General features: G+C 61.0%; 48 protein-coding genes (2 of these 48 cut by a window edge). 7 read left to right on the top strand and 41 right to left on the bottom strand.

The window, feature by feature from the left end; all coding sequences use genetic code 11:
• From BQ4888_RS11515 to BQ4888_RS11495, 5 genes are all read right to left on the bottom strand, one after another.
• Nucleotides 1–260, bottom strand: partial view of a thermonuclease family protein gene (locus BQ4888_RS11515; protein WP_092057402.1) — the 5' portion only. The gene continues 256 nt to the left of window position 1, outside the view; 260 of the gene's 516 nt are visible here — the first part of the coding sequence; its start codon is at nucleotides 258–260; the stop codon falls past the left edge of the window.
• Nucleotides 257–682 (bottom strand): hypothetical protein, encoded by a 426-nt coding sequence (locus BQ4888_RS11510; protein WP_092057401.1) that lies wholly within the window; start codon nucleotides 680–682, stop codon nucleotides 257–259. The genes BQ4888_RS11515 and BQ4888_RS11510 overlap by 4 nt, the downstream gene beginning before the upstream one ends.
• 181 nt (nucleotides 683–863) lie before the next feature.
• A complete protein-coding gene (gene larE / locus BQ4888_RS11505) occupies nucleotides 864–1,676 on the bottom strand; it encodes an ATP-dependent sacrificial sulfur transferase LarE (RefSeq protein WP_092057400.1) in 813 nt (270 codons plus the stop codon).
• An 89-nt stretch (nucleotides 1,677–1,765) separates the two neighbouring features.
• A complete protein-coding gene (gene cysK, locus BQ4888_RS11500; RefSeq protein WP_092057399.1) occupies nucleotides 1,766–2,686 on the bottom strand; it encodes a cysteine synthase A in 921 nt (306 codons plus the stop codon).
• A 19-nt stretch (nucleotides 2,687–2,705) separates the two neighbouring features.
• Nucleotides 2,706–3,182, bottom strand: a complete 477-nt coding sequence (locus tag BQ4888_RS11495) for an RrF2 family transcriptional regulator (RefSeq protein WP_092057398.1) — start codon at nucleotides 3,180–3,182, stop codon at nucleotides 2,706–2,708.
• A 189-nt stretch (nucleotides 3,183–3,371) separates the two neighbouring features.
• On the opposite strand from BQ4888_RS11495, the gene BQ4888_RS11490 reads away from it, so the two are divergent.
• Nucleotides 3,372–3,833, top strand: coding sequence for an Hsp20/alpha crystallin family protein (locus BQ4888_RS11490; RefSeq protein WP_092057397.1), 462 nt, complete (start codon nucleotides 3,372–3,374; stop codon nucleotides 3,831–3,833).
• Nucleotides 3,834–4,016: 183 nt separating this feature from the next.
• Here BQ4888_RS11490 and BQ4888_RS11485 read toward each other — a convergent pair whose 3' ends face one another.
• The 12 genes from BQ4888_RS11485 to BQ4888_RS11430 form a co-directional block, all read right to left on the bottom strand.
• Nucleotides 4,017–5,357, bottom strand: a complete 1,341-nt coding sequence (locus BQ4888_RS11485; protein ID WP_092057396.1) for an NAD-dependent malic enzyme — start codon at nucleotides 5,355–5,357, stop codon at nucleotides 4,017–4,019.
• A 195-nt stretch (nucleotides 5,358–5,552) separates the two neighbouring features.
• The gene (locus tag BQ4888_RS11480) at nucleotides 5,553–6,620 is read right to left on the bottom strand and encodes a protein-glutamate methylesterase/protein-glutamine glutaminase (protein WP_092057395.1); all 1,068 of its coding nucleotides are present in this window, start codon (nucleotides 6,618–6,620) and stop codon (nucleotides 5,553–5,555) included.
• Between the two features lie 44 nt (nucleotides 6,621–6,664).
• Complete coding sequence (locus tag BQ4888_RS11475; protein ID WP_092057394.1) at nucleotides 6,665–7,150, bottom strand: chemotaxis protein CheD; 486 nt, start codon at nucleotides 7,148–7,150, stop codon at nucleotides 6,665–6,667.
• Nucleotides 7,147–7,986: a CheR family methyltransferase gene (locus BQ4888_RS11470; RefSeq protein WP_092057393.1), complete on the bottom strand. Its 840-nt coding sequence runs from the start codon at nucleotides 7,984–7,986 to the stop codon at nucleotides 7,147–7,149. Before BQ4888_RS11470 ends, BQ4888_RS11475 begins: the two co-directional genes overlap by 4 nt.
• A gap of 70 nt (nucleotides 7,987–8,056) precedes the next feature.
• Nucleotides 8,057–10,084: a methyl-accepting chemotaxis protein gene (locus BQ4888_RS11465; protein ID WP_092057392.1), complete on the bottom strand. Its 2,028-nt coding sequence runs from the start codon at nucleotides 10,082–10,084 to the stop codon at nucleotides 8,057–8,059.
• Nucleotides 10,085–10,147: 63 nt separating this feature from the next.
• The gene (locus BQ4888_RS11460) at nucleotides 10,148–10,651 is read right to left on the bottom strand and encodes a chemotaxis protein CheW (RefSeq protein WP_092057391.1); all 504 of its coding nucleotides are present in this window, start codon (nucleotides 10,649–10,651) and stop codon (nucleotides 10,148–10,150) included.
• Between the two features lie 376 nt (nucleotides 10,652–11,027).
• Nucleotides 11,028–13,127 (bottom strand): chemotaxis protein CheA, encoded by a 2,100-nt coding sequence (locus tag BQ4888_RS11455; protein WP_092057390.1) that lies wholly within the window; start codon nucleotides 13,125–13,127, stop codon nucleotides 11,028–11,030.
• Nucleotides 13,128–13,151: 24 nt separating this feature from the next.
• The gene (locus BQ4888_RS11450) at nucleotides 13,152–13,499 is read right to left on the bottom strand and encodes an STAS domain-containing protein (RefSeq protein WP_092057389.1); all 348 of its coding nucleotides are present in this window, start codon (nucleotides 13,497–13,499) and stop codon (nucleotides 13,152–13,154) included.
• Nucleotides 13,500–13,554: 55 nt separating this feature from the next.
• On the bottom strand, nucleotides 13,555–13,920 hold the full coding sequence (locus BQ4888_RS11445) for a response regulator (RefSeq protein ID WP_092057388.1): 366 nt from the start codon (nucleotides 13,918–13,920) through the stop codon (nucleotides 13,555–13,557).
• A gap of 44 nt (nucleotides 13,921–13,964) precedes the next feature.
• The gene (locus BQ4888_RS11440) at nucleotides 13,965–15,185 is read right to left on the bottom strand and encodes a methyl-accepting chemotaxis protein (RefSeq protein WP_170232839.1); all 1,221 of its coding nucleotides are present in this window, start codon (nucleotides 15,183–15,185) and stop codon (nucleotides 13,965–13,967) included.
• A 337-nt stretch (nucleotides 15,186–15,522) separates the two neighbouring features.
• Nucleotides 15,523–16,791, bottom strand: coding sequence for a diaminopimelate decarboxylase (locus BQ4888_RS11435; protein WP_092057386.1), 1,269 nt, complete (start codon nucleotides 16,789–16,791; stop codon nucleotides 15,523–15,525).
• Between the two features lie 193 nt (nucleotides 16,792–16,984).
• Nucleotides 16,985–17,455: an Lrp/AsnC family transcriptional regulator gene (locus BQ4888_RS11430; protein WP_176374256.1), complete on the bottom strand. Its 471-nt coding sequence runs from the start codon at nucleotides 17,453–17,455 to the stop codon at nucleotides 16,985–16,987.
• A 323-nt stretch (nucleotides 17,456–17,778) separates the two neighbouring features.
• On the opposite strand from BQ4888_RS11430, the gene BQ4888_RS11420 reads away from it, so the two are divergent.
• Complete coding sequence (locus BQ4888_RS11420; RefSeq protein ID WP_092057384.1) at nucleotides 17,779–20,286, top strand: two-component system response regulator; 2,508 nt, start codon at nucleotides 17,779–17,781, stop codon at nucleotides 20,284–20,286.
• 62 nt (nucleotides 20,287–20,348) lie between these two features.
• The gene (locus BQ4888_RS11415; protein WP_092057383.1) at nucleotides 20,349–22,160 is read left to right on the top strand and encodes a thiamine pyrophosphate-binding protein; all 1,812 of its coding nucleotides are present in this window, start codon (nucleotides 20,349–20,351) and stop codon (nucleotides 22,158–22,160) included.
• A gap of 43 nt (nucleotides 22,161–22,203) precedes the next feature.
• Here the strand turns inward: BQ4888_RS11415 and BQ4888_RS11410 are convergent, their stop codons facing one another.
• The 8 genes from BQ4888_RS11410 to BQ4888_RS11375 all read right to left on the bottom strand — a co-directional run bounded on the left by BQ4888_RS11410 (nucleotide 22,204) and on the right by BQ4888_RS11375 (nucleotide 31,228).
• The gene (locus BQ4888_RS11410; RefSeq protein WP_205748004.1) at nucleotides 22,204–23,049 is read right to left on the bottom strand and encodes a citrate synthase family protein; all 846 of its coding nucleotides are present in this window, start codon (nucleotides 23,047–23,049) and stop codon (nucleotides 22,204–22,206) included.
• On the bottom strand, nucleotides 23,033–23,848 hold the full coding sequence (locus BQ4888_RS11405; RefSeq protein WP_092057381.1) for a citrate synthase family protein: 816 nt from the start codon (nucleotides 23,846–23,848) through the stop codon (nucleotides 23,033–23,035). The genes BQ4888_RS11410 and BQ4888_RS11405 overlap by 17 nt, the downstream gene beginning before the upstream one ends.
• A gap of 3 nt (nucleotides 23,849–23,851) precedes the next feature.
• Nucleotides 23,852–25,945 (bottom strand): TonB-dependent receptor plug domain-containing protein, encoded by a 2,094-nt coding sequence (locus tag BQ4888_RS11400; protein ID WP_092057380.1) that lies wholly within the window; start codon nucleotides 25,943–25,945, stop codon nucleotides 23,852–23,854.
• Nucleotides 25,946–26,096: 151 nt separating this feature from the next.
• Entirely contained in the window at nucleotides 26,097–27,737 is a 1,641-nt protein-coding gene (locus BQ4888_RS11395) for a sensor histidine kinase (RefSeq protein ID WP_092057379.1), read from the bottom strand.
• A gap of 48 nt (nucleotides 27,738–27,785) precedes the next feature.
• Entirely contained in the window at nucleotides 27,786–28,721 is a 936-nt protein-coding gene (locus BQ4888_RS11390; protein ID WP_092057378.1) for an ABC transporter substrate binding protein, read from the bottom strand.
• 86 nt (nucleotides 28,722–28,807) lie between these two features.
• A complete protein-coding gene (locus tag BQ4888_RS11385; RefSeq protein WP_140396646.1) occupies nucleotides 28,808–29,428 on the bottom strand; it encodes a hypothetical protein in 621 nt (206 codons plus the stop codon).
• A 99-nt stretch (nucleotides 29,429–29,527) separates the two neighbouring features.
• A complete protein-coding gene (locus tag BQ4888_RS11380; RefSeq protein WP_092057376.1) occupies nucleotides 29,528–30,871 on the bottom strand; it encodes a DUF1015 domain-containing protein in 1,344 nt (447 codons plus the stop codon).
• 108 nt (nucleotides 30,872–30,979) lie between these two features.
• On the bottom strand, nucleotides 30,980–31,228 hold the full coding sequence (locus tag BQ4888_RS11375; protein WP_092057375.1) for a DUF4911 domain-containing protein: 249 nt from the start codon (nucleotides 31,226–31,228) through the stop codon (nucleotides 30,980–30,982).
• A 114-nt stretch (nucleotides 31,229–31,342) separates the two neighbouring features.
• On the opposite strand from BQ4888_RS11375, the gene ald reads away from it, so the two are divergent.
• The 4 genes from ald (at nucleotide 31,343) to lspA (ending at nucleotide 36,773) form a co-directional block, all read left to right on the top strand.
• Nucleotides 31,343–32,449: an alanine dehydrogenase gene (gene ald / locus BQ4888_RS11370; protein WP_092057374.1), complete on the top strand. Its 1,107-nt coding sequence runs from the start codon at nucleotides 31,343–31,345 to the stop codon at nucleotides 32,447–32,449.
• Nucleotides 32,450–33,095: 646 nt separating this feature from the next.
• Nucleotides 33,096–33,263, top strand: coding sequence for a hydrogen-dependent growth transcriptional repressor (locus tag BQ4888_RS11365; protein WP_092057373.1), 168 nt, complete (start codon nucleotides 33,096–33,098; stop codon nucleotides 33,261–33,263).
• Nucleotides 33,264–33,407: 144 nt separating this feature from the next.
• A complete protein-coding gene (gene ileS, locus BQ4888_RS11360; RefSeq protein WP_092057372.1) occupies nucleotides 33,408–36,191 on the top strand; it encodes an isoleucine--tRNA ligase in 2,784 nt (927 codons plus the stop codon).
• A gap of 90 nt (nucleotides 36,192–36,281) precedes the next feature.
• Entirely contained in the window at nucleotides 36,282–36,773 is a 492-nt protein-coding gene (gene lspA / locus BQ4888_RS11355; protein ID WP_092057371.1) for a signal peptidase II, read from the top strand.
• Nucleotides 36,774–36,851: 78 nt separating this feature from the next.
• Here lspA and BQ4888_RS11350 read toward each other — a convergent pair whose 3' ends face one another.
• The 16 genes from BQ4888_RS11350 to BQ4888_RS11275 all read right to left on the bottom strand — a co-directional run.
• Nucleotides 36,852–38,084, bottom strand: coding sequence for a RelA/SpoT-related domain-containing protein (locus tag BQ4888_RS11350; protein WP_092057370.1), 1,233 nt, complete (start codon nucleotides 38,082–38,084; stop codon nucleotides 36,852–36,854).
• Between the two features lie 71 nt (nucleotides 38,085–38,155).
• Nucleotides 38,156–40,543: a diguanylate cyclase domain-containing protein gene (locus BQ4888_RS11345; protein WP_092057369.1), complete on the bottom strand. Its 2,388-nt coding sequence runs from the start codon at nucleotides 40,541–40,543 to the stop codon at nucleotides 38,156–38,158.
• A 276-nt stretch (nucleotides 40,544–40,819) separates the two neighbouring features.
• Entirely contained in the window at nucleotides 40,820–41,323 is a 504-nt protein-coding gene (locus tag BQ4888_RS11340) for a zinc ribbon-containing protein (RefSeq protein ID WP_170232838.1), read from the bottom strand.
• Nucleotides 41,324–41,502: 179 nt separating this feature from the next.
• Nucleotides 41,503–42,054 carry a methyl-accepting chemotaxis protein gene (locus tag BQ4888_RS11335; protein ID WP_092057367.1) on the bottom strand — a complete coding sequence of 184 codons (552 nt, stop codon included), beginning with the start codon at nucleotides 42,052–42,054 and terminating at the stop codon, nucleotides 41,503–41,505.
• A gap of 48 nt (nucleotides 42,055–42,102) precedes the next feature.
• Nucleotides 42,103–43,275, bottom strand: coding sequence for a cytochrome c3 family protein (locus tag BQ4888_RS11330; protein WP_092057366.1), 1,173 nt, complete (start codon nucleotides 43,273–43,275; stop codon nucleotides 42,103–42,105).
• A 226-nt stretch (nucleotides 43,276–43,501) separates the two neighbouring features.
• Complete coding sequence (locus BQ4888_RS11325) at nucleotides 43,502–44,647, bottom strand: cytochrome c3 family protein (RefSeq protein WP_170232837.1); 1,146 nt, start codon at nucleotides 44,645–44,647, stop codon at nucleotides 43,502–43,504.
• A 59-nt stretch (nucleotides 44,648–44,706) separates the two neighbouring features.
• Nucleotides 44,707–45,834, bottom strand: coding sequence for a cytochrome c3 family protein (locus BQ4888_RS11320; RefSeq protein ID WP_092057364.1), 1,128 nt, complete (start codon nucleotides 45,832–45,834; stop codon nucleotides 44,707–44,709).
• Nucleotides 45,835–46,279: 445 nt separating this feature from the next.
• Nucleotides 46,280–47,692, bottom strand: coding sequence for a YncE family protein (locus BQ4888_RS11315; RefSeq protein ID WP_092057363.1), 1,413 nt, complete (start codon nucleotides 47,690–47,692; stop codon nucleotides 46,280–46,282).
• A 32-nt stretch (nucleotides 47,693–47,724) separates the two neighbouring features.
• The gene (locus BQ4888_RS11310) at nucleotides 47,725–49,143 is read right to left on the bottom strand and encodes a cytochrome c3 family protein (RefSeq protein ID WP_170232836.1); all 1,419 of its coding nucleotides are present in this window, start codon (nucleotides 49,141–49,143) and stop codon (nucleotides 47,725–47,727) included.
• Between the two features lie 10 nt (nucleotides 49,144–49,153).
• A complete protein-coding gene (locus BQ4888_RS11305) occupies nucleotides 49,154–50,245 on the bottom strand; it encodes a cytochrome c3 family protein (protein ID WP_092057361.1) in 1,092 nt (363 codons plus the stop codon).
• Between the two features lie 65 nt (nucleotides 50,246–50,310).
• Nucleotides 50,311–51,186, bottom strand: coding sequence for an NHL repeat-containing protein (locus BQ4888_RS11300; protein WP_092057360.1), 876 nt, complete (start codon nucleotides 51,184–51,186; stop codon nucleotides 50,311–50,313).
• Nucleotides 51,187–51,199: 13 nt separating this feature from the next.
• Nucleotides 51,200–52,384, bottom strand: a complete 1,185-nt coding sequence (locus BQ4888_RS11295; protein ID WP_092057359.1) for a cytochrome c3 family protein — start codon at nucleotides 52,382–52,384, stop codon at nucleotides 51,200–51,202.
• A complete protein-coding gene (locus BQ4888_RS11290; RefSeq protein ID WP_170232835.1) occupies nucleotides 52,384–54,327 on the bottom strand; it encodes a cytochrome c3 family protein in 1,944 nt (647 codons plus the stop codon). The genes BQ4888_RS11295 and BQ4888_RS11290 overlap by 1 nt, the downstream gene beginning before the upstream one ends.
• A complete protein-coding gene (locus BQ4888_RS11285; protein ID WP_092057357.1) occupies nucleotides 54,317–55,966 on the bottom strand; it encodes a peptidylprolyl isomerase in 1,650 nt (549 codons plus the stop codon). Before BQ4888_RS11285 ends, BQ4888_RS11290 begins: the two co-directional genes overlap by 11 nt.
• Complete coding sequence (locus BQ4888_RS11280) at nucleotides 55,954–56,562, bottom strand: hypothetical protein (protein ID WP_092057356.1); 609 nt, start codon at nucleotides 56,560–56,562, stop codon at nucleotides 55,954–55,956. Before BQ4888_RS11280 ends, BQ4888_RS11285 begins: the two co-directional genes overlap by 13 nt.
• On the bottom strand, nucleotides 56,562–57,671 hold the 3' portion of the coding sequence (locus BQ4888_RS11275; RefSeq protein WP_092057355.1) for a hypothetical protein. Its footprint extends 384 nt past the window's final position; only the last 1,110 of its 1,494 coding nucleotides appear in the window; the start codon falls outside the window, past its right edge — the gene reads right to left on this strand; the stop codon is at nucleotides 56,562–56,564. Before BQ4888_RS11275 ends, BQ4888_RS11280 begins: the two co-directional genes overlap by 1 nt.

Here is a 57,671-nt window from a genome sequence, read left to right as displayed (position 1 = left end):
GCCGTTTGCCGCTGGATCGGACTGGAGACGCCTTGCCGGCGCAGATACCGGTCGCGCTCGGAAGCGGCCGTCTCCGGCACATCGACGCCGATCATCCGCACGGTGCCGATGCCGTCGACCTTGAGGGTGTCACCGTCATGGACCCAGCTCACGCGGCCGCCGACTTCCCCCTGCCCGGCATCGGCGCAGCCGAAAAAGAGCAGGAGCAGCAGGGGAAAAAGGAGGATCCAAAAGAAGCGGAAAGGGGAAAATGACCTCATCCGCGTCCCCAAAGCAGCCGGGCGAAGACGCCGAGGAAAAATCCCCAGACCAAGTTGTAGAGGATGACGAAGAGCGGGGTGGCGGCGCCGAGGCCGAGACCGAACCAGCCGGCTTCGGTGAAGCGGGGAAAGAAGAAAAGGAGTTGGGCGAGGGTAGGGAGGAGGCTCAGCCACAGCCCCTTGCGCACCCAGCGCCGCCGCAGGTGCAGGTAGCGGATGACGAAGAAATAGGGCAGCCCCCAGAGGCCGCCCCAGACCAGACGGGGATAGAGCCAGGCGCGGGTGAACTCGGGAGCCATGTCGACCCCGAAGAGGGCGGTAATCCCCCAGAGGCCGCCGAGCCAGGCAGCGATGCTGTTGCCGAGGGCGGCGAGCAGCCCGGCACAGAAGCAGACGGCGATCAGGGCGCTGGTGCGTTGCATCGGATCCCTCCTTGGATGATGAAGGCCGGACCGGTCGCTAAAAATACCGACCTTCTTAAGGCTGATCAAAAATGCCCAGGTGCAAGGCGCCCGAAGTTCGAGGAGCGAGGCGTACCGGCCAGGTACGTCGTAGCGACGAGGACGAGGGCAACGCCGCAGATGGGCGTTTTTCATCAGCCGTTCAGGCGGCGACCTCGTTCATGCTGCCGCTGCGATACCCCTGCAAATCGAGGGCGACGTAGGTGAACCCGGCAGCCTTGAATGCGGCCACCACCTCGGCCCGCAGGGTGTCGTCGCCAAAGCGGGCCAACTCTTCCGGCGCGACCTCGATGCGGGCGATATCGCCATGATAGCGCACCCGATAGTTGCGAAACCCCCGCTGCCGCAGGAAATCCTCGCAGCGCTCCACCTGGGCCAGCCGCTCGGCGGTGATTTCCGTGCCGTAGGGAAAGCGGGATGCGAGGCAGGCGAAGGGCTGTTTTTCGGCGGTGGGCAAGCCGAAGCGACGGCTGAGCTCACGGATTTCTTCCTTGCCGAGCCCAGCTTCGAGCAGGGGCGAGCGTACCCGCAACTCGTCGGCGGCCTGACGCCCGGGGCGGAAATCGCCGAGATCATCCAGATTCGACCCGTCAAGAATCTCGGCGAAACCGAGTTCCAAGGCCTTGGCGCGGCAGAGGGAAAAGAGTTCTTTCTTGCAATGGTAGCAGCGGCTCCGGTCGTTCTCGGCGAAACCGGGGATCTGCAGCTCGTCGCTTTCAACCACCAACTGTCGCACCCCGAAGGTCGCGGCCAAGGCGCAACTCTCCTCGAACTCGTAGCGGGGATAGGTCGGCGAGGTCGCGGTCAACGCCAGCACCTTCTCGGCGCCAAGAACCTCCACCGCCACGCGCAGCAGCAAGGTCGAATCGACGCCACCGGAAAAAGCGATCAGCACCGAGCCCAGACCGCGCAACAACTCCTGCAAACGCAGATATTTAGCATCCAGATCCGACATGCGATCCTTTAATTGCTGCAGGCTGAAGACTGAAGACGCCTCATTCCTCATTCCTCATTCCTCATTCCTCATTCCTCGTCCCTCACGCCTCAGTCGTAAATCCCCGTCGACAGATAGCGCTCGCCGGTATCGCAGAGGATGGTCACGACATTCTGGCCGGGCTTGAGCCTACGGGCCACTTGTAGGGCGGCGAAGACGTTGGCGCCGGCGGAAATGCCGACAAAAAGCCCTTCGACCCGGGCCAGCTTGCGGGCGGTGGCGATGGCGTCGTCGTTGCCGACGCGGATTACCTCCTGGTAAATGGCGGTATCGAGAACATCGGGGACAAAGCCGGCACCGATCCCCTGGATCTTGTGCAGACCCGGATCACCGCCGGAAAGAACGGCCGAATCGGCCGGTTCCACCGCCGCGATGTGCACCTGGGGATTGCGCGCCTTGAGCGCCCGCCCAACGCCGGTGATGGTGCCGCCGGTGCCGACCCCGGCGACGAAGGCGTCAACCGCACCGTCGAGGGCAGCGAGGATCTCCGGTCCGGTCGTCCGTTCGTGAACGAGGGGGTTGGCGGGATTTTTGAACTGCTGCGGCATGTAGCCCTTCTTCGCCCGGGCGAGTTCCTCGGCGGCGTCGATAGCGCCGCGCATCCCCTGGGCGCCGGGGGTCAGAACGAGCTCGGCACCGTATGCCCCGAGCAGTCGCCGCCGCTCCTGGCTCATGGTGTCAGGCATGGTCAGGATCAGCTTGTAGCCCTTGAGGGCGCAGACCAGGGAGAGACCGATGCCGGTGTTGCCGCTGGTCGGCTCGACCACGGTCGCGCCGGGTTTGAGTAGCCCTTGCTGCTCGGCCGCCTCGATCATGGCCAGGGCGATACGATCCTTGACGCTGCCGCCGGGATTCATCGATTCGAGTTTCCCCCAAACGGCGGCCCCGCTCCCGTCGCCAAGGCGGGTGATTTGGACCAGGGGGGTTTGGCCGATCTGCCCCAAGGGGCTGGTACTTGTGGTTGCCGGCATGAAATCCTCCGTGCTGCGGTCAGATGTAATACATAAAGCGGTGATCGAGTTCCTTCTCCAACCCCATGGTCTTGCCCTGCTCGCAGAGATCCTTAAGGGACACCGAATCGAAATAAGCGGAGAGCTGCCGGGTCGCCTCGGCCCAGACCTGCTGAGTGACGCAGCGACTGTCGAAATCGCACTTGCCCTTCCCTTTGTTTTCCTCGCAATCCTCCCGGGCGCAGAGAACCAGGGTCAGATCGCCCTCGGCGGCGAGGAGAATCTGGCGAACGGTGATCTCCTCGGGCTTGCGGGCGAGCATGTACCCCCCCTGCGGCCCACGTCGGCTCTTGATCAGTCCGGCCTTCTTCAGATCCTGAAAAATCTGTTCCAGATAACGGGGCGAGATGTCCTGCCGCCGGGAGATATCCTTGATCTGCGTCGGCAGATTTCCCGAATGGTAGGCCATGTCGAACAGGGCACGCAGTCCGTAACGGCTTTTAGTCGAAAATTTCATCAGAGTTTCCCTCCAAAAAATTGTTACTAGAACATTTATCTAACTCTATCGTTTGTGTCAAGAATTTAATTCCCCCGCACCGATCACGGGCATTCATAAATTGAATTTCCACGACGGCGTGGGTTGACAGGGCGACGGGAGAACGTAAAGGTATAATAAACGATCCATCAGCGGGAAAGGAGAGAGCCTATGTTACCCAGCCGTTGGGATCCATTTCGGGATCTAAGCAAGGAACTGAGCCAGTTGCACCGGGAAATGGACGAAATGTTCCGCCGCACCTTCGGTCTGACCCGCGAACCCGGCGAGGGCCTCGGGATGGGCACCCCGGCCATCAACAGCTACACAAAAGACAACACCTTCTATGTCGAGGTGGAAGTCCCCGGGGTGAAACGGGAAGAGCTCAATGTCAGCGTCGACGGCAATATGCTGACCGTCAGCGGCGAGCGCAAGGCGAACCGGGAGGCCAAGGATCACGACTACCTGGTGCGGGAAACCCACTTCGGCAGCTTCCGTCGACGGCTGATGCTCCCGGAAGGAGCCGACGCCGACAAAATCCAGGCGATCTGCAAGAACGGCATCCTGGAGATCAGCATGCCCCTCGGCAAGAAAGAAACGGGAGGACGGAAGATTCAGATCGAAGGGGAGGAGTAGGAAAGGCTGAAGGCTGAAGGCTGAAGGCTGAAGGCCGAAGGCTGAAGGCTGAAGGCTGAAGGCTGAACGGCGTGAGGAGAAATGATGAGTGAGGAATGATGAAATAGGGCGAAGGATGAGGAGCGAGAGACTTCAGTCTTCAGCCTGTTCTCCTCACCCCTCACCCTTCTCTCCTCACATCCCTTACTCCCAGGGCTTGATCACCCCCGACTCCAGGGCTGCCCGCTCCACCGCTTCGGCGACTTTCTGATGGACTTCGTCGTTGAGGATGGAGGGGACGAGCTCCCCTTCCTCGGCACAGGCGGCGATGGCCTTGGCGGCGGCGATCTTCATCTTATTGTTGATGACCCGGGCGCGCACGTTGAGGGCGCCGCGGAAGATGCCGGGGAAACCGAGGGCGTTGTTGACGCTCTTGCCGTCGGCGGCAAAGGCGGCGCCGGCGGCGGCAGCATCCTCGGGGGTGATTTCCGGGTTGGGATTGGAGAGGGCGAGAATCACCTGCCCTTTCTTGACCATCTCCGGCTTGATCAGACCAGGGCAACCGGTGGTGGCGATGACGACATTGGCCCCGGCCATGACATCCAACAAGGTCCCGGCTTCGCCGCCGGCCGCATTCAAACGCTCCCGGGCCGATTCCTGCAAGTCGGTGCCGATGACCTTCTTCACCCCGTAGGAGAGGAGCAGCTTGGAAATCCCCATCCCCGCCGCGCCCAGACCGATGACGCCGATCGCCGACTTGCCCAGCATCAACCCGGAAAACTTGGTGGCGTTGAGCAGCGCGGCGAGGACGACGACGGCGGTGCCGTGCTGGTCGTCGTGCATGACCGGGATGTCGAGGATGCGGTCGAGCACGTCCTCGATCTCGAAACATTCGGGGGCGGCGATGTCTTCGAGCTTGATGGCGCCGAAGGTCGGGGCGATGTTCTTCACTGTCTCGATGATCACCGCCGGATCCTTGCTCTCGATCAGGATGGGAATGCCGCTCACCCCCACCAGCCGGTCGAAGAGCGCCGCCTTCCCTTCCATGACCGGCATCCCCGCGACCGCGCCGATATCGCCGAGACCGAGAATCGCCGTGCCGTTGGTGACGATCGCCACCTGGTTGGGAATCGCCGTGTATTTGTAGGCCAGCTCCGGGCGTTTCTGGATATCGCGACAGATGGTGGCGACGCCGGGGGTGTAAATCTTGCGGATGTCGCCGATGGTGTTCAAGGGGCGCGTCCCCTTCATGGCGATCTTCCCCCCTTCGTGCAGCTGATGGACCAGGTCGATGACATCCTCGACGATGATCCCCTCGACCTTGGCCAGGTTGTCGAGAATCTCCTCCATCTGCTCGTCGTTATCGACATAGATGGTCATTTCCCGGGTGTTGTGGGTCAGACCCATGCGCAACAGCCGAATGTCGCCGATGCTGCTCCCCTGCATGCCGATGGCCGAAGTCAGCTTGCCGAGATACCCCGGCTTGTCGAGAATCATCACCCGCAGCGTCTTGGCCAGTTTTCCCGCGCCCTTCTCGATTTCCATGAGCTCTCCTCTCCCTCTGAATCAAGCGATCTTCAGCTGTCTGCGACCCCTGATCCTCCGGCACAAGCAACCGGAGTTCCATAAAGGTACCAGCTGCCCGGCCGAAGGCAATGCCTCGTCTGTTCGCGCATGATAGGCGTGGCGCAAAAAGCGGTCAACGGGAAAAGAAACGGGAGGAACGAAAGGGGAATGGAATCAGGAAGAGAGGCGCAGAATCTCGGCGGCGATCTTCTCCAGGGGCATGACGAATTCGGCGCCGCCGAGCTTGATCGCTTCCTTGGGCATGCCGAAGACGACGCAGCTCGCTTCATCCTGGGCGATGGTGCGGGCGCCGGCGTCGCGCATCTCTTTCATCCCCTTGGCGCCGTCGTCCCCCATGCCGGTCATGATGGCGGCAACGGCGTTTTTGCCGGCATAGCGGGCGGCGCTGCGAAAGAGGACATCGACCGAGGGACGGTGGCGGGAGACGAGGGGGCCGTCCTTGACCTCCACGTAGTAGCGGGCGCCGCTGCGCTTGAGCAGAGTATGACGGTTGCCGGGGGCGATGAGCGCCCGCCCGCGCACCACCGTGTCGCCGTCGGCGGCTTCCTTGACCGTGACCCGACAGAGGCCGTCGAGGCGCCTGGCGAAGGCGGCGGTGAAGTTCTCGGGCATGTGCTGAACGATGACGATGCCGGGGGTATCGGCGGGCAGGCCTTCGAGAAAGACGCGCAGGGCTTCGGTACCGCCGGTGGAGGCACCGACCACCACCACCTTTTCGGTCGTCTGGATCATCGCCTTGCCGGTCGGTTTGGCCAGCACCGCGTCGGCGCTCAGTTTCGGTTCGGCACGCAAGCTCGCCGGGGCGAGTTTGCGCACCTGGACACTGGCGGCGGCCTTGACCGTATCGCAGATGCGCACCTGGGCTTCCTGCAAGAACTGTTTGGTGCCCAGGGCCGGTTTCTCAATGATTTCGACGGCCCCGTATTCCAGGGCCTTGAGGGCCGATTCCGAGCCCTTGCCGGTGAGGCTGGAACACATAACGACGGGGATCGGGTGCTGGGTCATGATCTTGCGCAGGAAGGTCAGCCCGTCCATGCGCGGCATTTCCACGTCGAGGGTGATGACGTCGGGGACCCCCTCCTTGAGCCGCTCCGCGGCGACGAAGGGGTCGGAGGCCGTGGCCATGATCTCGATTTCGGGATCGGAGCTGAGGATATCGGCCAGGGTCTGGCGCACCACCGCCGAGTCGTCGACGATCAATACCTTGATTTTTTTCGCCATCCGTTCATTCCTCCATCGACATTCCACAGACCCGGCGGCGGATCTCAGCCGTCGCGCCAGGTTTTCTTCAGGCGCTTGAGAAAAACTTCCCCGGTATGGGGATAAAAAATCAGTTTGCGCCCCTGCCGTCCCCCCACGTCCGCGACCCGGGGAACCAAGCCTTCTTCCTGCAAGAGCTGCTGGGCCATGGCGATGTTCTGTCGCCCCACGGTGTTGACTTTCGTCGGATGCAGCACCGGAAACATATCGGAACCGCCGAAGAGTTTGGCCTCGATCTCGTCCCGGGAAATACCGAGCCGTTCGAAACATTCGAGCATATGAAAAAGGGCGCCGTCGACATACTTGAAGCCCCCCCTTTTTCCCCCCTGGGGGAGCATGGCATGGCAGATGGCACCGACGATATGCCGGGGACTGTAGAGGGTCACCGCCACGCAGGAACCGAGAACCGTGGCGACCTCGGCGGGGTGCTCGTTGATCGTCAGCTCTCCCGGTTTGAGATAGATTTTCGGCAACTGCTCCAGGGGGGTCATGACCGGGGCTTCCGGTAGACCGTCGGCGCCACCTGCGTCACCGGCACGTCGCAGCCGTGCAGCGATTCGGAATGGCCGAGAAAGAGGTAGCCACCGGGAAGCAGGTGGCGGCAGAACTTGCGCACCAGCCGCTCCTGGGTTTCCCGGTCGAAATAGATGATGACGTTGCGGCAGAAGATGACGTCCTGCAACTCGCGCAGACCGAACTCCTCGTCCATGAAGTTGAGCCGCCCGAAACTGACCATGGTGCGCTGTTCGGGAGCGATACGGACGATGGGATTGTCCCGGTCCTTGCTCTTGAGCAGATATTTCCGCCGTGCCGCCGGCGGGACTGGAGTGATGCGATCCTGATGATAGACGGCGCGTCGGGCGATGTCGAGCACCCGGTTGGAAATATCCGTGGCGAGAATCTGCGGACGCAGGCCCAGCTGGGGATGCTGCTCGCGGAATTCGCTCAGGACCATGGCGAGGGTGTAGGGTTCCTCGCCGGAGGAGCAACCGGCGCTCCAGATTTTCAGCTTGCCGCGTTCGGCGGTGCCGATTTTCAGGAGTTCGGGGATGGCGGTCTGGGTGAGGTAGGTAAAGTGGTTCGGTTCGCGAAAGAAGTCGGTCTTGTTGGTGGTCACCGCATTGGTCAGGTGCACCATCTCGTTTTCCCGCCCCTGGTCACTGAAAAGATAGTCGCAGTAGGCGCCGTAGCCGTCGAGTTTGAGGGCGCGCAGCCGCTTGGCCAGGCGCCCTTCGAGCATGGTCGTCTTGCTCGCCGGCATCTTGATGCCCAGCTCTTCATAAATGAAGCGGCTCAGGCGCTGAAAATCTTTGGGATGCAGGCTCATGGTCCCTCGATGGTTGGACCGTAGGGGCGCAGCATGCTGCGCCCCTACGATTCATTGCAATAGCGCTATATCAGAACTTCTCGAAATCGTCGTCCAGCTTGTCCCGTCCGCTGTTCATGTCGAGAAGCAGACCACCGGACTCGGCCTGGCTCTTGCCACCGCTCACCCGGGCAGCCGTCGCGGGCTTGTTTTTCTTCGTCGCGGCCGGTTTACGCACGATGCCCGAGGAGCGCACATCGACCTTGAAGAAGCCGATGGTATCCTGCAACTGCTCGGCCTGGCTGGAAAGCTCCTCGGAGGTCGAAGCCATCTCTTCGGAGGCGGAAGCGTTCTGCTGGATGACTTGGTCGAGCTGCTGGATCGCTTGATTCACCTGCTCGGCGCCGGTGTCCTGCTCCTTGCTGGCAGCGGCGATCTCCTGCACCAGCTCGGCAGTGCGCTGGATGTCCGGCACCATGCGGCTCAGCATTTCCCCGGCTTTCTCGGCGATGTCGACGCTCTTGCCGGAAAGTTCGCCGATTTCACCGGCGGCGTTCTGGCTGCGCTCGGCCAGCTTGCGCACCTCGGCAGCAACGACGGCGAAGCCCTTGCCGTGCTCCCCGGCCCGCGCCGCTTCGATGGCGGCGTTCAGGGCGAGCAGGTTGGTCTGCCGGGCGATCTCCTCGATGATGTTGATCTTCTCGGCGATCTGTTTCATCGCCCCGACCGTCTCGGCCACCGCTTTGCCACCTTCCTGGGCGTCCTGGGCACTCTTGATGGCGATCTTCTCGGTCTGCATGGCGTTGTCGGCGTTCTGGCGGATGTTCGCCGCCATCTGCTCCATCGAGCTGCTCGCCTCTTCGGCGGCGGCAGCCTGCTCGGTGGAACCCTGGCTCATCTCCTCGGAGGAAGCGGAAAGCTCCTGACTGCCCGAGGCGACGTTGTCGGCGGCAGTCTGGACGTTGGCGACCACGTCTTTCAGCTTGTCGACCATGGTGTTGAGGGCATTGGCCAGTTGGCCGATCTCGTCTTTCTGGTCGATATCGAGACGTTGAGTCAGGTCGCCGACGGCGATTGTTTCCGCGAATTTCACACCTTTGAAGATCGGTTTGGTGATGGCGCGGGTAATGAAGATGGCGATCGTGATGCCGACGACCAGGGCAACAAGCAGGCCGACAATCATGACGGTGCTGGCGGTGGCCAAAGCGGAAACCGCTCCTTCGGCGATGCGGGTGGTGCCGTCCATGCCGGCCACGGCAACTTCACGGGCTTCGGCGACAACCTGGTCGCCGACTTCGCCGCGCTGCCTGCCCAGTTCGTTGTTTTTCAGCCAAAGACCAAGAAACTCGTTCATCGCTTGTTGATAGTTCATTGCCGCAGCTTCGGTCGCATCGATGCGCTTGAGGTCCTCTTCGAGGCGAGTAATTGCGCGCAACATCCCGAATTTGGACTTCATCAGATCGAAGTTGCCGTTGGCGTTTTCGATTACTTTCGGGTCCCGTTCCGCCTGCGAACGCCAAGCGGCAATGCGGGTGGCATTTCCGAGGTCGATAATTTCGTTAACCAGGGTGATTTTTTTCAGCCGCTCATCCAGTCCGGCCTCACCAATGTTGGCTTTGATTTCATCTTCTATCCGCTGGTTTTGACCGGCCAGGAAAGAGTTGCAGTTTTCCATGTATTGACCAGCAGCCGCATCGAGTTGCTCCCATTCTTCGTCCATGGCGGCGTTGATGGTGATGGTCTGCTCGACTAGATTTTCGTAGTCGTTGACCACTTTTTCCACTTTTTCCACCGCTGGGCGCAGGGCTTTCAGGTTGGGGGAAGCGTCGCCAAGCTTTTTGGCGTTCTCCAACCGTTCATGCAGAGCCTTGAGATTTTCCTGTGCCGTATCGAGAAGAGCTTGTTCCGCGGTGAAACCGTAACCGCGCATGGCGTACATGGTGCGGAAAGAGCTGCGCTCCAGTTGATTGGCGATAGCGACCTCGGGTACGTACTCTTGTTGCAGCATGGTCGATTGGGTTCGAACCGTGCTCATGTTGACGATGGCGAGAATCCCCAGGGTGGCGGCAATGGCCAACAGCGCGGCGAACCCGAGACCGATCTTGACTCCAAGTTTCATCCTGTCCTCCTGATATGTATGAAGATCAAACCCAATTACAACCGCCTAAAATCGATACGTTTTTTACGCCGGGGCAGACACTCCCGGAATCGTTCCCTGCACCGATGCCAATTCTTCGCTGGAAAAGACCTTGTCGATATCGAGAATGATGATGAACTGCTCGTCGCGCTTGCCCATGCCGCGAATGAACTCGGTACGCAGTTTCGTGCCGATCTTCGGCGCCGGTTCGATCTGCTGCGGTTCCAGATCGAGCACCTCCTGCACCGAGTCGGCCAGAGCGCCAAGGACCGTCGTTTCCCCTTCGAGGTTGATTTCGACAATGATGATGCAGGTGTTGACGGTCTTCTCCGTTTTCGCCATGCCAAACTTGAGGCGCATGTCAACGACCGGAACCACGCTGCCGCGCAGGTTGATGACCCCGCGCATGAAATCGGGGGTCTGGGGCACTTTGGTGACGCTGGTGTAATCAAGCACCTCGCGCACCTTGTCGATCCCCAAGGCAAAGATCTCCTCGTCGAGTTTGAAGGTCAAATACTGGTGATTATCGCTGCCTCCTGCTTCCGCCATGCCTGCATCTCCTTTCCTAAAGAGCCTTAAAACCTCCAGTAACCTCTGTTTATGCCTGTTTTGAGGGACAATTTCGCGCCAAGTCTACTATCTGTGATTTTTTACCTCACAATAAGCACAATTAGTTGGCGCTTAATTTACAGCAAATCTCGTGCCAAAGTATTTATCACGGCCCTTGTCTACTTAATGAACAAAAAAGACACATTCAGTCCGGTTCGAGAGCGCTAAGAAAAAGGCTCCGCCAAGCCCAGACAGGAAAAACGCCCTGTCAAAATTTTGTAGGAGTGGTCTGAATTTTGACTAAAACAAAAAACGCCGAAAGAGCTGTAAAAACTCCTTCGGCGCAGGGGATGAGTTGCGTGGGGAAGATCGGCGGTCAGGCCGTCTGCTCGGCCCGTTGGATGAGTTGGGGGATATCGAGGATCAACGCCACCTTGCCGTCGCCGAGGATGGTCGCGCCGGAGAGGCCCTGGACGTCGCGGTACATGCGCCCGAGGGATTTGATGACGGTCTGGTGTTCGCCGATGACCCGGTCGACGACAAAACCGACCTGATGCCCGTTGACGGCAGTGACGACGACCTGCTCGATCACCGGCGGCTTCTCCGTGATGGCGAATTCTTCCCGCAGATGGACGTAGGGGACCAACCGGTCCCGCACCCGCACCAGATTGCGGCCGTGGGCGGCGGCGACGTCGGCGCGGGTCAGCTCGATGCACTCCTCGACGATGCTCAAGGGGATGACGTAGCAGTCCTCGCCGATGGCCACCAGCAGGCTGTCGATGATCGCCAGGGTCAGGGGGATGCGCACACGGATGGTGGTGCCCTGACCGGCGACGCTGTCGATGTCGATGGAGCCGCGCAACGACTCGATGGCGCGCTTGACCACATCCATGCCGACGCCACGGCCGGAAACGCCGGTGACCTTCTGGGCGGTGGAGAACCCGGCGGCGAAGATCAGCTGGAAGAGTTCATGGCGGGAAAGCTGCTCCTGCTCGCCGATCAGGCCCTTTTCCACCGCCTTGCGCCGGATCGCCTCTTCGTTGAGCCCGGCGCCGTCGTCGACGATCTCGATAATGACGCTGTCGCCGGAGTGGATGGCCGCCAGGCGGATCGAACCCTGGCGTTTCTTCCCCGCCGCCTCGCGTTTCTCCGGCGCCTCGATGCCGTGGTCGATGCTGTTGCGAATGATGTGGACCAGGGGGTCGTTGAGTTTTTCGATGACCGTCTTGTCCAGTTCGGTGTCGGCGCCGGCGGTGGTCAGCTCGATCTCCTTGCCCAGCTCCTGCGACAGGTCGCGCACCAGGCGCTTGAATTTGCTGAAGGTGGTGCCGATGGGAAGCATGCGGATGTTGAGGGTGTTGTCCCGCAGCTCGGCGGTGAGGCGCTCCACCTCCTCGGCGATGGAGATCAGTTCGGCATCCTCGCGGCCGAGGGCGGTCTGCGACAGGCGCGACTGGATGGTGACCATCTCGCCGACCAGGTCGACCAGACGATCAAGACGATCGGCGGGAACACGGATGCTCGCCGCATCCCCGCCGCCCTGCTGTTTCTGTTGCTGCTGGCTGCGAACTTCCTTGACCTGCTGCTGTTCGGCCAGGGCCGAAGCCACCTTCGCGGGGCTGACCACCTTGGCCTCGACCAGCATCTCGCCGACCCGCTTCTGCTGGCGCAGAACCTCCTGCAAAGCCTCCGGGGTGAGATCGCCGCGCTCGATGAGGATGTCGCCGAGCTTTTTGTAGCTGCTGTCGCTGCCGAGCAGTTCCTCGTCGTCGATGAGATCGATGCGAATCTTGGATTCGTCCTCGACGAAAATGAAGACATCCTTGATGGCATCGAGATCCCGATCAGTGGTGAGCACGACATCCCAGAAAACATAAGTCTGTTCCGGATCGATCGCGTCCAGGGAGGGAATGTCGTCGACCTGGGCGATGACTTGACACTTGCCGAGCTCGCGCAGTTCGTTGAGCAGACAGAGAGGATTGGTGCCGGTCTGGGAGATTGCCTGGTGAGGACGAAAGCGGATGCGATAGGTTCGCTGGCGGGCGGCTACCGGCTTTTGCGGTTTTGCAGAAGCGGGGACGGTAACGGGAGCGCGCTCCTTGGCCGGAATCAGGGCACGAAAAGCGGCGCGCAGCTCCTCGGTACGGACATTGTCACAGGGCTCGCCGCCGCAGGTAGCGTCGAGCATCGCCTTGATCTGGTCACGGGCGGCCAGGGAGAGGCTGACCAGTTCCCCCGTCACCTGCAGCTCGCCGTTGCGCACCAGATCGTAGACCGTTTCGACATCGTGAGTGAAGGAGGAGATGTCGTCGAAACCGAACATCGCCCCGGAACCCTTGATGGTGTGCATCGCGCGAAAGACCGCGCCGACGATCTCCATATCGCCGGGGCTCTCTTCCAGTTCGAGGAGCGAACTTTCCAGGGCGGTCAGCAGTTCGTAGGCCTCTTCACGAAAGGCTTCATGTTGGCTCGACATCGGCAATCCCTCCTTCAGAAGCAATCAATGCTGGTCCGGGCGAATCCAGATACAGCTATTCTTGTCATCGGCCAAACAGCAGCCTTGCATGCGCTCAAAGCCCGCGGACGCAATCACTTCGGTCAACGCCTGGTGCGTCGCCGGCGTCAGACGCAGGGTCTGGCAGCTGCGATGGGCGCTGCACAAGAGCTGCAGGCAGGAGCAGTCGGCTTCGGTCACCTCCGCGCAATCGACATGAAGGTCGGGATATTGCTTGACTGCCTCGGCGAGAGCTTCTTTGAACTGCTGGACATAGGCGATCGTGGCCGAGCCGGCGACCCGCAAGGTCGCCGGCCGTTGATCGGAGGGCGGGAGGAGCGTGCATTCGAGCATAGAGACCCCTGTCTATCCATGAATTTATCGGGAAGAAAAAACCGTGCTCGATCTTTCAGCCGATCAGCTTCTTGACCACGCCCAGCAGCTTGGCCGGATCGAAGGGCTTGACCAGCCAGCCGGTGGCACCGGCGGCCTTGCCCTTGGTCTTGAAGGTCTCGCCGGCTTCGGTGGTGAGCATCAGAATCGGCGTGAACTTGTAGCTGGGCAGGGTGCGCAGGTTCTGGATCAAGGTGATGCCGTCCATGCGCGGCATATTGAGGTCGGTGATGACCAGGGCAAAAGGCTGTTTTTTCGCCAGATCAAGGGCGGCCTGACCGTCACCGGCTTCGACCACCGAATAACCGGCGCCTTTGAGGGTGAAGGAGACCATCTGCAAAATCGACCGGGAATCATCGGCGGCAAGAATCGTTTTGGCCATAATTTTATCCTTGTCTACGGGGTTGCTGATAAGGCGTTTTCTTCTTAGAAAAGTTCGATGTCACCGGTAGCCAGACTGCTTTGCGAAACCGGGTTGTGCCGGGCCCGTTCCACCAGCGCAGTGGCTTCGCCGAGCTGCCGGGCAAAGCGTTGCAGGCGTTCCTCACAGTGGGCCTCGTCGGCATCGGCAAAATCCCGGGCCGTCAGGGGCAAATGGGCGAGGCTGTCGAGAATTTCTGCCAAGGCGTCGATGCGCTTGCTCACATGATCGATGATCTGCGTGCACATGTCCTGGAACTGCAGGGAGGTCACGGCGGTGCGCACCCCGGCGCTGACTTCTGTGGAAATCTGGCCGATTTCGTCGGCTGAGTGCTCCACCTGCGCGTTGAAGGATTGCAGCTTGGAGGTCAAATCCTTGACACGACTGTCCGTCTGCGTCACCAGTTCGGCTTCTTGCCGGGCGATCTTGCCGATGGTGTTTTCCACGGCGTTGAGCGCCTGGGCGATACCGCTGACCTCATCGCCGATCTTGTTGCTGAACTTGTTGGAATGAACCGAAAGATTGCGCACCTCGCCGGCGACGACCGCGAAACCCTTGCCGGCCTGCCCGGCCCGGGCCGCTTCAACGGTAGCGTTGATCGCCAGCAGGTTGGTCTGATCGGCGATCTTCTTGACCTCGTCAAGCATGGTCAAAACCCCGAGAAACTGGGTGCTGGTGGCGGTCATCTCTTCGAGCAGGCGCTTGGCGACGCGGCTGTTCTCGGTGGCGGCATCGACGAAAGTGCGCAGTACCCCTTCGATATCCCGCCGAAGGCTTTCGAAATCGAGGCCTTCGGCAGAATTGCCACCCCCCTGGCGGGTGAGCTGATTCGCCAGTTCAAACTGACGGCGGGATTGGTCATCCATGCCGGTGAAGCTGGCCACCAGCTTCTCGATGGCATCGGCGAGCAAGCCCTGCACCTGCCGATTTTCGTTACGGACGATCTCGAACTGGTCGTTGAATTCTTTGGACATGAAGCCCAGAAGCGACGAGGTCTTGGCCGTCAGTTCAGCGATCTGGGCATCGATCTCCCGCCACCGCCGCTGTGCCCGCGCGGACTGGGACCGGAAGAGCCAGGTGGTGACCAGTCCCCAGAGACAGGCCATCCCCAGAATCAACCAGAGCATCCCCGTCCCGGCATCGAACCACCAAAGCAGGAGCAAGGCCGCCGCTGTCAGAAGCGCATAGGGCAAAACCAGTTTCAGGAGGCTATTCGTTTCTCTCATTGAGATTCCTTTCCGCATCGCCGGCAACACCCGAAAGCTTCCGGAGCGCCCCTGGCGACAGTGACCGCCAAAAACGGAATGACGTGAAATACATTCCATGTCGGCCCTATCGAGCAAGCTGTGTGCCATAAATGGGGGAAAATGAGCCGCCAACGCTCAAATTTCCCCGGGGTCGATTTTCACTTGGCCGACGGCAATCAATCTACGGCAATTTTTTCCTCGAATTCTTCCGATTGCTGACGTCCGTTGTCAAAAAACCGCTCCCAGGAGACAAAAAAGCCAAAGACCGCTCTAGTGGGCGGCCTTTGGCTTTTTTTCAGCGGCGCGAAGGAATCGCTTACGCTTTTTTCGGAACCAAGGTATCGGGAGCGAAGTTGTAGGTGGCGAAGTAATCCTCCAATGTCTCGGCGCGACGGATCAGCTCGACGCCGCCGTCGACGTGCAGCAGCAGTTCTTTCGGACGCAGTCGGCCGTTGTACTGGAAGCCCATGGCGTGACCATGGGCGCCGCTGTCGTGAATGACGACGATGTCCCCATCGACGATGGCCGGCAGTTCCCGCTGGACAGCGAATTTGTCGTTGTTTTCACAGAGGGAGCCGACCACGTCGTAGATTTCGCTTTTCGGCTGGTTTTCCTTGCCGATCACGTCGATGTGGTGGTAGGAGCCGTAGAGGGCCGGGCGCATCAGCGACGACATGCAGGCGTCGAGGCCGATGTATTTGCGGTAGGTGTCTTTGTGGTTGATAGCGGTCGTCACCAATGCACCGTGAGGGCCGGTGATGTAGCGTCCGCTCTCCATGACCATGGCCGGAGCATAGCCGTGCTCGGTATTGAAGGCGGCGAAGAGATCGGTGATTTCCCGGCTCATGGCGGCAAGGTCCAGAGGCTGCTGCTCGGGTTTATAGGGAATGCCGAAACCGCCGCCGATGTTGAGGAATTCGAAACGGATGCCGAGTTCCTGCTCGACCAGGGCCGAGATCTCCAGGAGCATGCGGGCGGTCTCCACCATGTAGGTGTAGTCCAACTCGTTGGAGGCGACCATGGTGTGCAGCCCGAAGCGCTTGGCGCCCCGCGCCTGGGCGCGGCGGTAGGCGTCCACCACCTGCTCGTGGGTGACGCCGTATTTGGCCTCTTCGGGATGGCCGATGATGACGTTGCCGGTACGACGCGGCCCGGGATTGTAGCGGAAGCAGATCAACTCGGGGAATTCGGGGACCTTGTCGATCAGGCTGACATCGTCGAGATTGAGGATGCAGCCGCCGTCTTGGGCCGCAAAGGCGAATTCCTCGGGGCTGGTATTGTTCGAGGTGAACATGATCTCCTCGGGCTTGGCCCCGACCTCGCGGGCAAGAATCAACTCGGGGATGGAGCTGCAGTCGAAGCCGAAGCCCATCTCCTTCATCAGGCGCAGAATGCTGCGATTGGGCAGGGCCTTAACGGCGAAATACTCGCGGAAGCCGGAAATGCCGGCGAAGGCTTTTTTGAGCTGCTCGCCCGTTTCGCGGATACCCGCTTCGTCATAGATGTGGAAGGGGGTGCCGTAATGGGCGGCAATGTCGCGGATCACCGGGAAGAGGCGGGATTTGAAAGCTTCGGACATGGGCATAGTGGTCATTCTCCTGAAAAAAGAAAAGTTCCTGTGAAAGAACGGAAAGGGTCATGAAAAGGGGCCGGCGCTCCGGCGGGTGGTATCGCTTGACCCGGGCGCCGAAAGAGTTCACACCCCTTGCTACAACAATATTTTAATTCTTGCCCTGACGGGGCAGGAGAGTTATTGATATACCGTATTTGCTGAAAAACTAAAAGACCTCTGATACCGGCCCTTCCAGGGAAACCCGCCGGGTTTCTTTGAAGGTCGCCAGGACGATGAGGGTTCGGGTCCGGGCAACGCCGTCGATGATCGCCACTTCTTCCCGCAGAATCCGGCCGAGGGCTTCCGTGTCGGCCACCCGCAGCTTGAGCAGATATCCATCGTTGCCGGCCACCTGATTCACTTCCTGCACCCCCGAAACGGCCGCCAACGCCTCGGCCGTGCCCCGACAGTCCCCGCAGGAAATCTCGACCAGCACAAAGGCGGCAAGTTTCTGGCCGAAGTGTTCGGGATTGAGGCGAACCTCATAGCCGGCAATGATCCCCTGGGACTCCAGCTTGCGGATTCGCTCCAGGACGGCGGAAGGAGCCATGCCGACCTGGCGGGCGACCTCGGCATTGGGAATACGCGCCTTCTCTTGAAGGATCTCCAGAATCTGAAGGTCAATGTCGTCAATCATTCGTTTAATATCCATATTGACGGAATATTATTCTAAATAGGCCTGTTTGTCAAGAATCACCCCATTGACACCTTATCCCGGGGTATAATTCGTTCAACGCCACCCAAAATAAACAAGAAAAATGGTGCAGATATTGCATAATTAATCACGACTGACCCCACCAGCAAAGCCCCCCCCCGCCCTATCCACCGGTCGGCCCGAAGCATCGGTGCTTCCGTCTGCCCCGCAAGGGCACCGGGACCGGCGATTTGACGGAAGAGCATCGGGGAAATGTCGTCTTCGGCGGGCGGGCCCATACCAGATACTTCAGGAGACTGCTAGGGATGGCAACCAACGTACAGGACGTACATATCCTCCTGGTCAACCAGAATCCGGACAATCGCCGCATTCTGGCCGAGACCCTGCGCACAGCGGGCTTTCGCCGCCTCACGGAAACCGCCGACGGCCGCAACGCCGCGCGGGTGCTACGCCGGGAACGGATCGATCTGCTTATCACCGACGTCGACATCGCCCCGCTCGACGGCTGGCGCCTCGGGCGCATGGTCCGCTCCGGCATCTTCCTCTGCGACGCCTCCATCCCCCTGATCCTGGTCGCCACCACCTGGTGCGAACGGATCGCCGAGACCACCGCCCGCGAATTCGGCTTCGATGCCGTCATCCCCCTGGAACGCTACCGCGAACTCCCCGCAACCCTGAAAGACTGCCTGAACACGCCGCGCACCGCCGCCCGCAAGCCGACCCTGCTGGTGGTGGAGGATTTTCCCGACAACGCCCAGTTGGCCGAACGGATTCTGCAACCGCGCTTTACGGTGGAAGTCGCAACCGACGGCCGCTCGGGCTTGGATGCCTGGTTGCGCCACCGGCACGACCTGGTACTGCTCGACGTGATGCTGCCGGGGCTTTCGGGGCAGCAGGTGCTGCAAGGCATCCTGCGGGAACATCCGGACCAGCCGGTGGTGATCATGACCGCCCACGGCACCATGGAGCTGGCCGAGGAACTGATGATGGAGGGAGCCGCCGACTTTATCACCAAACCCTTCACCCCCGATGCCCTGCGCCGAGTGACGGAAATCGCCGCGCGGCGCGAGGATTACCTGCTCAGCAACAAGCAGTTCGCCGCCCGGGTCGAATCCCTGCGGGAGAGTCGCGAGGCCTACCGGGCCATCTCCCAGGCTCACCAGCACCTGCTCGACAGCCTCAGCACCGTCGTTCTGGAACTGGACGGCGAGGGGCGCCTGCATTTTCTCAATCACGCCTGGGAGCGCCTGACCGGCTACACCGTCGCCGAGTCCCTGGGCCGCCCCCTGAGCGATTTTCGCGACGATGGCAACGAGGCGGATTGGCAGATCTATCAAAACCGGCTGCAAATGCTGACCTGCGGCAACTTCCGGGAATGCGCCCTGGAATTGCGCCTGCGCCACCACGAGGGGCATGCCGTCTGGGTGGACGGTCGCTTCGATGCCATGACCGGAGCCGACGGAAGCCGCTCGGTCTCCGCCTGCCTCGACGACATCACCCGGCGCAAGAAGGCCCTGGCCGAACTGGAGCATCTGGCCATGCACGACACCCTCACCGGGCTCTTCAACCGCCACTATTTCGGCCACGCCATCAAACAGATGGCGGCCCTCAGCAAACGGGGACAAGGGCATCACGCCCTGCTCTACCTTGATCTCGACCACTTCAAGGTGATCAACGACAGCTTCGGTCACTACCATGGCGATCTCGTTCTGAAACAGGTCGCCGAGCTGCTTTCCCGGCGCCTGCGCCGTTCCGACGTCCTCTGCCGCCTCGGCGGCGACGAATACGCGATTCTGCTCGCCAACACCGAACTCTCCCAGGCCCTGGAAATCGCCGATGAATTTCGTGATCTCATCCAGCACCTCGACTGCCGCATCGAGGAGCAGGTCGCCGAGATCAGCTGCAGCATGGGCGTCGCCGAACTCGACGGTAGCGCGAACCGCCCCGAGGACTATCTCAAGCAGGCGGATATCGCCCTCTACGTTGCCAAGAGCCGGGGGCGCAACCGCATCCACGTCTACGATCCGGCGGATCGGGAAAGCGATGAGTTGCGGCGCAACCTCGACTGGGTGCGCAAGGTGCGCAAGGCCATCGCCGGACAGGGCCTGAAATTCCATTTCCAGCCGATCCTGCACATCGCCAGCGGCGAAATCAGCCATTACGAGGCGCTGTTGCGACTGCAACTCCCCGAGGAGGGAGAAATTGCCCCCAAGGATTTCATCCCCGCCCTGGAACAGGCCGGCGAGATGGCTCTGCTCGACCACTGGGTCATCCACCAGGCCATTGTCCTTCTCGGTCGCTATCCCGAACTGCGCAAGCTCGCCGTCAATCTCTCGGCCCAGGCCTTCGACGATAACGGCATCCTCCCTCTGGTGGAAAATCTGCTTATCGAGCAAGGGGTCAAGCCGGAACGCATCGTCTTCGAACTGACGGAAACGGCGAGCCTCGACAACATTCCCGCCGCCCAGCAGATGATCGTCCGCCTGCAGCAGCTCGGCTGCGGCTTCGCCGTCGACGACTTCGGCACCGGCTTCAGCACCTTCAACTATCTCAAGGAATTCCCGGCGGACAGCATCAAGGTCGACGGCACCTTCATCCGCAACCTGACCCACGATCCGGTCAACCTGGCCCTGGTCCGCTCCATCCAGGAAGTGGCCCGCACCCTGGGCAAGGCAACCATCGCCGAATTCGTCGAGACCGCTGAGGATTTCGAGACGTTGCGCTCCCTGGGTATCGATTTCGCCCAGGGCTACTACATCGGCCGCCCCGCGCCTATCGAAGCCTGGAGCTTTTCCACCTCGGCCCGGCACTGAGTTCAGTACGGCGCCGCCAACAGCAGGAGGGGAATCAAAAAAAATGAACAGGAGCAGCCGCTATGTCGCCTATCCAATCCGGCCCTGCCGGCGAACAACCCGCCTCGCAGTCCTGCGCGCCCCCTGATCTGGGGGATCTGATCGTCAGTTACCTGGAAGAACTGCATATCGATTATGTCTTCGGCGTCCCCGGCGGGGCGATCGAACCCTTCTACAATGCCCTGGCGCGCAGCGCCCGACGGGGCGGCATCCGCCCCGTCGTCGCCCGCCATGAAAGCGGCGCGGCCTTCATGGCCGACGGCTACGCCCGGGAAACGGGGAAGCTCGGGGTCTGCTGCGCCACCACCGGACCGGGAGCGACCAATCTCATCACCGGCGTCGCCTCGGCCTTCATGGACAGCGTGCCCCTGCTCGTCATCACCGCCCAGACCTCGTTGCCCCAGTTCGGCAAACGCGCCCTGCAGGACTCCTCCTGCACCGCCGTCGATACGGTCGGAATGTTCCGCCACTGCACCCGATACAACACGTTGATTTCCCATCGCGGCCAACTCGAAGGCAAGCTGGTGGCGGCGATCATGGCCGCCCATCGCGGCAGCGGCCCAGCCCACATCAGCATTCCGTCCGACATCCTGCGCGAGCCCCGACGCATCCGCAACGGCGCCGACCGTCCGGTGGCGGGCGATGAAACCCTGCGCCAGAAATTCTCCCTGATCGACCCAACAGCAGTGGAAAAGCTGCGTCAGGCGCTGGAGAAGGCAAAAAAGATGGTAATCGTGATTGGGGGCGCCTGCGGCGAGGCCATGGATGAGATTCTCGCTTTCACCGAAAATACGGGCGCCCTGCTCATCAGCGGCCCCGAGGGGAAGGGTTGGATCGACCCCTGGCATCCCCAGTACCGGGGGGTCTACGGCTTCGCCGGGCACGAATCCGCCCGCCAGGCGCTCTTCGACGAAGAGGTCGATCTGGTGCTGGCGGTCAACACCCGCCTCGGCGAAATGCTGCTCTGCGGCGGCGAGGAAAAACGCCTGCTCAACGACAAACTGGTGCATATCGACGGCGTCGCCGAGCACTTTACCCGATCCCCCATGGCCCGGCTCCATGTCTGCGGCCAGCCCCGCGCCGTTTTCGAAAGCCTCAATCGCAGCCTGCGCCAAGTGCGCCGCGCCGCCGAGAGCACAACCAGCCTGAAGTCGGGTCCGACGATTGCCGGCATCCCACCGCATCTCACCATCGAGGACGGCAGCACCTGGCTCGCCGCCGACGGCCCCCTCAAGCCCCAGCGGGTCATGGTCGAATTGGCCGTCCGCTTTCCCGAGAACAGCCGGTTTCTGGTCGACGCCGGCAACAGTTGGGCCTGGGCGACCCATTACCTGCATCCCAAAAGCGCAGGACGCTACCGCATCGCCATGGGTTTTGGCTCCATGACCTGGGCCATCGGTGCGGCAATCGGCACCGCCCTCGGCTGTCCGGGCAATCCCGTCGTCTGCCTCACCGGCGACGGCAGTTTTCTCATGAGCGGCCAGGAGCTGTCGGTGGCGGTAACGGAAAAGCTGCCGGTCATCTTCGTCCTGCTCAACGACCGGGCCTTGGGGATGGTCAAACACGGGCAACGACTGGGGGGCGGGGAAGCGATCGCCTTCGAGCTGCCGCCGGTCGATTTCTGCGGAATTGCCCGGGCCATGGGCGCCCGCGCCTGCCGCATCGCTTCCTTGGACGATCTGAACCGCCTCGATGTCGCGGAAATCTGCGCGGCCCCGGGGCCAACCCTGCTCGAAATCCACATCGACCCGGAAGAGACGCCGCCCATGGGCGCCCGCATGAAGGCTTTGAGCGGCAAGACCCCGGGCGTCGTCCCGCTCTGGCCGAAAAGCTGAAAAGGCCGGATTCCCTCGCGGAATCCGGCCTTTTTTATCCTACTCACTCCTCTTTTGCGGGCACTGGTCGCGGCGGCTTGCCCTGGTAGTCGATGTCGTCGCAGCGCAGGGGATAGAAGGATTCGGGGGGACGGGCGGCGGTGTCGGCATAGCAGGCGGTCAGACCACTGGCGACCAGGGTCGCGCAGATGCAGCCGACCTCGTCGGGGGTAAACCCCTGATCCGCCAGAAAAGCCGACATGTAACCGGTCAGGTTCATGCCCTCATCGTACTCGGCCATCAGCACCTTTTCCATGGCGTAAGCCAGTCGCAGATGCTCGCCCACGGGCAAGCCCAGCCGCGCCGAAATGCGCTCCATGGCGACGATCCGCTCATCCCCTTTGGCGATGGGTCGGGCGAAGCCCATGATGTAGGGCTTTCCTCCTTGCGCGGCACATTCTTCGGCGACAATTTCCCGGGCCGATTTTCCCTGCCGATGACGGGCCAAGGCGTTTTGAATGAACAACGTCCCCTCGATGAGCGTTTTCGGCCCGTAGGCGCGGGAAATGGCCGTCTGAATGCCCGCCGCGTTGGCCGCCATGACTTGGGTGCGCATCGACCCGGCCAGGGCCGCGACCTGGTTGCACCAGATGCGCGGATCCGGCCAGCTCATGCAGGTATAGGCGGCTTCCAGCCAGTCGGCGAAGGCCTTATCGGGCAACCTTCCCGTGGCATTGAGAACCAGGAACTGGAAATAGCTGACTTCTCCCGCCAGTTCTTCGAGCAGATTGTAGCCTTGGCAGAAGACCCCCTGGCCCATGATCCAACCGCCGTTGCGGCTCCGCATCGTCCCGCGCAGCTCATCCCAGAATCGCGTCTTTTCCATCGTCTTCTCAGCGTTCGATGACATAATCCTCGTCCTTGACAAAAGGCATGGCAGTTAACGGCTTATTGGCCATTTCCGTCCCGTGCGCCAAGGTTCCGGGGGCGTTGAGCAGCTGAAAAAGGCCGGGGCCGACCCGAGGTTGAAAACCGAGATCGGCGAAAGCAGCGGCAGCCATGCCGGGCGCGAGAATCCCCAGGCCGTGCGGCGTCAATGCCGCGGAAAAACCGACGGCCCACTTCAGACAACGACCGGCGCCGGGCAGACGGGACAACCGCTCCGTCATCTGTCCGGCGATTCGATCCACACCGCCGAAGCGAGAACCAAACCCCGGGGCCGGATGCCAGTCACCATCGCTCGGCGGGCAAGCCGTCGCCAGCAGATCGAGCGCCGTCCGGGACGGGTCATTTTTGACTTCCTTCCGCAGAAAACGCATCGCCTCTTCGACTTCCCCGCCGCCCAGGTGGTTCCCGCCGAGAAGGGTCATGGCCACGGGCAGAATCTGCGACGTTTCCGTCTTGCCCACCCCGGCGCACATCGCTGCCCGGGTCGCCGGATGCCGGGGCCCGGGATTGATCAAAGCGATCATCACCTGTTCAAGGAGTTCGGCTTTTTCCGGCGACGGCAATTCTCCCTGAAAGAGCAGGTAGAGGACATCGACGAAACTTCGCTTTGCCATCAGTTCGCTCAACTCATAACCGTGGCAGCGCAGCTGTTCAGGCAGATAGGGGTTTTCCGCCGAAGGAACCTCCTCCCAGATTTTCGTCACGGAGCGCTGGGCGAAGGTCTCGTCGCGACGACGAACATGGACATGCGTGGTTTCCAAAGTCTAAATCCTCCAACTCAACTCAAGCCAGATGCTGCGTCCGGCCAGGGGATAATCATCCGGAATCTGCCCACCGCTCGGCTCGCGGGCATCCTCATCGAAGAGGTTGTGAGCCGACAGGGCAATATCGAGATGTTTCAACAGATTGCTCCGCCGCAAGGTGACATCGACCAGGGTATAGTCGTCGATTTCATCTCGAAGATCACCGGCGGCCCGCGCCCGATCCCCCACCCAGGTCGCCTGCGGCGAAAGGACCCAGTCGGGCCGAAAGCGCCAATCGGCCCGCAGATAGGCCTGCTGCCCCGGGGCATCGGCGACCCGCCTGCCGGTCTCTTCATCCTCCGCCCGCTGCCAGGCATAGTTGCCGCGCAGACGCAAGGTTTCCGTCAGTTTCCAGTCCATCTCCAACTCCAGTCCCCGACCATCCTGATCCCGGGCATTCTCGGCAGTTTTCGACGAGGTCCCGACAAACTCAATCAGGTCTTTGGCTTGGTAGGCGAAGAGACTCAGCCCTAATTGCAAATCGAGGGTAGGTTTGTAGTCGAAAGAAAGCTCCAGGGTATCGATGGTTTCCGGCTCGAGATCCGGGTTACCGAGAGCCACGGGGTTGTTGATGGCGTAGAGTTCGGAAAAGGAGGGGGCGCGAAAGGCGCTGCCGTAGAGCAGTTTGGTCGTCAGATTGTGCCGGGTCGCCCAGACCAGGGCGATCCGGGGGTTGAAGGTGTCGCCCGTATCGGAAAAATCGTCATAACGGATGCCGGTGGTCAGTTCCCAATCGGGTGCGAACTGCCACTCATCCTGAAGGGACAGATGCAGGACCTTGCGGGATCTGTCGGGGGCGTAAACAAACGGGGTATCGGTGACATCGGTGATGACTCCAGGCACAACCCCGGGACCGTAATTTTTGGTTTCCGAGGTCTTCATGTGCTGATATTTGTAGCCGGTGCCGATGCGCAGCTTGTGCTTGGAAATCCCCGAATAAATCGCCGCAAGATCAACTCCGGCGATCCGTGAGCTGTCGTCGGGGCGGCCGATCATCCCTGCGGGGAAACTGAGGGTTTCACCCAACTGGGCTCCCGGAGGATAGATATGGAATTTTATATTATTGTCGAGGTACTGGTAGCTCGCCCGCGCGGTCAGATCCCAGTCGGGATGCAGATCGGTGTTGTGCCAGGCCAGATCGGCGAGATAGAGGTTATCGCTCTGACAGCCTTCGGGATCGAGGGCCTGCGCCGCGCCGGCACCGACACCGGCATCTTCGAGGCGCCAGTTCCAGAGGCTGAAAGTCCAGTCGCCCCGGCCGATTTCAAGGCGGGTATTGAACAGATCGTAACGGGTGTCGAGCGCCCCCGGGGCCAGGGAAGCACGGGTGCCGTGGATCTCGTCCAGAGTCGTTTGCGCATCCCGTTTGACGACCCGGTCGCGGTCACCGTCGGTGGTCTGCCATTCGAAGGAAAAGGCGACATCCCAGTCGGCATAGGTTGCGCCGTGCTGCAGCCAGAACTCCTGACTGTCGAAAGAACCGACCCGGCCACCGGTGACGGTGCCGCCGAGACCGGTGGCATCTTTGGTGATGATGTTGATTACCCCGGCATAGGCGTCGGCGCCGTAAATGGCCGATCCCGGACCGCGCATAACCTCGATGCGTTCAATATTCGCCACCGGCAGGCGAAAGAGGATCGGATGGGCGCCGGTCCAGAGTTCGGGAAAGGCGATGCCGTTCATCAAGAGCAGCACCTGGGGATTGAAGCCGGTATGAATGCCGCGAATGGAGTAGACGGCGTCGAGACGGCTCAGGGTTGACAGCGACACATGCAGCCCCGGCACGGTGTCGAGAACCTGGTTGAGATCGGTGGCGCCCATGGCGCGGATGTCCTCGGCGGTAATGACGCTGGCAACCGCGGGCGCCCGGTTGATCGGCTTCTTGCTGCCGGTGGCGATACTGACGAACTCCTCGTCGCCGTAGAGTTCGGCCAATCCGTCATTGTAGGCAACCAGCAGGGGCTCGGCGGTGTCGGCCCCCCGACCTGTCCCGGGGAGGGCAAAACTCACCACCAGCACCAGCGCCGGCAACCATCGTCTCCACTGTCTCATCATTCCCCCTGATCTTCGGTTCCCCCCGGCGGCCGCGACCCTGGCAGCCGGTCTCCGCTAGGCGTAAAATCGTCCTTCCCTCCGAAAGATGCATGAGAAATCTGCATAACAAGGTGATCCCCAAAAACCGCATGCCGTTCGCCGCCGAGCGACCTCAAAAATCGGTCCCCGCACCGGAAAAGGGTAAAGCCTCCTGACGCTCGTCCCTTTTGCCCGCCGGGAAGACCGCTGCGGGTTCCGCGATCGGCAGGGGAATGCGGAGACTGAAGGTCGAGCCGGAACCGGGCGCGCTGACCAGGGCGACATCCCCCCCCATCAGTTTACAGAAGCGCCGGGTGATCGCCAGCCCCAGCCCAGTCCCTTCGAATTTGCGCGTGAGGCTGCCGTCGGCTTGGCGGAATTCCTCGAAAATCAGCTCCTGCTGTTCGGCCGAGATGCCGATGCCGGTATCGATGACGTCGATCTTCAGCAGCGCCGGGTCGAGCCGGCCGACCAGGGTAACCTGGCCGTTTTGGGTAAATTTGCCGGCGTTGCTGAGCAGGTTGAGCAGACACTGCAACAGCTTCTCGCGATCGATGCGCACCTCTTGCGTCTCCCCCTCAAGGCGTGATTCAAGGCGGTTGCCCTGCTGCAACATGAGCGGCCGCACGGTTTCCAGGGCCTCTTCGACAACGAGATGGAGTCGCACCGGTTGCAGGTTCAACTCCATGCGTCCGGCCTCGACTTTGGCCAGATCGAGAATATTGTTGATCTGCGCCAGCAGCCGCCGGGCGTTGTGCACGATGCGATTGAGATCGGCGACACTGGCGTCGCGCCCTTCGAGCTCCAGATCTTCGCGGGCGAGGTCAGCGTAGCCGATGATCGCCTGCAAGGGGGTACGCAGTTCATGACTCATATTGGCGAGAAATTCGGACTTGTGGCGATTGGCGGTCAGCGCCGCGTCCCGCGCCTCGACCAGTTCCCGGGTGCGGATCGCCACCTCGGTCCGCAACTGCTCCCGGTGATTGCGCAGCCGCCGGTCGCGCTCTTCGAGGCTGCTCATCATCAGATTGAACGCCTCGGCCATGTGCATGATCTCCTTGGGGCCCCGCACCTGGGCATAGACATGGGCCCCCTCCTGCTTGGCCTCTTCCATGATCCGGCTGAGGCGATAAAGGGGCCGGATCATGCGCTTGATGCCGAGATTCATCACCAGCAGCAGGCCGAGGGCGAAGGTGCAGCCGATACTGATGTTGCCCCAGAAGATATGGGTCTGCAGGGCACGCAAGGCCCGCTTGCTCATCCACACCCCGGCGTAGCCGAGCAGTTCCCGGCCCTGGGAGAGGGCGTTGGGATTGAAAAGCTCCGCCCCTTCATCCCCGGCGGCCGCCAGGTCGCCACTGTAGACCGGCGCCACGAAGAGCCACTCGTCCGCCGTTTCCCGCACCAGCTCCGGCTTGAGCAGAAGTTCCGAGTCGGGGGGAACGAACTCGGTCTCCTCGTCGCCACCCAGCACAAAGAGCGGCTTCCCCTGGGGATCAAGAATCCCGGCCTGACGGACATCGGGAAAACCGAGCATGGCCCGCAAGGGGCGCAGAGCATTCTCCTCGCTGCGATAGAGCAGGGCCAAAAGGCTCTGATCGGCCAGGGTGCCGGTGATCTGCAGACCTTGGGCGACGAGCAGGGCCCGGGTGCGGTTGCTGGTCACCCAAGCGGTGGTCATGGCCGCGGTCAGGGCCAGGGCAAAAATGCCGAGGCCGACAAGCCCCAGCAGCTTGCCCCGAAATCCGACCTGTGAAAGACGCTGTAGAATCATACCCTACCCATGCGAAACCCCATCCTCCAAGGCCCTGCCCTCTCCCGCTCAGGGGAAGGTCAGGTGAAAGCGATCTTTCTGCTCGGCCCGGAAATTCAACCCGAGATGGGCCGCCGTGCGCAGATTGACCGCCGTCTCCAGTTCCCGGCTCGGCGTAAGGTCGGCCCCGTGTCCGGCACGGATACCTTCAGCCAGGGTGCCCAACTGCCGACCAAGACGATGGTTGTCGGGATATTGGGAAAAAAGCACGCCCTGTTTGGCATGCCCGGGCTTGCTCGAAAAGAGAACGAATTCCTTCTTCCAGGCGGCTTCGAGGAGCATCGGCAAAACCGCCCGATCATTGGCGCTGACCGAATCCATGGTCAGCCAGACGGCATCTCTTTCGCCCAGGCTCTTTTCGACCAGATCCCGATACGTGGTCACCGCCGCGCGCAGGTCGGCGGCGGGTCGGGCGTGCAGTTCGAGCCCCTGGGCGCGCGCCGCGCCCCGCGCCCGCTCCACCAGCCAGGCGCTCTCTTCGGGCTGATAAACGACAAAAACCCGGCGGGTGCCGGGAACCAACTCTTTCAGGGTGGCGAAAAGGATCAGGGGATCGGCGGCCAGGCTGATGCCCGGCAGCCCGTTGGGGGCGAGGAGCACCGCGCCGACGACGACCGGCAGCTTCCCCTTGAGCACCTCGGCCATCTGGAAACCGCGGCTACCCAGGGCGATGACGGCGTCGGGCCGACGGGCGTCAAGCCATTTCTCGATGTGGACGGAATCGAAATTTTCCGGCAGGGGGTAGGGAAGAATCTGCCGCTCTCCCTGGGATTCAATGCCGCGAATGATGGTACTGAAGACGGAGAGGTAGGGTTCGCGCACCTCGGGATAAAGGACCGCGATACGTGAAGCTCCCCAGGCGTCGGCCGGCGGCGTCAGCCACGGCAGGAGCGTGAGCAGAAGAAGAAGGGGAAGAATAAAAAGGCGGGATTTGTTTTCACACACGGGGACACCCGATCGCGGTCAGGGCGAGGTTGCCGTAAAACGAGGGGACAACATGGGGCATCCGTTGCGCCGCCGGCAGCGGCCGATCAATCGGTGGTCCAGCGCCACCAGGCCGGAAGCATCCCCTGGTGGGCGCTGCGCACCTCTTCCCGCAGGCGGGTGCGGGCATCGGTCAGATCGAGAATCTTCTGTCGGGCCTGTTGCCGCGCCGCCAGATCGTCCCCGGCCAGGGCGGTCTTGAACTCCTCCTTGGCGGCCTCGCGCTGCTCATCGATGCGCTCTGCCTCTTCCCGCCAGAATTCGTCCATGGCCAACGGATCGCCAACAGCTGAGACGGTGCCGTCAGCCGAGGTCGCGACGGTCTCCGCAGCCGGTATCCCGGCGGAACCTTCAGCCGAACCGTCACGCTCCGCCAGCGCAACATCCCCTTCCCGGGGCGCCTCGACCACGGCGGCGGCAAGCTTTTCTCTGGGCGCAAAGGTGATGCGCTTGATCGCTATCCGGGCACGCGGATCTTCCTCGGGCAGCGGCGAAATATAGCGAACGCCGTCCCGGGGCACCCGGTGGGTCGACCCATCAATATCGAGCCGGATCAGCCCCTTATCGACCTTATCCAGCCAGTAATCCCGGGCGTACAGCGTTTCTCCGGATTTAAGCAGCACCTGGTAATCGGCCGTCGCCGGCGTAGCGACCCCAAGCAGCAGCAAGCAAATGCCGAAAATCGCTTTCCCGCTAAACGCCGAAAAATCTCGGCGCCCATTTTGTCGAAAATGTCCCCCCATAGCCATCACTCAGATATCATCCCCTCAGGGCGCGATCTTCCGACATTCCATGTAAAAGCGCTTTTCGTCCGCATCCCCCATGGAGAAGGTCTTGCGCGGCAACGCCCCGTCGAGAATGATGCTCTTGAAAAATTCGCGCTTGCAGATCGCCGGCAGATAGAAACCGACGTTGCCCGGACGCTTACCGAGGGCGGTGACGCTCCCCTCGCCGTGGATATAATCGATGCGGCTGTTCGGTTGCCCGGTCAGGGCCTCGTCGAGAAAGCCCTGCAGGGTAGCCACTTCCAGATGGGACGGCGGCCGGTCGATCACCAGCAGACCGCATCGGTCGCCGGCGATAAAGGGCAGAAGCTGACGGTCGTCTGCCTCCAGGCGTCGGCTCTTCTCCGGCAGGGCATCCAGGTCGTTACAGAATTCGCAGGAGAATCCGGCGCCGTGCTGCCGGTAGTAGGTCTCGGCCTGGTGCAGCAGGCGGTCAAAATCGACATTGAAGAGCACCCGGTGGATCGCCTCGAACTCCAGCCCCGGATCGTGAACGTTGACCAGTTCGACCAGGGCAAAACGAGCCGGGTGATCCATGATCGCTTCCTGGTCAGACGCCTCGCTTTTGATTTTTTCCCAGATCGCCTTGGCGGTGGCGAAGGAGTGGTTGCCGTCCCCCATGGCGTAAAGGAGCACCGGCCGGTCTTCGACCTGATAGCGCTCGGCGAAGCGACGCGGATCGGCCAGACGTTCCAGGGCCTGCCCGACCCGGGCGATGACGGCCGGATCGGCCACCCGCCGGCCGCGCAGATGGCCGCCGCCCAGCATCAAGGGGAAATCGTAGGCCAAGGGCAGTTCGAACTCCGCCAAGGGCTCGATGACGGTCATCTCGGGATCGTCGATCAGCACCATGATGTGCGGCAGCTCGATGGGCGCCTTCTCCCGCACCCGGATACGGGGGGGGAGGCGATCGAGGATCGTCCCCTCGGTGGCGCGGATCAGCGAGGTCGAACCGGGCCGGTAGTCGTAGGCTTCGAGGTCGAGTGCAACCATCAGCCCCATGCGCGCCGCGCCTGTCTCTGTCTGCCGTTCGACGAGCATGAACCCCGGCGGCTGGGCTTCGAGAATCCCTTCGGCGAGATAGCGTTCCATCGTCTCGTTGATGGCGTCGATGCGCGCGGCACTCTCTGCCTCGTCGAGATAGACCTCGGGGAAGATCAGGTGGAGGGTCGAGGGATGGCCTTCGGCCAGGCGCTCGACTTCATGCCAGTATTCGGGCTGCGAGGTATATTGGTCGCAGGCGATCACCGCCCACCGGGTCGGATCGATATCGGCCCGGGGGAGAAGTAGGGTCGGCACCTGAAGGGCAAGGGCGGCAAAGGGCATCGGCGACATCCTTGACGAAAACGAAAGCAAAAGAAGAGACGACGGAAGTCCTATAGTTAGCACATCCGCCGTGCGTTTGAAAGCCGGAATCGGCGCCGGCGTCCGCCATCAAAGGATCTCGGGATAGTGCCCGGGCTCGGGCGGCGGCACGCTTTGCATGGCGCATTCGCCGGCCAGGGCGGCGAGCAGGGTTTCGGCATCTTGCCGTCGCGAACAGGGAAAGGCGATTTCGACCAGCGCCTGCCGGGGATCGAGGGTGCGGACGAAGGCCAGACCATCGTAACTTTCGAGGATAAAGCGCAGATAGCCGATTTCGGCCCGAGGCAGTAAGAAGTGGCGTTTTTCGAAGATTTCCATAGACTTATGATCCCTCTTCCGGCACCGCCGGCAAAGCCCTTCGCCCGCGAATTTTCCTTGACGAACAGGGGCGCCGGCCGTTATTCTCAATGAAGATTTTTTAGCGAGATTAAAATGATCGTTGCCGTTCCCAAGGAAATCAAAACCCACGAATACCGGGTCGGATTGACCCCGGCGGGGGCGCGCGCCCTGGTCGAGGACAGTCACCGGGTACTGGTTCAGATCGGTGCCGGAACCGGCGCCGGGATCGAGGACGCCGACTACGAGGCGGCCGGCGCCGAACTGACGGCCGACGCCGCAGAACTCTATGCCGCCGCCGAGATGGTCGTCAAGGTCAAAGAACCTCTCCCCGCCGAGTATCCCCTGCTGCGCCCCAAGCAACTACTTTTTACCTATCTGCATCTCGCTCCCGACCCGAAATTGACCCAAGCCCTTCTGGAGCGGGAAGTGACCGGCGTCGCCTACGAGACGGTGGAGTTGGCCGACGGCTTTCTCCCCCTGCTCCATCCCATGAGCGAGGTAGCCGGGCGCATGTCCGTCCAGATCGGCGCGCACCTGCTGCAGCGGGAACAGGGGGGCAAGGGACAACTGCTCGGCGGCGTTCCCGGCGTACGGTCGGCCCGGGTGGTTATTCTCGGCGCCGGCACCGTCGGCGGCAACGCCCTGCGCATCGCCGTCGGTATGGGCGCCGATGTGCGCATCATCGATATCGACAGCCGGCGCCTCGCTGCCCTCGACGACCATTACGGCAACCGTATTCAGACCTTGATGAGCAACTCCCAGACCATCGAAGAGGAGGTACGCGGCGCCGACCTGGTCATCGGCGCGGTGCTCGTCGCCGGAGCCCGGGCGCCGATTCTGGTGCGCCGCTCCCTCGTTGCCGCCATGACCGCCGGCAGCGTGATCGTCGATGTGGCCGTCGATCAGGGCGGTTGTGTCGAAACCATCCACCCCACCACCCACGATCAGCCGAGCTATGCGGTGGACGGGGTCATCCATTACGGCGTGGCCAATATGCCGGGAGCGGTGAGCCGCACCAGCACCTTCGCCCTGACCAACGCGACCCTCCCCTACGTGCGCCGCATCGCCGGACAAGGCCTGGCCGAAGCGGCCAAGGCGGATGCAGCCCTGCACAAAGGGATAAACACTCTTGGCGGCAAACTGTGCAGCCGACCCGTAGCCGAAGCCCAGGGGCTGAACTGGAGCCCCTGCCCCCTTTAGCAGATTGTTGAAAAACTCTCTCTCCAAGGCTGATAAAAAATGCCCAGATGCAAGGCGGACGAAATCCTGAGGAATAAGGCGTACCTGAAAGGTACGTCGTTGACGAGGGATGAGGACAACGCCGCAGATGGGAGTTTTTCATCAGCCTGTTAACCGCCGCAACGACAAGTTCCTCGCACTATCTTCTTTTCAGCCAGTAACCCTCCTCCAGAGTCGGCTGATTCCCCGAAAAGAAGATATTTCCGCGACCCCCGGGTTCCCCGCCCGGGGTTTTTTTTCGCTTTCCCTCCCTCGGCAAGCGCCAGCGCACCGTGCCAACAATGACACAGTATGCCTTCGACTAAAGCGGTAATCCTGGGGCGGGAAGACCGCTTCTTGTGCATGGTGAGCCAGAATGACACAGAGATGCCCTAAAATGGCACACACTTCCCAGAATGACACACCTGAAAGTTTTCCAGCACACCTCAAAAAAACGACAAAAAAAGTAATAAACATTTAGTTTTATTGTGTTTTAATTTTTAATCTTGTCGCATTGCGCGATCTGGCAAGGCTCTTGCTATAGCGTATACAGCCAGCACAGTGGCACACTATGAACCCCTTCGACCCATCACCATACGACACACAGAGCCAGAAAAGGAGCCCAGCCATGGGAAGAGCCGTTAACCAACCGAAAAAATACATCGTCTCCTGCCGGATCAACGGCAACGAAATGGAGACCCTGAACAAGATCGCCCAGGAAGCGGGCACCAATATCAGCGACCTGCTGCGCCAGAGCATTTTCCGTCTGGAACAGGATCTGCGCGCCGGCCTCTGAACCCGTCTCTCCGTCCGGCGCCCCAGCCCATCCCTCGGGGCGCCGGCCCCCTTCCCCACCCCCTCCACACAGCCTTTTCCCTTGACTTATCCGGCGGTTTTGCTAGTCTGCGAGACTTGATTTTTCCCTCCCGGAGGCCTTTCCATGGACTATAAAGACACTCTCAATCTGCCCGTCACCGAGTTCCCCATGCGTGCCAATCTACCCCAGCGGGAACCGGAAATTCTCAAGCAATGGGAAACCATGGCGCTCTATCGGCTGCTTGATACGGCCGGACGGGGGCGTCCCAGCTTCATTCTCCATGACGGCCCCCCCTACGCCAACGGCCATACCCATATTGGCCACGCCCTGAATAAAATCCTCAAGGACATCATCCTCAAGAGCCGCCGCATGGAGGGCTTTTATGTGCCCTATGTGCCGGGCTGGGACTGCCACGGCCTGCCCATCGAGCTGATGGTCGACAAGCAGTTGGGCTCGAAGAAGCGGGAGATGAGCAAGGCCGAGATCCGTCGGGAATGCCGCACCTACGCCAAGAAGTGGGTGGACATCCAGAGCGAAGAGTTCCAGCGCCTCGGCGTCCTCGGTGACTGGGCGCATCCCTACCTGACCATGACCGCCGACTACGAAGCGGCCACCGCCCGGGAACTGGCCCGTTTCGCCGAGCGCGGCGGGCTCTACAAGGGGAAAAAACCGGTACACTGGTGCTCCTCCTGCGTCACCGCCCTGGCCGAGGCCGAGGTGGAATACGCCGATCACAGCTCCCCCTCCATCTACGTCAAGTTTCCCTACACCGACGCACTGCCGGACTCCCTTGCGGCCTTGGCCGGGAGAAAGCTCGCCTTCGTCATCTGGACCACTACCCCCTGGACCATCCCCGCCAACCTCGGCGTCAGCCTTAACCCCGCCCTGCCCTACGTCGCGGTGGAAACGGGCGGCGAGGTGCTGATCATGGCCGAGGGGCTCTACGCCGGGGTGCTTAAAACCCTGGGCATCAGCGACTACCAGGTGCTGGCCACCTTCGATCCCACCCCCTTCGACGGCAAGAACTGCCGCCATCCCTTCTATGACCGGCCCTCGCTGCTCATGCTCGGCGACCACGTCACCCTCGAAGCGGGGACCGGTTGCGTTCATACCGCCCCCGGCCACGGCCAGGACGACTATCAGATCGGCCTGAAATACGGCCTCGACATCTACAATCCGGTGGACGACTACGGACGCTACCGCGAGGAGCTGGAATTCTTCGGCGGCATGAAGCTCGACGAGGCCAACAAGGCGGTCAACGCCAAGCTGGCGGAAGTCGGTGCGCTGCTCGCCGAGGGCAAGGTCTCGCACAGCTATCCCCACTGCTGGCGCTGCAAGAAGCCGATCATCTTCCGCGCCACCGAGCAGTGGTTCATCTCCATGGAGACCAATGACCTGCGCAGCAAGGCCCTGGCCCACATCAACCAGGTGGAATGGATTCCCCGCTGGGGCCGGGAGCGCATCTTTGGGATGATCGAGAACCGTCCCGACTGGTGCGTCAGCCGCCAGCGCACCTGGGGAGTGCCGATCACCGTCTTCTACTGCGAAAAGTGCGGCGAGGCCCTGGCCGACGGCAAGGTCATGCACCATGTCGCCGATCTCTTCAACGAAACGGGGAGCGACCTCTGGTACGAGAAGGAAGCGAAAGAGCTGCTTCCGGCCGGAACGTCTTGCCCGGCCTGCGGCCACGACAGTTTCAGCAAGGAGATGGACATTCTCGATGTCTGGTTCGATTCGGGAGTGTCCCACGCCGCTGTACTGGAACAGCGCCCCGAACTGAAATCCCCCGCCGATCTCTATCTGGAGGGGAGCGACCAGCATCGCGGCTGGTTCCATTCGAGCCTGCTCGCCGCCGTCGGCACCCGTGACATCGCCCCCTACAAGGCGGTGCTGACCCACGGCTTCGTCGTCGACGGCAACGGCAAGAAGATGTCCAAATCCCAGGGGAACGTCGTTGCTCCGGAAGAAGTCATCAAGAAGTTCGGCGCCGAAATCCTGCGCCTGTGGGTCGCCGCCCAGGACTACCGGGACGATATCCGCATCAGCCCGGAGATTCTCCAGCGCCTCTCCGACGCCTACCGGCGCATCCGCAACACCGCCCGCTACATCCTTGGCAACCTGCACGGCTTTGACCCGACAGCCGATGCGGTGGCCGACGGCGAACTGCTGGAAATCGACCGCTGGGCCCTCTCAAGGCTGGAGCGGCTGGTGGGCCGGGTGGAGAAGTCCTACGACGACTACGAATTCCACATCCTCTATCACGCCGTGCATAACTTCTGCAGCGTCGACATGAGCGCCTTCTATCTTGACGTACTCAAGGACCGTCTCTACACCGCCCCGGCCAAGAGTCTGGCGCGGCGCAGCGGCCAGACCGCCATGTACCGCATCCTCGACGCCCTCACCCGGCTGATCGCGCCGGTTCTTTCCTTCACCGCCGACGAAATCTGGCGGGAACTCCCCGGCAAACGCGAAGAGAGTGTGCATCTGGCGAGTTTCCCCCGCTTCGAAACGAGTCTGCTCGACGCCGATCTCGAAGCGCGCTACGAAAAGCTGCTGGCGGTGCGCTCCGATGTCTCCAAGGCTTTGGAAACGGCCCGGACCGACAAGCGCATCGGCCACTCCCTCGACGCCCGCGTTCTGGTCGCGGCTCCCGCCGGCGAATGGCGCGATCTGCTCGAAAGCTATAGCGACGAACTGGCCACCCTCTTCATCGTCTCCCAGGCGGAACTGGTCGATAATCTCCCCGACGACGCCGCCGGCGGCGGCGGCGAGGTGCCCGGCCTCAAGGTTCGGGTGGAGAAAGCCCAGGGTGAAAAGTGCGAACGCTGCTGGAACTACGCCGTCACTGTCGGCACCCTCAGCGAACATCCGACCATCTGCCAGCGCTGCCTGGAAGCATTAAAGTAAGGCTGAAGGGGTTTAGGCTGAAGACTGAAGGCAAACATCTCCTTCGGTCTTCAGCCTTCAGCCTTCAGTCTTTCCCCCCGGAGTCTCCCCGTGCCTTTCCGTTATCGTCTGTTGCTCATCGTCTCTCTGGTGGTACTGGTTGTCGACCAGTTGACCAAATTCTATATCGATCACCGCTTCGCCCTGTATGAATCGGTGACCGTCTTCGAGAATTTCTTCCACATCACCTATGTCCGCAACAAAGGGGCGGCCTTTGGCATTCTCGCCGATAACGCCTTCCGGGTGCCCTTCTTCATCACCGTCGCCACCCTCGCGGCGGTCGGCATTCTCTGGTATCTGCGGCGTATTTCCGACGAGCAGCGCCTGCATATCTGGGCCATGGCCCTGGTTTTTTCCGGCGCCGTCGGCAATCTTATTGACCGGGTGCGCCTCGGCGAGGTCATCGACTTTCTCGATGTCCACTGGTACCGGCACCATTGGCCAGCCTTCAACGTCGCCGACTCGGCCATCAGCGTCGGCGTCGCCCTGCTGCTGATCGACATGTGGCGGGAAGAACGGGCAAAGAAAAAAACGAGCGCCTGAGTCATCGGTCCAACCCCACAAAAAAAAGCCGTCCCGAACAGGGGCGGCTTTTTTCGTCGGCGGAAAAAGGTTTCAGAGTCAGAACATCTGACTGTTGATGCGGGCCAGCAAGGAACGGGCGGGCTGAAATTCGGGATCGATATTGAGGGCGCTTTCGCAGTCGGCGTGAGCCTGGGTGTAGAGGTGCATGGCATAGCAGGTCTGCGCCCGCCCCCAGTAGCCGTCGACCTGGTTGGGATTGATTGCCAGGGAGCGGTCGTAATCAGCCAGGGATTTATCGAGGGCGTGAATCACCCGGAAGGCCAACGCCCGGTTGTTGTAGCAACGCACGTTGCTTTCGTCAAAAAAGATCGCCCGGGAAAAATCGCGGATGGACTGGAGATAATCGGCGATGCCGAAGTAGGCCATGCCCCGGTGGTTATAGATCAGGGAGCGCACCGGCTCGCTGAGCTTGAGTCGCAGAATCCGGCTGTAAAAGGTGATCGCCCCCTCCATATCCCCCTGCCCGTGGGCGTTGTGGGCCTCCAGCATCAGCTTGTCGAGACGGCGCTGTCCGGTCAGGGACGCCAGCTCCGTCGGCGGTTCGAATTTCTGGCGGAAATGGGGCGGCAACGTCCCATTGGCACAAGCGTTGAGTTGCTCGCGACGACAGCGGTCCTGTTCACGGAGTTCCTGCTGATAATCACGGATTTCCTGAAAAATCAGATCGGAAAGGGTCAGATTGGCGTTGAGAGCGGCGAGCTTGCGTTTGATCAGCTCGTTGGGCAAGGTGATGTCCGATTTGTAGATCAGTTCGTGTTCGACCTCGGCCCAGGCATCCTGCAGAATCGTGCGCAACTGGATCTCGCAAATCTTTTCGCAGCCAGGCAGCACCTCGACGAAGTCTTCCGACGCCACGGGAATCAGCAGATGCAACGAGACGTAGCCGAACTCGCGAAAAGAGTTGCGCGCCCCCTTGTGTTCGATTTCCACCACTGGGAAATGTTCGGCCAGAATCGCCTCGATGGTTTCCACATCCTCCAGAAAAGGGCAAACGATGCGGATGCCGAGCAGATCGGTGAGCATCGCCTGCTCTCCCTCCTTACGGAAAAGCTTCAGGAGTTTTTCGAAATAGCCGTCGAAACGTTTGACCCGGGATTTGATGGCCGGACTCTGCCCGCTCTCCTCCAGCAGCAGACGGATTTTCCGCACCAGATCCTGAAGCACCGCCTGATGCATCGGCCGTAGCCGCTCATAAATCGCCTTGTACTCGTTGCGTTCGGCGATTCCCCAAGAGGGGCCCGGCCGCGCCGCTGTCAATGTCATATCCATTCCCGTCCTTCCTTAAGCCCGATTCTTCGCGAGACCGAAGTCGTGTGCCCTGAGCGTAGCCGCAGGGCCGGTCAGGGGCCCGCGACTCTCGCCAAGGGGGTCTCATCGTGAAAAACAAAGAGGTTGCGCCCCTCTTGCTTGGCCCGGAACATGGCATCGTCCGCGCGTTTGATGAGCGTATCGGCATCCGCCCCGTCACGAGGGAAGATGCTGATGCCAATACTGGTGGTGACCGTCAGGGTCTGGTCGCCGAGGGGGAGAGGCTGAGCGAGACCGGCGAGAACCTTCCCGGCCAGATGTTCGACGTCGGTGGTCTCCGTCACATCCTCCATCAGAATAATGAATTCGTCCCCGCCGAAACGGGCCACGGTATCGGCGTCGCGAACCAGACCAGTCAGGCGCTGGGCCACCGCCCGCAAGACCTCGTCCCCGCCCTCATGACCATGGGTGTCATTGATCGCCTTGAAACGATCGAGATCGAAAAAGAGGAGCGCCAATAACGCGCCGGAACGTCGGGCGCGACTCATGGCATGGTGCAGGCGATCGGCAAAGAGCAAGCGGTTGGGCAGGCCGGTGAGGTTGTCATGATGAGCCAGATGCTTGAAGCGCTCTTCGTTTTCCGCCAGACGCAGTTCGGCCAGTTTCCGTTCGGTAATGTCCTGAACCATCCCCACGGCATACTCGGGCCGACCTTCCTCGTCGAGCAACCAGGCCACGGTGACCGCCCCCCAAATATCCCGGCCGCTACGATGGACAAAACGCTTGTCGTAGGCGAAAAAGTCTCTCTTCCCCTGGCGAACCTCTTCGTAGAGGGTTCGGGTCACCGCCAGATCTTCGGGATGGGTGACGTCCTCGACGCTCTTGTGGAGGATCTCTTCGGCAGAGTAACCAAGAAAACGGCAATAGGCGGGATTGACCTGAAGAAAATGTCCTTCGGGGCTGAGGGTTGCGATACCGACGCCGGAAAGCTCGAAGATCGCCCGAAAGCGCGCTTCGCTTTCACGCATCGCCTGGGTCGCACGCATGGTGCGGATGGCCAGAGCGTACATGGAGGCCAGACGCTCCAGCAGTTCCAGATCCTTGGCGTGATAATCCCGCTCCGCGTTGGCCAGGGCGATGATGCCGAGCAAGCGGCCGTCGGCCAGGGCCGGAACACCGACGAAACGGCGGATTGCCACATGCCCTCCGGGAATGCCGGTGGAGCGGTAATCAGTCGTGGGGTCGTTGCAGAGAATCGGCTGCCGTTCTTTGAGAATCCAGCCCCAGAGTCCATGAAAGCTGTGAAAGACGAATTTCTTATCGGGGACCTGGCAGGCCTCCCAGATATCGCGGGTCATGGTCGGGCAGACCATGGCGCCGCTGCGGGGGTCAATGAAACCGACAAAACCGTGAGGACTGTCGGTCAAAGATTTGGCCTCTTCGAGAATGACATGGGTAATTTCGTCAAGAGCCGAAGAATGGAGCAGTAATCGGCTGAGTTCGGCGACCGCGCGGTTGACCTTGAGTTCCCATTGCAGATCATTTTGGGCCTGCCGCCGCTCATCGATCTCGGTTTCGAGTTGATGATTTTTTTGAGAAATTTCCCGTAAGCCTCGCCGAACCTGCACGCGGCTGAAGACGGTGACAACAACGAGCAGCGCCAGTCCTCCGCCCATGACCCGCAGGGCGGTCGGCAACCACTCCGGCAAAATAGAGCGCTTTTCGCCACCGACCCAGCGCGCCAGGGCCTGCTGATAAATGGAATCCTCCGACTGTTTCCACTCGCGAAGAGAGGCATCAAACGCCCGCACCAGGGCCGGGTCACCTTTTTTAGCAAAGGCGACCCGTATCGAAACGGGACTGAGCAACACTGAGGTCTTGCGCAGATGAGCCAGATCGTCGCCGGCGAGTCCTTCCAGGCGACCGAGCAGACCGGCGTCGGCGTGACCGTCGCGCACCGCCCGCAATACGCCGGGAAAATCGTCGCACTCGACAAAGCTCAGGCGCAGGGCGAACTTCTCGGCGGTGCGCAGCAGTCCCTGGGGCCCGTCGTAGTGGATATTTTTTTTGACCACCGCTACCCGTTTGCCGTCGAGATCGAGAATCGTTTCGATCCCCGCCCCCTCCGGAGCAACGATCTGCCCCCAGGAGGCAAAGACCGTCTCTTCGCCAAAGGCGAAATGTTCGGCCCGTTCCGCCGAAAAAGCGACCGTCGGTACCAGGTCGAGACTGCCTACTTCGAGCCGGCGCAGGCTTTCCGCCAGACTGCCCGGGAGATAGGTCAGCTCCCAGCCTTCCCGCCGCGCCACCTCCTCCAGCAACTCAGCGAAAAGCCCTTTCGCCTTTCCGTCCGTATCGTAACCGAGCAGAGGCATGTTCTGATAGACGCCGACCCGCAAGGGGGTCGCCGCGAAGGCGCAGGCGCACCCACCCCACAAGAACAACGCCACCACCAACGCCCAGAAATTCCGTTTTCCCATCCGCTTCACATCCTCAAGCCACTAGATTCGTAACGAGTTTTCGCAGGCCGATTCGTTCAATCTAGCAAAATTCAGTCCAGATTCCTATAGCCTCGCTAAAATTCCCCTTCTCCCCACCTCAACAAAAGAGTCGCCTTGCGCCGGGAGAAGATATTTCAAGATTCTGCAAAAAATCGGGAGGGATTTTTTCAGAGAAGTGGAATCCAGGTGGGATGCGCATGCGCCGGAGATTACGATTGACCGACCTGCCGAAGCAGGTCGGTCGCGTAGGTGCTTTCAGTAGGATTTGCGGAAGAGGGTTTTGTGACAATGAGGGCAGGGAGGAATTCGGGCGGTCGACTTGAGATGCATCTCCTTGCCGCAGTCTTTACAGGTCAGGGTGCCGGGGCTGGTGACCTCGCCGGTTTTGAATTCGAGCCCCTGTTCCGATTTTTCCGCCAACTCGTTCAAAAGATCGGCGGCGCTGGTGAGAAGGCGGGACAGGCCGCTCTGCATCCCGGCGACAACCCGTCTCGGCTCGACCGCCTCCAGCACCGAATCCCGTGCCTGCTGCGCCTTCTTGCCGACGGCGGAAAGATCCCGTCGCAGAAACTCGCCGATTCGCTCGGCCTGCTCCCGGGTGTATTCGCCGCCGGCCGCTATTTCTTCCCCGGCCTTTTTCAGGGCCTCATCCAAGGTCTTGCGCCCATCTTCCAAAATTTCCGCAGCGCGAGCGGCCAGCTTCTGGTACAACCCGACATCTTCATGCTCTTCTTCCGGCGTGCGTTTCTCATCGGTCATGGGCAGACTCCTTCGGAATGGGGGGATGAATAGCAGTGCAATTTTAATCAGTGTAGCAAGTCCACCAAAAGTCTCAATCCCCATGCGGAGGAGAACGACGAAACGCCAGACGCAAAAAGGCCGGACGACCACTGTTGGCGTCCGGCCCGGAAGTGCGGGAGATGAAGAGGAGGGGAGTTTCAGACCTTGAAGTGGTCGAGGGATTCTTTGAGCGCGGCCGCGGCCTCCCGCGCCTTCTCCAGTTGGTTCGATGAGAGCGCCGATTCGAGCACTTCATGCCGCCGGCGAAGCTCAACGACCTGCCGGCGCAGGGCCAGCACGGTTTCATCGACATGTCCGGCAAAATCCTGCAAGGTGTCGTTATCCCGCAGCTTGATCCGCGTCGCTAGATTTCCCTCAGACACCTTGGCTAGATCGGTTTCGATGCGATAGAGGGGACCGGCAACCTTTTGCGGCAAAAAGAGCGCCAGTAAAGCGCCCCCGATGAGGCTCACCAGACTGCCGGCGAAAACCACAGGGAGCAGCAGATCGCTGACCCGGCGCAGCTTGACATGGGCATCGAAGAAAGACCCGACAACCTCCTGGCGTGCATAAAAATAGAGAACCAAGGCCGCCACCACCGCGCTCAACACCACGGCCAGAAGGACCTGCTTGAGCAGCCAGCTTTGAAATTCCCGTTTCACGGCAAGGTTGAGCTTCTTGCGATCCTTATAGGTCTTGCTTCGTTCCATGCGGCCCTCGAAAAAATAAAGGTAAATGACGATACTCTTACGCCGGAATCAATAATCCGTATGACATCCGAGACAGAGATCCTTCTTCCCGGACTTTACCAGGCGATATTCAAAATCCCCGCCATGGGGTACATGGCAGGTCATGCAGCTGATGCGCCCATCGGGAAGCAAGGAATATTCTTTGGGAATGACCATGCCGGGCTTGGGGAAAACGTTGACCGGATGGGAGTAGCCCTGTTTCAGATAGGCGTGGCAGCTGTCACAGGCGTGAATATTGGTATCAAGTTCGCTTTTGAGCACCGGATGGGACCGACTTTCCTCCCCGGGAGCGCCCGCGACGGCCGTCACGACCCGTTCCGGAGTCTCTTCGGGAATCCCCAAGGCAAGCGTCACCGGTTGATTGGCTTCGAAAATCGCGAGATACCGGTCGCCCTGTCGGTAAAGCTGAGGCGTCACCTCTACTGGCCCGGCGCTCCTGGAATTCCGCTCGTGCCGGGGGGTATCCTGAATGAAGGTTGCACTGGTGGAAAATTCGAGGATATCCGAATTGGAAAGGTTGCCGGAAACATCCCGGGAAGTTACCTTAAATCGATAGGTCCGGTTTTTATCAAGACCGGTCAACAATATTTCGTGCTCACGAGTCAGTTTCCCATCGGCTTTGGTCGAATCGGGGGCGGAGACTCCGTAACCGACGAGAGAATCGGAAAACTCATCCGTGTTCCAGGCGATGGTGGCGGTCGTGGAAATTCCTCGGCGTACATCGCTTACCCGCACATCGGTGATCGCCGGTCCACGCCCGTCATTCTCCATCGCCGAAAGACTTCCTAGGGGGGGCAGAGGGAGTTCAAGCAAGCCGGTTCGATTATTGCCGTCTCCGGCCTTGTAGACCAGTTTCTTGCCCAGGGCCTCAGGGGAAAGCAAAACCCAATGCTGTGCCGCGACCCCCTGGACGTCGCGAAGCCATTGGACCTTTTGCGGCGGCGGCTCATGGGCCGTATCGATCTCCCGGCGGGTGGGCACGGAAACCGTCTGCCCCGAGACATGACAAGCGGAACACTGTTTTTTCAGAAAAGGCATATGGACATAGCGCTTGCCCATGCCGTGATCGAGAACCTGACGATGACAGTCGTCACATGACGAATCCGAAGCCCAAGCCCCCTGCGGAGGGGAACCGCTTACCAGCAGCAGCCCGACCATAAAAAGTATCAACTGTACGCGCATCGTGCCTCTCAGGGTCAATAAACCGTAACACCCGGGGGCATCAGCCTTAGCTCTCAGCCGAAGTCAACCATCCCCCCCCGCAACGTCTTTTCCCACGGCAGACTAAACCCAATGAGTTCTTGGGTCAAGAACTTCGCCATTGCCACGGTTACCGTCGCACCAATGAAAAAGGCCGGGCCCTGGAGGGCCCGGCCAGGTGCTTCCGAGTTAAGCGGCTGGTCGAAGATTAGTCCTTGGTGGTGTGGCAGACGAAACAGCCGACATTGCCGGAAGTCCCGTTGGCGGCCACCATCAGATGACCATCTTCATTGTATTTCCAGCGCAGCAGGTCGTCAAAAGGCGAACCATGGGCGCGGTGGCAGGAAATACAGGTAACAACGGCGTCACCGGCACCAACCAGAACCGAGGATTTCACGGCGCTGACGTCTTCGCTGGCCACGGGAGCAACGACACTGTAGCTCTTGTCGCCGTTATAGAGGGCGTATTCGGTGTTGGGCAGGTCGTTCATGTCGAGATCGGTGGGATGACGCAACCAAGGAGCGCCCCAGGTCGTGCCGTCGGCACCCAGCGTACCTTCGCCGCTATGGAAATCCCCATGACACTCGGCGCAAAGGTAGCTGATGGTTTTGGTGTTGGTGGCGGTATCGGCAGTGCGGGCTTCGCCATGATACTGGTTATGCTTGGTCGCGGTCGGCTGAAATTCCCACTCGGGATCCTCGTAACCGATAATGCCCTTGAGGAAACGATAGCTCTTGGCGACGGTGGAACCATCGAGTTCGCTGTCGTCGCCATGATGGCCGCCTTTGACGGCGGTGAAGTCGTCGGTGGCGGTATGGTCGCCGTGGCAACCGGTAACGCCGGCGCAGGTCAGCTGATTATTCCAGGTTTCGGCGCCGCCATTGATCTGGCCGTTAACACTGAAGTTGGGATCCCAACCCGGGGGCTGGTAGCCGAGTTTGCCGTCTTGTCCGGCGACGCTGACGACGTTGTGTCCTTTGGCGTCGGCGGCCATCCCTGCGTCATCAACCCAGTAGAAGGAACCACCGGCCAGGGTGTCGCCGCTGACTCCGTAATCACCGTAGGTCTGGGCGTTGATCCGGGGGGTCTTACCGGGGGCGGTCAGGAAGTTGTCCCAGGTGCCGTTGACGATATCCACATCGCCGTGGCAACCGTAGCAACTGGCGGCGCGAACCAGCGCCGGAGCGGGACCGTCGGTGCCGTCGACCATCATCGAGGCACCATCCTGGCTGTTGTGCATGGTGTGGCAGTTGACGCAGGCGCCGGAAGCGGCGGCCAGAACGTTACCGGCGCAGAAGAGCACCAGGGCGGTCGCGGCCAGCAGGGTCAGCAGTTTGAATTTTCCTCCGTTCATCTTCTTTCTCCCTTTGTTGGTGTTCATTTGCTGCTCAAAAACTCAGTTGGGTGAAGCTTCTAGTCCTTTGCGGTGTGGCAGACGTAACAACCGCATTCGTCGTTGGCCGTTCCGGCATCGCAGGTATCGTAATCCCAGCGCAGCATGTCCGGATAAGGCGAACCGTGGGGCCGGTGGCAGGAGATACAGGTAACGATATCGCTCCCCGGCGTTACTGTGTCGGAAGTTTCCATACCGGCCGTCAGGGTCTGTTTGGCGGCGGGAGCCAGGGGATTGTAGGTGGTGTAGGCGGCGTATTCCCCTTCGTTGGGAATGAGCACGTCGGAAGGATGGCGGATCCAGACACCGGAGAAATCGCCCTGCTCGCTGTTCATGGCGTGGTGGAAATTGCTGTGACAGCCGGCGCACATCTGCCCGACGGTTTCCTTGGCCAGGATCGGATAGGCAGAATAATTTTCATCTACCCCGGCATAGACGTTGTGCTTGGTTGAGGAAACGGTTTGTTCCCAGTCGGGGTCTTCAATCCCCCTCACCCCTTTGAACAGCGCGGGGTCTTGTTTCTCCGGCGGGTAACCACCGAACACCTGCGTCATGACGTCGCCCAGAAACCGGTAGGAACCGCCCTGGGATGTCACCACCGCATCCGAGTCATCGGCATGATGGGCCGGCATGTGACAGCCTTCGCAACCGCTCCCCTCTACAGCCAAGGTCGAATGACAGGGTTGGCAGAGCCCCTCATTGGCATAACCGCCATCCCCGGGGGCCTTACTGAGTGTGGCATCCCGCGCGGAGATGCCGTAAACGTTGTGCCCCTTGTTGTCTTCGCCGTTGCCGACCCAATGGAAGTTACCACCGGCCAGCATCGACGTCGGCGTACCCTGTTCCAGGTTGGGAGCGGTCTTGGTATAGACGATGGGAATGCGGGTGCCGTCACCGAGATCGACGATGGTTTCCGCATCGCTCGAATGGCAACCGACACAATCGGTGTTGATCAGGGCGGGAAGGGTCGTATCGACGACACTGACGCCATCCTGACTGTTGTGCATGGTATGACAGTTGACGCAGGCACCACCGACCCGGGCCCAGACGGTCACACCCGTCATGAGAATCAGCAGTGCAACAAAACCGCCGATTCTCAGCGACCGAAGCGTGCGGCTCCGGCCATCCAATGTGATGAACTTCCTCATTTAGCCTCCTGTTCCCTGTTCATTTAACCGGGACATTCCCGATGTTCCGCGCGGACCGGTATCCATGGCAGGCGGCCCGCCTGTTCGGCAATCGAAGTGGCAGCTTCGTTCCGACGCCACCTATCGGCAGCCTTAACTCCCTTTATCTATTCGTTCACCCCCTTTCCGACAACCCGAAAACGATTAGATGGAACCGACGCCCGGCCCATGGAACTCGTTTTTCGAGCATTGGCAGCAGATTGTTCCGCCGTGGGTCGCGTTTTTTTCGAGGGGGAGGAAAAGGAATGAATTTTCCCCGGCGTGGCAACCGGGGGCGAATCCGCCCTTTCCGATGCCAAGCCCCCTCCGCACCGTGTAGAACGTTTCACCTTCTACCCCTTTTTATAATCCTGACTAATGTTTCTTGTCAATCCCTATGTTCCGGGAAAGGAAAAAACTCTCGACATCAATCGAGAACGGCGACAAAAAAGGGAGCCCCCCCGAGCATGATTTCGCCGATGATCCTCTCACTGGACAGATCCAGCACGCTCAGGCTGTGGACCTCACGATGGGCGATATAGAGCTGCCGTCGGCGCTCCGAGGCCGCCATGACAAAGGGCGAGGCGTCCAGGGGAATGCGCCTGGCGGTCGCATTCTGTCCGGCGTGAAAAACCGAGAGTGCGGCATCTTTCTGGTTGCTGACAAAAACCTTGTTGTCGAATCCGAGCAGATAGACCGGCTCCCACCCCACAGTAATACGGGAGAGTTGCCGACCGCTGCGATAGTCGAAGGCGGAAACCGAACTGCTACCGCGCTCCGCTACATAAAACTGGTCATGGTAAAAGAGCATGCCGTCGGCTTCCAAGCCGGCGGGGATTTCCCGCAGCAAGGCCAGGCTGTCGCCGTTGAGGAGATAGACCCGCTGGGCGGTGGGGGAACTGACCGCCAACCAGGAGCGCCCGTCGGCGACAAAATAGTGTAGCCGTTCCGGACGGAAACCGACGATTTCCTGAGCCGCGACGACCCCGCTTTCGAGATCGACCTTGAGCACCCGATTGGTGGCGGGATCGCTCACATAGGCACTGGACCCATCTGTGGAAAGACAGAGATTGCGGGGGTTGACGGTAATCGACAGGGGAATCCGCTCAAGGTACTGGGTATTGGCGCTGCTGAAGACATGAATGGCCCGATCCCCTGTGCTCAGGACATACAAGCGCCGCCTGCGGCTGTCGACCGCCAGTTCCCCGAGGGGCCCCGGTAGGCCCAGCGCCGCAGTGACAAAGTTGGTATCCGTGCGCAGCAGATACAGGGTGTTGATGTCGTCACAGACGACATAGGCCAGATCCTGTCCCAGCGGAAGCTCTTGCCCATGAGCGGAAAAGCGGGGCACAAAAGGGGCTTCCCCGAGCTGGGACGGCTGCAGCTGCCAGTCGACAAAGAGGCAAGTACTGCCCGACCCGTTCAAGGTCAACGGTCGGGACAAAGGGAGTTCCACGGCCTGATCGGAAACCTGCGGCCCCCCCTGTCCGCCGACGCGAACCTCTTTCACATTGAAACGCAAGCGCCGGCACTCGCCGACGGGAAAAGCGCCAACCCCAAGGAGCAACTGCCGCCCTTCAAGTTTTCGCCGTTGCAGCCGTTGCGCCTCGGCCGGAAGGTCGATCCAGACATCCCCAATGAGAAGAGCGAGGCCCTCGATCGTCAACTCGATCTTTTCCGTAGAAACTCCAGTGGTGGACAGATAGAGCGAAACCAGGGACTGGTCCGCCGTCACACGGGGGGCCGTGCGCCCCACCGCTGTGCCACCGGCGCATCCGCTGAGCAGAAAACCAAAAAGCAGCAGGCAAAGAAAGGTCGAAAATCCGGGTTTAAAGAACATATCCTGCGCCTCGCCTGAGTGATTAATCGCCGTCAAAACGTCCGTCGAACACCGCCGATGGGTGCGGGAATGGTTTTGCCGTTGGGCAGGGTTCCGGGGTGGGTACTGTCGCAGTAAGAGCCGTGGAAATGGCAGTAGCCGCAGCCGATCGGCTGGGGACCGGAGCTCCATTCGTGGCAGTTGACGCAATTGCCTCCCCCGCCCGTCTGGTAGGGGACATCCGAGCCGATCGTGCCCGTGCCGCCGTGATGCACGGTGCGCCAGCGATTGACCTGATTGAGATCGCCGCCCTGCTGGTAATCGTCCTGATGACAGCGGCCACAGAGATAGGCCCAGGACTTGCCTGAGGGATCCTGAGCGAAGACGCCATCCAGCGCCTCGCCATTGACGGAGCGTCGCACCAGATAGGCATTGGGGGAACCGTGCGCTTCGTGACAGTCCATGCAGGACAGAACATAACCCCCCGCCGGCACGGCAACTTTGTCAAAAGGCTTTTTCATGAAGATGGAGCCGGTGAAACCATTGTATCCATGTTTGTCTCCGGAACCGACGGAATCACCACCGCCGGTCTTCCAGTCGATGGCGGTCACGTCCCGGGCCAGGGTGGTGCTGCGAATTCGATCCCCGTGGCAATCGTTGCAATAGGTCACATAGTTGGGGGTTTGAGAGCCGTCGGCACCGATTTCGCCGACCCCACCCGGCTCATAGGTCATGTGCGAGCCGAAATAGAGCGGCGCTTGATAACTGCCGCCATAGGCGCTCATCCGTTCCTCCGCCCCATCCCCCCACAGGCTTTCATGTTCGGTCGGTCGCGAGAGAGCGGTGTATTCGGGGTTCTGTGGGAATTCCCGGTTGCGGCGGGCACGATGGGGATTGTGACAGGCGTCGCAAGGGGCCGAAGCGTCCTTGAAATAGGGGAAACGCTTGGCATAGCTCCAGACATCGTAAAGGTTGTGGTAGGACGCGTCGGAACCGGCCAGATTTTGATTAAAGGCTTCGAGAATACCGGAGGGACCGCCGGTGTCATAACCGGCAAATGCCCTGGCGTAATCGTAATTGAGTAGAGAGCCGCCCGGCGCCTGTTGGGAACCGGTGGCGGCGTGGCAACCGAAACACATGACATCCGTGGTCTGATAAGGCTTATAGCGCCGACTCGAATCAAAGCCCGGGGAAAAGAGGGCGAAGGGGGAAGGACTCCCCGACACGGGCGTAGGCTCAACGCCGCCCATACTGGCATGCTGCTCATGACAATGGGCGCAGTTGCCGACGACATAGGGCCCCGGGGAAGCCAGGCCGATACGCGCGACGCCGTTCACCGTATCACCGTGCGCCGAATCCCCATAAGGGCCGGCCCAGACGGGTACGGCGAGGGCCGCAAGCCATAGTGCCGCAACGAGGGTGGCGTGACGAATCCGCTTCGGTCGCGGCTGATCCGTTACCGGTCTGCTCATGACTCGCCTCTCAATCCTTGGAAGTGTGACAGGCCGTGCAGCCGCCACCGATGCTTCCGGCATAATCCCAACGCATCATCTTGTGATTGGGAGAGCCATGGGCACGATGGCAGGAAACGCAGGCGACGATGGTATCACCGGAGAAAGTGACCTTGGTCAAAGGCTGGCTGACATTCAGGCTGGCCACGGGAATATCCGGCCGATAGCTATTGAGGTTCTCGCCGCCATAGGAGCGATATTCGGAACTCGGCGCGGTAGAACCCATGTCGTAGTCGACGGGATGACGCAGCCAGGGGGAACCGGCGGTGACTGCCGAATGGAAGTTGCCGTGGCAGCGGGCACACAGCGAACTGATCGTGGAGTTGTCGGTCCCGCCGGTTGCACCCTTGTACTGGTTGTGGGCGGCGGTGGTGGGGTGAAACTCCCAGTCGGCATCTTCGTAACCGGCAATCCCCACCAGCATGCGGAAGCCGTTGGCAGGCTCGGTACCGGGGCTAACAAGCGCACCGCTGCGCCCCTGATGATGGCCGCCACGCACCGCTTCAGCCAGGGACTGTTCGCTGTGGCTACCATGACAGCCGTAAACCCCGGCGCAGGTCACCTGCTGCCCAACGGGCCAGGAACCACCAGCGGGGACGCTACCGTCGGCGGCGGCGCGATTGCCGGTATAGCCGGGGGGCTGCGACAAGGTCTGATCGCGGGCCATCAGGCCATGGACGTTATGGCCCCGGGTATCGCCGCCGGCTTGCGCGACCCAGTAGAAGTTGCCTCCGGCGAGGGTATTGCTGTCGGCGCCGGAACCGGAAAGGCCGTAGACCGGAGGCTGAGAAGAAAAGACGAAAGGGGTCGCGTCCCCGTTATTCACGCCCATGTGGCAGCCGGCGCAGGTTGAAGTCAGCAGCGCCTCATAGGGACCGTCATCCCCCCATTCGGGCAGGACGCCCCCATCCTGGCTGTAATGCATGGTGTGACAACTGGAACAGAGCCCGGTTACCGCCGCCTGTGCCGACGGCGCCAAAAGCATGATCAGCAGACAGAGACACCCCGTCAACCCCGTACACAGCCCATCATGGGCAGATCGGCAACCCGCTTTTAATGTCATGCCTCGGCCTCTTCCATTCCCCGTTAGCCGCCCCCCCCACCGCAAACTCCAAGCGGGATCAGACCTCAACGATTGAAGATATCCACCCGGCTGTTCCCTTCATCGACCACGCACAGCCGGCCCTCCCAGTCGAAGAGCAACTGGGCGGGATACCAGAGCTTACCGTGACGCTTGCCACGACCGAGAAGTTCATGGCGAAAATCCCCCTGCGCCCCGAAAACCACGACGGTGCCCGCATGCCGGTCGAGGACATAAAGCTGCCCCCCCTGATCGATCTCCAGAGAGTTGGGGAATTCCATGGCGCGGTTCAAGGTAATGACGCTCGGAGCGGCACCGTCGGTAAAGCGATAAACTTTTCCGGCAAGGCCGTCGAGGGCCCAGATCCCGTTCGCTTTGATCTTGAAATCGACAAATCCCCGGCCGCCGGACTGAGCAGCGAAAATCGTCTCGACTTTGAGGTTGTCGTCTAACCGTACCACCGTTCCGCGCATCCGATCAAGCACCAGCAGGCGCCCCCGCTCATCCACCGCCAGCCGCGCGGGGAAAATCAAGCTGCCGTCGGCATAACGCAGATCGAACCGCTGCACCTGCTGTTCGCTGGGATTGACCCGCAACACCTGGTTGGTGGAGCGCTCGATCACCCAGAGTGCCCCACTGCGCCCCTTGGCTAAAGCGACCGGCTGTTTCAACGCACCGCCGGCATTGAAAGCGGCCAGATGCTTGCCGTCGCGATCGAAGGAGAGGAGTGTTCCGCCCACCGGATCGACCACATAGTAGCGACGGCTTTCACTATCGACGTCGATGGCAACGGGGCGATCCAACTTGAGCCCCGAATCCCGCGTCGGCAGCTGCATGAGAAAATTCCACGGGCCGGTTTCCGCCTTCAGCTCTGGCACCGCTCCCAAAAGGACGAGCAGGGCCAGAATGATTTTGTATTTCATAGGTGCTCTCCCCTTAATAGCTCAGATGACACTGGACACAGAGACCGCGCTCGGCACTGCCATGGAGGAAGTACTTGTAATTGGTCCCGACGTTGGCATCGTGGCAAGTCATGCAGTCCATCGGGGTGCCGTTGCGTGGGTCCAGAGCCTTTTCACCCATGGGATGGGAAAAGCTCTTGTGCCGTTCATGGCAATTGGCACAGACATCCGCGGCCGAGCCCTTGACCATCCCCGGCCAGTCGGAGCCGTGCAGATCGTGACAATCGGAGCACTTGTTCCAACCGGGATGCTGATGCAGCATCTGCGAACTCCGCTTGAAGGTTCCGGGATGGCAGGATTGGCAACCGGCCCCCTCATTGGCCGGCAACAGCCCAGCCCGGTCACCGACATGGGGATTGTGACAGGCGATGCAGGGATTGCCGCCATCGCTGCTTTGCAGATGGCTATGGGTCTTGTTGAACGAAGCCAACACCCCCTGGTGGCACCCGAGACAGCTGTCCGCACCCTGGCTCTTACCGTGGCAGGTCTGGCAGTTCCCCTGGGCGAAAGGCTTGTGCTTGACCCCCCGCAGCAGTCCCCGCCCGTCGCCGCCGTGGGGATGATGACAACCCAGACAGTCGAGAGAACGGGAATCGCGGCCAAGGTGGGCCTTTTTCATCCCCTCTTCATTTTTATGACAGCCCAGGCACAACCCGGCGCCGGACGTCTTCAGCAGGCGATAATCGTCACCGCCGTGGGGATCGTGACAGGTTCCGCAACGACCGTCCTGAAAGGGCTTATGCGGACGGGAATAGGACTTGTTCAAGCGGTCATGGCAGCCAAAGCACAGTTCCTTTTCGGGTTTGTCGAGCAACCCGGCGACCGCCGAGGCATGCGGCGCATGACAGCCGCCGCAGTTGCCTTCCTTAACCGGCTGATGCAGAAACGAACTATTCTCCATGCGCTTGCGCAGTGGCTCGTGGCACCCCTGACACAATTCACGCTGCGCCATGACCAGCAGGCCTTCATGCCGGGCGACATGGGGATTGTGACATTGATCACAACGTTTTTCGGCGACCGGACGGTGAACGACCGCGCCCTGGAATTCGCTCGGTTTGTGGCATTCGAAACAGGACGATGCGAGACCCGGCGCCGGCAGAAGCACCAAGGTAAGCCAGATGAATACCGCTGACATCAGGGCCTTAACGATTTTCTTCATTAGCGACCTCCCTTATGACAAGCCTTGCAATCGCCGTCGGCGAAAGGTGCATGTTTCACCGGCAGGGTCAGCGACTTGTCGGGACCGCCATGGGGGTCGTGACAACCCAGACAGCTGTTCCGGCCGGGTTCGATCCCCTGGTGGCTCTTCTTGAGGGCGGCCCCCAGCTCGTGACACCCGGCGCAGAGCGTCCCCACCTCCTTATAGTTCTGCGGGGCATGGGGATCGTGGCAGGCGCCGCACTTCCCCTCTTCCGCCGGCGGATGACCGCTCCCTTTCTCCCAGAAGCTGTTGATCTTGTGGCAGTTGATACAGAGCGTCGGCTGCTCCTGCAGCAGATAGCTGGGCTCGTCGTTACCGTGTGCATGATGGCAGACCGCGCAATTGCGATGGGCGGAGGGAACCGCCTCGGTCACCTTGCGTCCGGGATGGCAGGTCACGCACAACCCGTCGGCGGCGCTGGTCAGCTGGAAGGGCTGATCGGCGGCATGGGGATCATGGCAAAGGTCGCACCGCCCCTCGCGGAAGGGCTGATGGCGGCGCGGCTGCTTGCGCTCATCTTCCACCTGGGGATGACAGGGCGCGCACAGGGCGACGCCGGTATTGAGCAACAGCTGCTTCTGATTGGCCCCATGGGGATCATGACAACCGTCGCACTTGCCGCCGGCGAAGGGGCTGTGCAGACTGGGGCGCCCCATATCCTGGTCCACGGACTGATGGCACTCGCCGCACAGAGTGCGCTGATCTTTGACCAGCAGGCCGCCGAATTTGCTTTCGTGGGGCTGGTGGCAGGTAGAGCAACGCCCGTCCCGGGCCGGCGGATGCGCCACCCGCCGGGTAGCGGTGACGCCGGCATGGCAATCCTGACAGAGCTGGTCCGAGGCCTTGCGCAGCAGCGCATCCTGCCCGGAGGCCGGCGCATGACCGTCATGGCAGGCCAGACAATTCCCCTCAGCCACGGGCTGGTGCGCCTTGGCCTCCTCGTGTGGCACCCCGGGTCCCAAATGCTTGAATTTGTGGCATTCGAAACACAGCTCGGCGGGATCCGTCCTGGTCATGCCGGGATGGTCGCCGGCGTGGGGGGAATGGCAGGCATCGCAGGTTCCCTGGGCAACCGGCGCATGGACGCCGGGCTGATTGAGCATCTGCTGAACATCGCCGTGGCAGCCGTAACAGAGGTTGCCGCCCTGGGATTTTACCCCGAAGGGCGCGGCGGCTGTCGCTGCGGCATGACACTGGGAACACTCCCCCCCCTGTACCGGGGAATGAACATGGGCCCGCAACAGGGCGACCTGATCGGAAGTATGGCTGCTGTGGCAGTCGACACAGGCCGTGGTCACCGGATAACCGCCATGCTTCCCTTTGAAGGCGGCCGTCCCGGCATCATGGCAGCGCCGACACAGGGCATCCCGCTCTTCGCCCAACAGCGCCGGAAAGTCGCTGCCGTGCGTCTGATGACAGGCCTTGCACCCTTCGCTCAGCGGCTGGTGGCGATTCTTGCCGGCAAAGGGCTGCTTGTCATGGCAGGCGAAGCAGCTTTGCTCCCCTTCGGCCTTGAGCAGGGCCGCATATGGGCCGTTGTGGGTTTCATGACAGGCCGCGCATTTCCCCTCGCTCACCGGCCGATGGGGAACTTTCAGATCGCCCTGGGTCTTGCCCATCTCGCCATGGCAGCGAAAGCAGAGGGCCGGCACCGTGCTGTTCAGATAGGCGCCGCCGATCAGGCCATGCCCGCGATGGCAGGCGTTGCAGTCTTCCTTGGCGACCGGAGCATGAACAACCCCCTGCATCAGGCGCTGCCGGTATTCGGCATGGCACTCCAGGCAGGGCTTGCCGCTGCCGCCCTTCGGCGCCGAGCTTCCGCCGCCGGCGCAGGCCGCCAGCATCAGCAGACCCAGAATCGCGCCGAACCATCCCACCCTATGCGTCAGTTTATTTTTCATTCTTGCCATCCCCCTCTTTGATCAGGCTTTTTCGCAGACTGTTCCAGGCCCGTTGATTGACCTTGATCGCTGAACGGTCGCGCAGGGTCTTGACCAGCTCGCTTTTGGCCGCAGCAAAACGCTCCTCGCGCAGCCGGGTCCGGATATCCTCGGCAACTTTCTCAAAAGGGATCGATTCCGTTTCGTCGGTCCGAATCAGTTTGACGAAATAGATATTGTCACCGTCCTTAAGGGCGCCACTGACCTGACCGGGGGCCATGGTCGCCACTGCCTGCTGAATGACCGGATGGAGGTGATCGAGCGGCGTCCGCCGAACTTCCACCCCGGCCGGCGATAGGGGCTGCATCACCTTGAAGAAATCCCCCCCCGCCTTGAGCTCCTCCTCCACCTGCTCGGCCAACTTGACTTCGTTGGTCTGCACCACCGACAGCTCGACCAGCCCCCCGCGGCTGAAAAGTTCGGGATGCGCCGCGTAGTAGGCCTTGGCGTCGTTTTCGTCGACCTTGATTCCAGGTTCAAGCACCGCCTTTTCCAGTTCCTTGATCATGCGGTGTTGGCGGTAGAAATCGTAGGTTGCTTTCAGCGGCGGCTGGCTTTCATAGTGTCGATCCAGCGCCTCCAGCCCGGTCACGGTCTGGGCGACGGCGTCGGCGACCACACGCTGCTTGGTCGCCTCGAAATCAAGGGACTTGCGATGGGCTCCGCCGCGCATTTCCAACTCCTTGAGCGTCGCCTGATAGAGTGCGTCGACACTCACCACCGTATTGCCGACGCGCAGTACCGTTTTTTCGCCATCCTCTTTCGGAAAGCCCTCGGCGGTGATCCGGCCGAGGAGTTCCTCGTCCACCGTCACCTGGTATTTTTTGGCCAACGCCTCCGTCAGCTGCCGGGTCAGTTCGTTTTCCTGCACTTTAAGATCGTGGCGGATCAGGTCATTCTTGACCTTGGCGAAATCTTCCTTGCTACCGTCGCTGCGCTCCAAAACTTCAAGAAAATACCAGGAATGACCGAAAGGGATAGGACCGACAATGCTCTTTGCTGGGGCATCGGCAATAGACTTGCGCAAAGCTTCGGGAATCTTGCTCGCCCGCATCGACCCGGATTGCGCAAGCTCCTCGTCGGCTCCGGACAGCCCCGTCTCCTTGGCCGCATCGGCGAGGCTCTTGCCCGCATCGAGCAGACGCCTGATCTCAGCGGCCTGCTCCTCGGCATCAACCGCCACCATATGCAGGTTGTAGATCGGGGTATAGCCCTTGCGATAGGCTTCCCACAGGGTCTTGTCGTCGGGCATTTTGGTCTTGGCGCCGACCTCTTCCTGCTTGAGTTGCATCAGCGCCCGAACCTTGAGAAAAATCCCCACCTTTTTCAGAAATTCGGGATTCTGATCGAGCTGCATGGCCTGGGCTTCCTGAAACAGGAGCATCCAGTCGACAAATTCGTCAGGGGTTTCGGGAACCGGCATCTCTTTTTCTTGCCATTCCCGCCACCAGTCGCGGTAATCCTCGGTCGTCAGGCGAGTATCGTTGACGGAAACCAGCTCCTGCGCATCCCCCCATAAAAAGGCCAGTGCGGCGCCAGGAAGAACGAGAGATACAACGAGAACCAGAAAAACGGAAGCTCTGCAGCCTAGCGTTTGCAATTACCCACTCCTTTTTTCAGCCAATCTTCGACGACTTCCCGGGATAGATGCGACAAAACCCCGGTAATGGTTTTGACCATGCCGAAATGCATGGCCTTGCGATAATCATCCCCCCAGCGGCGATGAAAAGTGCTCAAAACACGTTGCCCGTCCCGGGCGTCAAACATATTCACCTGCAAAGCGACAAAGGGGACCGTTTCCCCCGCTTTGGCGCTATCCATGCCGACTTCGACCACCACTCCGCTCACCACCGCGTCGACCCCGAGACGCTGATTGAGATCGGCATAATGGCTCGGGTCGAGAACTTCGCCGGGCAACAGGCGATGGCGCAGCATGAAGAGCCGCACCTCCCCCTCCGGCTCGACCTCCAGGGCGCCGGAAGCCAGCAACTCACTGCTGAAAACCCGGTAGGCCAAGGTTCCGGCCTCGGCGTTGCGGGTACGATTTTCAAAGGGAAGGACCGCCACCCGGCAAATATCCTCCGGCACCGCCTTGGCGGCAAACCGGGTATCAAGCCCGGAACCGGAGACACAACCGAGAGTGGAACAGAGGACCAGGGCGGCCAGAGTGCGCACAAAGAGCGATAAATAGTTCATCAGAAATCCGAAACCCAGGATTTGGCCGGAACTTCGGCAGGCGTCTCCGGCTCCCCGTTGCCGAGATCAACCTTCTTCTTGTCCAGACGCAGGCGGTTGCCGAGGAAATCCTCCCCCTCGAAGTTGTACTGGATGGTCCCCTGCCCTTCCAAAGGCGGAAGCTCGATCATCACCGGCAATTCGTTGCCTTCGACCTCAAGGAGCGATTCCCCCTGGAGCGAGGTGGCGTTCAGGGTCCAGGAGGTGAGCGGAAAACCTTTATCATCGGCCGTTTCGATCTTGAGGAAGGTTTTGCCATTTTCGTTCAGGGTACCGACCGTAACCGGCAAGGCCGAAGATTGCAAGGCGACCATGCGCGCATCGACGGAATGATTGCCGGCCAGATCCCAGGCATGGAGCACGATTTCATAGGTGCCGTTGGACAACTTGCGCCGGCCGCCGTCCCGCCCTTCCCAGACCATCCGTTCCGGCAGGTTGCCTTCATGCTCTTCCCGCACCAGCACCTCGCCGTCTTCGGTCTTGATTTCCAGCAGCCAGCGGGTCATCGGCTTGGCGCGAGCCAGGCGGGGGAGGATCAGCAGATGGTCGCGAAAGGCGATCACCTCGCCGGTCTGCACCCCTTTCTTGATCTCCAGGCTGAGCTGCGGCGGCTCATTGATGACTTCATAAGTGGCGACATTGCGAATCCGTTCAGCGGAACGATTGCGTCCCCACTCCAAAGCCAGAGTGACGGGATAGGAACCTTCCTGCTCGGGTGCTTGCCAGCGGCCGCGATAGCTGTCAGCGGCGGCGTCGCGATAGAGATAGGCGGTGCCGCCTTCCGTTTCTAGGGCGATCCTGGCCGGACGGGCATCAAGGAAGCGGATTTTGACCAAGGCCTCGACCTCACTTCCCCCCTTAGCATAGGGCGGGGAAATCTGGATGGAGGCCAACTGGTAGAGGCGATTGAGGGGCATGATGCGACTGGAAACCTTGGACCGCAGCGCCCCCAGCATCTCCTCAAAAAGCGGACCTTTAAGGTCATCCAGTTCTTGCGGCTGGCCGATAGCCAAGGCCCGCACCTGTTCCCCAAGGCTGGTCGAGTCGGTACGGGACCAGACCGGCTTACC

It is taken from the genome of Desulfuromonas acetexigens, assembly GCF_900111775.1.
Lineage (GTDB): Bacteria > Desulfobacterota > Desulfuromonadia > Desulfuromonadales > Trichloromonadaceae > Trichloromonas > Trichloromonas acetexigens.
The sequence above is the reverse complement of the archived record's forward strand: the minus strand, read 5'-3'. Positions and strand labels throughout refer to the sequence as shown.

Bases quoted from the DNA above. Each gene is read 5' to 3' on its own strand.
- BQ4888_RS11465 (WP_092057392.1), bottom strand. From the start codon at position 10,084: ATGAAACTTGGAGTCAAGATCGGTCTCGGGTTCGCCGCGCTGTTGGCC.
- BQ4888_RS11380 (WP_092057376.1), bottom strand. From the start codon at position 30,871: ATGCCCTTTGCCGCCCTTGCCCTTCAGGTGCCGACCCTACTTCTCCCC.
- ileS (WP_092057372.1), top strand. From the start codon at position 33,408: ATGGACTATAAAGACACTCTCAATCTGCCCGTCACCGAGTTCCCCATG.
- BQ4888_RS11315 (WP_092057363.1), bottom strand. From the start codon at position 47,692: ATGTTCTTTAAACCCGGATTTTCGACCTTTCTTTGCCTGCTGCTTTTT.
- BQ4888_RS11280 (WP_092057356.1), bottom strand. From the start codon at position 56,562: ATGAACTATTTATCGCTCTTTGTGCGCACTCTGGCCGCCCTGGTCCTC.
- BQ4888_RS11335 (WP_092057367.1), bottom strand. From the start codon at position 42,054: ATGGAACGAAGCAAGACCTATAAGGATCGCAAGAAGCTCAACCTTGCC.
- cysK (WP_092057399.1), bottom strand. From the start codon at position 2,686: ATGCCGGCAACCACAAGTACCAGCCCCTTGGGGCAGATCGGCCAAACC.
- BQ4888_RS11340 (WP_170232838.1), bottom strand. From the start codon at position 41,323: ATGACCGATGAGAAACGCACGCCGGAAGAAGAGCATGAAGATGTCGGG.
- BQ4888_RS11435 (WP_092057386.1), bottom strand. From the start codon at position 16,791: ATGCCCATGTCCGAAGCTTTCAAATCCCGCCTCTTCCCGGTGATCCGC.
- BQ4888_RS11325 (WP_170232837.1), bottom strand. From the start codon at position 44,647: ATGAACGGAGGAAAATTCAAACTGCTGACCCTGCTGGCCGCGACCGCC.
- BQ4888_RS11350 (WP_092057370.1), bottom strand. From the start codon at position 38,084: ATGGATATGACATTGACAGCGGCGCGGCCGGGCCCCTCTTGGGGAATC.
- BQ4888_RS11450 (WP_092057389.1), bottom strand. From the start codon at position 13,499: ATGCTCGAATGCACGCTCCTCCCGCCCTCCGATCAACGGCCGGCGACC.
- BQ4888_RS11480 (WP_092057395.1), bottom strand. From the start codon at position 6,620: ATGGCGAAAAAAATCAAGGTATTGATCGTCGACGACTCGGCGGTGGTG.
- BQ4888_RS11470 (WP_092057393.1), bottom strand. From the start codon at position 7,986: ATGAGCCTGCATCCCAAAGATTTTCAGCGCCTGAGCCGCTTCATTTAT.
- larE (WP_092057400.1), bottom strand. From the start codon at position 1,676: ATGTCGGATCTGGATGCTAAATATCTGCGTTTGCAGGAGTTGTTGCGC.
- BQ4888_RS11495 (WP_092057398.1), bottom strand. From the start codon at position 3,182: ATGAAATTTTCGACTAAAAGCCGTTACGGACTGCGTGCCCTGTTCGAC.
- BQ4888_RS11310 (WP_170232836.1), bottom strand. From the start codon at position 49,143: ATGAGCAGACCGGTAACGGATCAGCCGCGACCGAAGCGGATTCGTCAC.
- BQ4888_RS11330 (WP_092057366.1), bottom strand. From the start codon at position 43,275: ATGCGCGTACAGTTGATACTTTTTATGGTCGGGCTGCTGCTGGTAAGC.
- BQ4888_RS11290 (WP_170232835.1), bottom strand. From the start codon at position 54,327: ATGAAAAATAAACTGACGCATAGGGTGGGATGGTTCGGCGCGATTCTG.
- BQ4888_RS11485 (WP_092057396.1), bottom strand. From the start codon at position 5,357: ATGGAAATCGAGAAGGGCGCGGGAAAACTGGCCAAGACGCTGCGGGTG.
- BQ4888_RS11295 (WP_092057359.1), bottom strand. From the start codon at position 52,384: ATGAAGAAAATCGTTAAGGCCCTGATGTCAGCGGTATTCATCTGGCTT.
- BQ4888_RS11460 (WP_092057391.1), bottom strand. From the start codon at position 10,651: ATGGCGGAAGCAGGAGGCAGCGATAATCACCAGTATTTGACCTTCAAA.
- BQ4888_RS11445 (WP_092057388.1), bottom strand. From the start codon at position 13,920: ATGGCCAAAACGATTCTTGCCGCCGATGATTCCCGGTCGATTTTGCAG.
- BQ4888_RS11305 (WP_092057361.1), bottom strand. From the start codon at position 50,245: ATGACATTAAAAGCGGGTTGCCGATCTGCCCATGATGGGCTGTGTACG.
- BQ4888_RS11395 (WP_092057379.1), bottom strand. From the start codon at position 27,737: ATGATTCTACAGCGTCTTTCACAGGTCGGATTTCGGGGCAAGCTGCTG.
- BQ4888_RS11510 (WP_092057401.1), bottom strand. From the start codon at position 682: ATGCAACGCACCAGCGCCCTGATCGCCGTCTGCTTCTGTGCCGGGCTG.
- BQ4888_RS11440 (WP_170232839.1), bottom strand. From the start codon at position 15,185: ATGAGAGAAACGAATAGCCTCCTGAAACTGGTTTTGCCCTATGCGCTT.
- BQ4888_RS11375 (WP_092057375.1), bottom strand. From the start codon at position 31,228: ATGGAAATCTTCGAAAAACGCCACTTCTTACTGCCTCGGGCCGAAATC.
- BQ4888_RS11475 (WP_092057394.1), bottom strand. From the start codon at position 7,150: ATGACCCCCCTGGAGCAGTTGCCGAAAATCTATCTCAAACCGGGAGAG.
- BQ4888_RS11400 (WP_092057380.1), bottom strand. From the start codon at position 25,945: ATGATGAGACAGTGGAGACGATGGTTGCCGGCGCTGGTGCTGGTGGTG.
- BQ4888_RS11320 (WP_092057364.1), bottom strand. From the start codon at position 45,834: ATGAGGAAGTTCATCACATTGGATGGCCGGAGCCGCACGCTTCGGTCG.
- BQ4888_RS11410 (WP_205748004.1), bottom strand. From the start codon at position 23,049: ATGTCATCGAACGCTGAGAAGACGATGGAAAAGACGCGATTCTGGGAT.
- ald (WP_092057374.1), top strand. From the start codon at position 31,343: ATGATCGTTGCCGTTCCCAAGGAAATCAAAACCCACGAATACCGGGTC.
- BQ4888_RS11345 (WP_092057369.1), bottom strand. From the start codon at position 40,543: ATGGGAAAACGGAATTTCTGGGCGTTGGTGGTGGCGTTGTTCTTGTGG.
- BQ4888_RS11490 (WP_092057397.1), top strand. From the start codon at position 3,372: ATGTTACCCAGCCGTTGGGATCCATTTCGGGATCTAAGCAAGGAACTG.
- BQ4888_RS11455 (WP_092057390.1), bottom strand. From the start codon at position 13,127: ATGTCGAGCCAACATGAAGCCTTTCGTGAAGAGGCCTACGAACTGCTG.
- BQ4888_RS11420 (WP_092057384.1), top strand. From the start codon at position 17,779: ATGGCAACCAACGTACAGGACGTACATATCCTCCTGGTCAACCAGAAT.
- BQ4888_RS11300 (WP_092057360.1), bottom strand. From the start codon at position 51,186: ATGAAATACAAAATCATTCTGGCCCTGCTCGTCCTTTTGGGAGCGGTG.
- BQ4888_RS11365 (WP_092057373.1), top strand. From the start codon at position 33,096: ATGGGAAGAGCCGTTAACCAACCGAAAAAATACATCGTCTCCTGCCGG.
- BQ4888_RS11430 (WP_176374256.1), bottom strand. From the start codon at position 17,455: ATGATTGACGACATTGACCTTCAGATTCTGGAGATCCTTCAAGAGAAG.
- BQ4888_RS11415 (WP_092057383.1), top strand. From the start codon at position 20,349: ATGTCGCCTATCCAATCCGGCCCTGCCGGCGAACAACCCGCCTCGCAG.